The following is a 57,671-nucleotide window of genomic DNA, read 5'->3' as shown; positions in this document are numbered from 1 at the left end:
ATCGATGTCCCATTTAACTTCGTCAAATACGAAGAATTCTGGTTCTGGACCAAAGAAAGCAGTATCACCAATACCAGTAGATTTTAAATATTCTTCTGCACGGCGAGCAATTGAACGTGGGTCACGGTCATAACCTTGACCAGTAGATGGCTCAATAACATCACAAGTCACCACTACAGTTGGCTCTGCAAAAAACGGGTCGATAAAACCTGTTTCAGCATCTGGACGTAAGATCATGTCAGACGCTTCGATACCTTTCCAACCAGCAATTGAAGAACCGTCGAACATTTTACCATCTTCAAAAGTATCTTCATCGATAGTATCTGCTGGGTAAGTAACATGTTGTTCTTTACCCTTAGTGTCCGTAAAACGGAAGTCTACCCATTTTGCGCCACTTTCTTGGATGAGTTGTAGGACCTTGTTCGCCATGCTCATTTTGCTCCGATGATTTTTTGTTGCACATTTAGTGCGTGTTAGTAGTTGGTAGTTTTAAAGCAATTACCGTACCAACTTTTAAAAGCAAAGCTAAAATCTTGAAATCCTTATCAGATTAACAGCTTTATTCACTTTGCTTTGCGACTATTATACTGTGCTTAAAACTAAATGCACCATATTCAGGCACAGTTCATCGCAATAAAAAATATTTATTTACAACCTGTATCAAAATGGTGCATCTCAGAGCATGATCGTTTAATTATTAAACTTAAAGTCAAGTTTATTCAGGGATTTAATTACCTAATTTACCAAACGATATATTTTATAAATTTTTATAAATTAGAAAAATGGATCAAATTTTCAGACACATGCGTTTAACACATTGTTTTATATATCATTAAATAAAAAATTTTAATATTTTATTTTTATTTGGAAGACAAATAATCCAACTCAATCATAACTTTATTAATACACATCGAGCCATGATAAATCTAAATTTTGTGCATCATATTAGTTCAGTAAAATTAAATATCTTAGATAAATGATGTAAAAGTGAACGACCGCGAGACTAAATCTTATAAATTATAAATTTACTGAGTGCATTTTGTTTGTTTGTTTTTAACACAAATCTCACTCATCAAACACAATGATTAAAAAAACTTATGAATAACACGTATGAGCTTTTAGATTCAGATCAATATTTCATTTATTAGCGCTATTCACCTAGAACCATTCATTCACACATTAATTTGATTTAAGTGATCAATATTGCTGATGTTTTGAACCCCAAAATTTAACCTGCGCTGATAAAAGAATCTGCTATGATAACTGCCACTTAATCGCTTTGAGTTACTAGACAAGGATGCAGTCAACACCCTGTGATGCATCTTATCAATGTGAATAACAAAGCTAAATTAAGTTAAATTATAAATTTCAAGAGGTTAAGCTTAAAATGCTTCTGATGATCGACAACTATGACTCTTTTACCTACAACATCGTCCAATATTTTGGCGAGTTAAATCAGGAAGTAAAAGTGGTCCGTAATGATGCCGTGACTTTGGAGGATATTGAGCGATGGCAACCAAAATATCTCGTCATTGGACCTGGTCCCTGCTCTCCCTCTGAGGCAGGTATATCAATCCCAGCGATTCAACACTTTTCAGGCAAGATTCCACTGCTTGGGGTGTGCTTAGGTCACCAAAGTATCGGGCAAGCATTTGGTGGAGATATTGTTCGTGCAAAAAAAGTAATGCACGGGCGTTTATCTGACATGTACCACTCTGATCAAGGGATCTTTAGCAATCTACCCTCTCCATTCTCAGCGACTCGCTATCACTCTTTAGTCATTGATCAAGCGACTTTACCTGAATGTTTAGAGGTGACGTGTTGGACCAATGAAGAAGATGGTTCTATGGAAGAAATTATGGGTGTGAAACATAAAACCCTTCCCGTTGAAGGTGTTCAGTTCCATCCAGAATCGATACTCAGCCAACATGGCCACAAAATTTTCCAAAACTTCTTAGAAATTTATGCGTAAGAGCAAGACATGAATATTCAACAAGCATTAAACAACATTACGAAAAATATTGAATTAACACAGCCTCAAATGGAAGCTGTTATGCGCACCATTATGGATGGTGAAGCGACTGATGCACAAATCGGTGCATTAATGATGGGTTTACGTTTAAAAGGCGAAAGTATTGACGAAATTACTGCTGCTGCACGCGTGATGCGTGAATATGCGATCAAGATTGATGTCAGTGATCTTCCATACTTAGTCGATATTGTTGGCACGGGTGGTGATGGACAAAACCTGTTTAATGTATCAACTGCATCAAGTTTTGTAATTGCAGCTGCAGGTGCAACGATTGCCAAACACGGTGGCCGAGGTGTGTCATCAAAATCAGGCTCGTCAGATCTATTAGAACAAGCTGGTATTAATCTCGACCTAAATATGGCACAGACTGAACGCTGTATCCGCGATTTGGGTGTGGGTTTTCTCTTTGCTCCAAACCATCATAAAGCAATGAAGTATGCAGCAGGTCCTCGTAAAGAATTGGGCTTCAGAAGCATTTTCAACTTACTTGGCCCGCTTACGAATCCGGCTGGTGTAAAGCGCTTTGTAATTGGCGTGTTCTCAACAGAATTATGTCGACCTATTGCTGAAGTTCTTAAGCAACTTGGTGCTGAGCACGTCATGGTTGTTCACTCTAAAGATGGGCTAGATGAAATCAGTCTTGCTTCATCCACCTATGTTGCTGAGTTAAAAAATGGTGAAATTACTGAATGGGAAATCCTCCCTGAGGATGTAGAGATTGAGTCTCAAACATTGACGCATTTATCTGTTGATAGCTCTGCTGAAAGTTTGGCACTGATCAAAGATGCACTAGGTAAGAAAAAATCACCAAAAGGTGAAAAAGCGGCCAGTATGATTGCATTAAATGCTGGTGCTGGTATTTATGTCTCAGGTTTAACTTCGAGTTATAAACAAGGTGTGGCATTAGCACATGACATCATTTATGGTGGTCAGGCACTTGAAAAGATGGATGTGCTTTCTGAATTCACAAAAACAATAAAACATTATGAAGCTTAATTAAGTCAGGACATTCTTATGTTAGATATCGCGAATACTATTCTTGGCAAAATTGTTGACCGTAAACAAGAAGAGTTTGCTGCACGATTAAAACTACGTAGTTATAAGGACGTCGAAGAACTCGCTCAAGCCGCTAGCCCTGTTCGCGGTTTTGCTCAAGCACTACAACACAAACGTCCTGCTGTCATTGCTGAAATCAAAAAAGCATCTCCTTCTAAAGGCATTATTCGAGAAAACTTCAATCCTGCTGAAATAGCTGAACAGTATCAATCAGCGGGTGCAGCTTGTTTATCAGTACTTACAGATATTGATTTCTTCCAAGGTGCCGACGAGAACATTCATATTGCTCGCTCTCACTGTGATTTGCCTGCACTAAGAAAAGATTTCTTAATCGATCCTTATGGTGTGATTGAAGCTCGTGCATTGCATGCAGACTGTATCCTTCTCATTGTTGCATGTCTTTCAGATCAACAACTTGAGGAAATGTCGAAAACTGCATTTGAACATCATTTAGATGTACTGGTTGAAGTGCATGATGAATATGAACTAGAACGTGCTCTCAAATTATCAGATCGTTGTTTATTAGGCGTTAATAATCGTAATTTAAAAACTTTCGATGTTGATTTGAACACATCAATTCGTCTAAAAAAACAACTTGCACCATCTCGTTTATTAGTGACGGAAAGCGGCATTGCAACCTCAGCGGATGTCACCATGATGCAAGAAAATGACATTCACACTTTCCTTGTAGGTGAAAGTTTTATGAAACAGCCTCGTCCTGATCATGCCTTTACCGCATTGTTTGGCGAACCTCAGAATATTTAACTCTAATATTCTGCGGTAAATTGTTCGACTAAAAATAATTCAATCTCATAAGAATGGATTTCCGAATCCATTCTTGCCTCCATTAATGCCAACAACAATAGCTAGAACAAATTCAAAATAAATTAGATTAATAATCAATCTCTTTTTTTTGCTTTATCCCTTAAGTTATCTCCACTTAATTCAACACCTTAAAATCAACTTAAATACTTCTCACTACAAAGTTAAGGGATTTTCGGATTATAATCACATTCATTCCTCTTCCACTTTAAAGTTACAAGCACGTTATGAGTAAACATGATTCTTCTTTATCAAAAGATCAATTTAATTTACTGAAACAGTTTAAGAAACAAATCAGTAATCCTGCTCCTCGTGTTGAAGCTCCTAAACCTATTGAAAAGACGGTTGAACAAGAGCATGAGGAAGATTTAGAACTCTTTCGTCAGCAGATGCAAGGCGTTCAAAAAATTGATCATGGTAATATTGCAAAAATTGAGAAACCAGTAAAAAAGAAATTGGATGCTCAAACCTTAGCAAAACGTGCTGCTGCTGAAGGTCCAATGCATACTGATGAAACAGTGATGTCTGATACTCAAGCCATGCTCAATCCAGTTGGCAGTCAGGCTAGTCTGAGTTATCGAATTGCGACCTTACAACATAAAGTATTTGAAGATCTGAAAGCTGGAAATTTACGTTGGTTTGAAGCAGTTGATTTGCATGGCTGTACCGTAGAAGAAGCACGTTCAGCTGTATTGCAAATTATTCAGATGGCGAAAGAGCAAAATCAAAACGTCATTAAAATTGTTCATGGTAAAGGCCCTGAAGCTGTTTTAAAAACCTATGTTAATAGTTGGCTCAGACAACATCGTGATGTTTTGGCTTTTGTCAGTGCGCCTGAAAAACAAGGTGGCACTGGCGCGGTCTTAGTTCTGCTTAAACGTGCAGAAAAGAATCCAAAATTTACTCAATAATCGGAATTTTTTCTGAATATACGGCATTGTAATCGTTTTCTGATACAATGCCGTCCTTGTTCAACATCTGTGTAAGTGAACACGTCTTATGTCTATGCAGCAATCCTACGCCAACATTTTAACTGCCGTTGGCGAAGATCTTACTCGTCCTGGTCTTAAAGATACACCAATGCGTGCTGCTAAAGCTTTTTCGTATTTGACGTCAGGTTATAGCCAAACGCTTGAAGAAGTGACCAACAATGCGGTCTTCCCTTCAGACAACCGTGAAATGGTTTTGGTCAAGAACATCGAATTCTATTCGCTTTGTGAACATCATTTACTGCCGTTCTATGGACGTGTGCATATTGCCTACTTACCAGAAGGTCAAGTTTTAGGTTTATCTAAATTTGCACGTATTACTGAAATGTTTGCCCGTCGTCTACAGATTCAAGAAAATCTAACTCAACAGATTGCTGAAGCTGTGGCTCAAGTGACTGGTGCTAGAGGCGTAGCTGTTGTCATTGATTCAGCACATATGTGTATGATGATGCGTGGTGTAGGCAAACAAGAGTCAACTACTCGTACAGTATCATTTGTTGGGGACTTTAAAACTAACAAAGATGAACGTCGCGAGTTTCTGAGCGCTGTTCCAGAAAGTTATTAATTCATAAAAACCTCAACCCTGTTGAGGTTTTTTTTAGACCATATTCCAAGGCTCAATTTCTTAAGGTGAATATATGACATCTCTTCATGTTGCAGGTCAAGGTCAACAACACGCAGAAAAATCAGTCGACTTCCCGCGTCCTGATCGTCTCGTCCAAGGCAATCCCGAACGTCACACCTACAGTCTTTATGAACACGAGCATATGGAATGTGGGATTTGGGAATGTGAAGTTGGTGCTTGGAATATTCAATTTGCCGACAATAAACAAGAATTCTTTCAAATTATAGAAGGAAAAGTTCGCATCCACACTCAAAGTAAAAATCACTTTATCGAAGTTTCGGCAGGTCAAGCAGGTGTAATACCACCAGGATTCATTGGAACATTCGAAGTCGTTGAGGAAGTGAAAAAGTACTATGTGAATGTAATCGTTTAAAAACAAGCCTCACCTTTCAACACAGTACTTCCTACTACTGTGTATTTACCAATAGCGTGTAAATCCTAAACTAGTTTGATGCCAATCATGCTGTTCTTGTAATTGATAATTCCAGTGAATAGAGATAGCACTTTGCGAGTTAAGTGCATACTGAACTGAGGATCGTAGTCCGAGCTGCCAAGCCTGCTGATCTTCCCAAAAAGGGATTTCAATTTGCACTAAGCTATTCACTCGATCTGACCATAAGTTTTGACAACCTACAGTTGGCCCTAGCCCCAATCTCCAGCCCTTTTCTAAAATTTTTCCAGCTTGAATATGATTCTGCATCTGCGCATAACACAGGTGTTCACGATCTGCATCTGCCCAACTATATCCAAACTGTGTTGATAGATTCAAAACACCATGTTGCTCGCTATCACTGAAATTTCCAGAATCATCAATTGAGAGTTGTTTCCAACCGAATCCAAATCCCCAACTCAACGGCGTCTTAAAAGGTGTAATTGGATTATAAGAATTCACTTCTAAAAGATCCAAATCAGCCAACTTGAGTTGATCATTCCGAAACTCAAGACTCCCCTCAAGAAATTTCAACTGCGTTCCAAGTCGGTATCCCCCCTGAAGATCAGATAAATCGTGATAGGCTTGTCGATGGTTGATCTGCACAAACGTATCGTCTTGCACTCGTCCAAATTCAATCGATGTTTTTCGAGCATGATGCCCATCCACAGGGTCAATTCGTGGTCTTGCCACTTCAGTACGTTGTTTTTCAACAGGGATTTGGCTTCTTAAACTCAAAATTTGTCGTATTTTAGGTTGCGCAATACTCGCTTCGATTTTTTGAGAAATGAGCTGTAGATACAAATGATCATATGCCATCTCAAGAATACGCGCCTGATCCTTGGCCGTAAATTGAGCTAAAAATTCACGCATTGGTGCTGGTTGCACCAGCGTTAATTGATGTGCCGAATGTGCTAAGTCATTACCATGTTGTTTTGCTTGATGAAGTAACTGCGTTTCAAGTGCTGGGCGATAAACAGTATCTTTAATGAGGCCTTGCTGCTGCACCGCTTTGATGGTTTCGACTGGAATTGCAATATGACTAAACTGTGCTTGTAGATTGGCATCGGGTTTTACCAAATCAATGAGTCCCAATAAGCGGTAGGCACAATTATCACTTATAAAATAATAGGGAAATTGGACATGCTTTAACTCCCAGATATGTTGTACTAAACGTGTGGTTTCTTCTGGGTTTAATGCTAATTCGTACTCCCACAAATCACGGCTTTCGAAATCACCATACTCTTTTACTTTTCGATAGTAGGGCATTAACGAATATTCACCTGGATATTGACCCGTTAAGCCTTTCCAAGCAAAAGAAAAACTATCACTATTTTCGACCGTCGCAGCGTAGTTGACTGCATAAGAAATAAGATTAAGCTCTTTTTTATCTTTAGGGTCAAGACGTAGCAAGGTATGACCAAACATCGAACTTGGATTTCCCATGAAATCTGTCGCATAAATCAATGTTGCTTGATACGGTTTAATCTGTCCAATCCATTCCTCTAGAGCAGGACAATCTGCTTTAGGAAGCTCCTCTTGTTTTATTTTCAGTTGTTCTATTAACCATGCAGAGCGAGCTGGGAAACGACATATAATGGATTGATCTTGTCCTCGATCTATAAATAATTCACGAATATTTGCATTCAGCTCATCTTGTAAATTATCTGCACCATTTGCACTAAAAAAAAATCCTGAATAGCTGACTTCACTCTTCGCTTGATGTGCATACATTAATCTTTGCCAAGTTTTATTTTTATCAAGCTGATGGTGTTGTGCTTGTGCAATATATTGTTCAACTGGAGAAGTATATGCATGTGTCAGAAAGCTACTGACAATCAAGGCAGAAAAAAAAGCAAATTTCATAAAATGAACTTAATAATGATGAAACAAAAAAACCCTGCCATAAGACAGGGTTTTCGCAATTAAACGTAAGCTTTTAATACTTCGTCTTGAGACATAACAGTTTGAAGAGATGCAAGGACTTGGAATGCATCTTGATTGTCCGCTGAATAAATTTCAGAGAAATTTTCTTTTGATACTGCAAAGAAACGTGCTTTATCTTCAGATTTAATATTCAGAAGCTCTGCAAGGACGTTAAGACTTTCCCCCTCACCTACCGCCATATCACGTGCAAGAGCTTCGGCATTTTCATTTGTAAATGTTACTGCTTGTGCTGTTACTGTACCTGTACCACTACAGCCTAACGTCCCGAAAGTAATACCGAATAATTGGTTAGCAAATAAACCGTTGGTCGTACCTGCTAAGATTTTTGCAACTTTACCAGACTGACCTGCCCAAACTTGTGAACCGATACCACAACCAACATCACGGTCAGCAAATGCAGCTGTTGATCCTACTGCCAATACCGCAGCTAAAGCTAATTTTTTATACATAACATCACTCCAAACTTGATGTGCTCAAGTGTTCTTTATTGTTCCAATTTTGTTCTTTTACGAACTTCTTTAACATAGCGATATCAAGCCAAGAACGCAAAACAAATCTTACCAATGCCATCAAGTATTGAGTTTTTTTGATGAATTAACTTATTCGCCCTTCAATCGCCACAAACCCTGTGAATTCCGTTCACCTAAGATTTTTAACACCAATACTAAACTCAGCATTAGTAGGAGATACCAAGAACCAAGTTTCCCCCATCCCACCATATGCCACTGTTCCACTTGCGTTGGATACAACCAAATTTGATAAAAAGTACTGATATTTTCAGCAATCCAAATAATAAATGCCAACAACAAAAGCACAGGAAGCATTGGCAAGGTCATCTCATGATATTTAAGCTTGAACGTTATTTTAGTTTTCCAAAATATCAACACGCTCCATGCAAACAATAAGTATCGTATATCTAGGATAAAGAACTTCGTCATAAAGTTTAAATAGGACAAGATCGCTAAACTCATCATATTGAAAAAACTAGGTAAGTTCTCAATTTCTACGCGATAGAGCCTGAGTGAACGAGCAAAAAAACTGCCTACGGCAGAATACATAAATCCCGCAAAAAGTGGTACGGTCATAATCTTAAATGCCGCAGGTTGCGGATATTGCCATGATGCAATCTGTGGATGTGTCAGGAAAATCTCCATGACCATTGCCAACATATGAAATATTGCAATAACTTTGGCTTCAGCCCAAGACTCTAACTTTAAAAGCAGTAAACAGACCTGAATAACCACTGCATAAATCAAGAGGTAGTCGTATCGGTACAATCCATAATATTCTTGATGCCCTATCGAAGCCGTCAAAGCAAAGGCTAGCAGTAATAAAATACCAAATAAGGCAGCTGATGCTGCCTTATAATGAAACTCAAATAATGATTTTAAAAAGCTCACACATTCATCCTAAATGTTTAGCCTAAATATTTTGCGCTGTACTCATGTACCGTATCAATGAAAACTTTAGGATTCGCAGGATCTACCCATTGGGTGATACCGTGTCCAAGGTTTGCAACATAACCCGTTTTTTCACCAGCAGCATATGCATCATCGAGCATTAGTTTTACTGACTTTTCGATACTCGCAGGAGAGCCATATAATGTTGCAGGGTCTAAATTACCTTGTAGGGCAGCGCGACCAGCAACAGTTTGACGTGCAACATTTAAAGGGGTTGTCCAATCCAGTCCAAACGCATCTGCGCCAGTTGCGATCATAGGTTCTAACCATTGACCACCACCTTTGGTAAATAAAATTACTGGTACTTTGCGGCCTTCATTTTCACGCTTTAAACCCTTCACGATTTTGTGCATATAATTGAGTGAAAATTCTTGATATTCTCGATGTGCAAGTGCACCACCCCAACTGTCAAAAATTTGAATCGCCTGCGCACCTGCCTCAATCTGTGCGTTCAAATAATCTATGACTGAATCAGCCAAATGATCTAACAAGGCATGTAAAACTTCAGGTTGTGCATACATCATTTGCTTGGTGTAGCGGAAATCTTTACTCGACCCACCCTCGATCATGTAAGTTGCGAGTGTCCATGGACTTCCAGAAAACCCAATTAGCGGTACTTGACCACCTAATGCTGAGCGGATTGTCGACACTGCATTCATGACATAGTCTAAGTCCGATTTAGCATCAATTTTTGGTAATTGGGCTACATCCTGCTCAGTACGGACTGTTTTCTTAAATTTTGGTCCTTCCCCTGCTTCAAAATATAGTCCTAAGCCCAAAGCATCAGGAACAGTCAAAATATCTGAAAATAGAATGGCTGCATCTAAGTCATAGCGACGAAGCGGCTGTAAAGTCACTTCACAAGCAAAGTCATTATTTTTGCACAAAGAAAGAAAATCACCCGCAGTTGCGCGTGTCGCACGATATTCAGGTAAATATCGACCAGCCTGACGCATCATCCAAACTGGCGTGCAGTCCACAGGTTCACGTAATAAGGCACGCAGAAAACGATCATTTTTTAAGGTCGTCATTTACTTTCTCGATGCAAAATTGAAATTCCATTCATCATACCAAAAAGCTGCACTTTAAAGTATTTAGTTAGAATGAAAATAAAGATTGAGACTATCGGAATTTATTTGATTTAAACAAAACAAATACTGCATATCCGTGTTTTTTCTGCAATACTTTATCCGTGTTTTTATAAATCAATATGAATAATTCTTAAGGTTGAATTACATGTTCGTTCGCTCAATTCTTGCTTTGAGTTTAAGTTGTATTATGTCTGGAACTGCATTGGCTGCTTCTGGTACTGCTGAACAACCACTTTCTCCAATTACAAAAACGAGTTTAGATACTATTCAAGATCCAATTGATCCTCTCGCGGTAGAATCTAGCTCTGAAGCCCAAATTAGCCAGCAAGAGCAAAATGATCTAAATCAAGCTGCAGATACGCTTCAAAACTTAGAAAGAACTGAGGATAGCACTGCGGACATTGGCAGTGCACCTGCATCTTCAGCAGTGATAAATTCAGCTCCATCTACATCAGCACCTGCTACAGCAAATTCATGGACGCTAGACAGTCTGAATAATGCTGAATGGTATGAAAATATTGGCAAAGGTCAATTCCCTGTATATGCCCGTGCACACGTAATGTTAAATAATTCACATGCTTCACCAGGTGCTATTGACGGTACAAGTGGAAAAAATACACTTAAAGCAATTGCTTCATTCCAACAAATGAACGGTTTAAAGGCTACAGGTGTTTTGACGAAAGAAACTTGGGATGCTCTAGTTGCACGCCAAGCTGGTAAACCTGCTTATGTTGAATATACGATTACCGAAGCAGACCTAAAAGGTCCTTATGCAGCCTCAATTCCTCATGACTATGCTTTACAAGCGAAAATGAAAGGTCTTTATTACACTCGTGTAAGTGAAATGCTGGCTGAAAAATTCCATATGGATGAAGAGTTTCTCAAGAAACTAAATCCTAAAGCGACATTTAAGAAAGCGGGTGAAAAGCTTATTGTGACCAACATTCGCAATGAACTTCCAGAAAATATTCATTTAATCGTGGCTCATAAAGGCGCTAAACAACTTTATTTGTTTAACCAACAAAACCAAATGGTTGGCTCATTCCCAGCAACCATCGGTAGTGCTGACACTCCTTCTCCGACTGGAACATACAAAATTACTGGTGTAGCGAAAAACCCTTGGTATAGCTATTCACCAAGTAACTTTGTACAAGGTAAAAATTTGAAGCCACTTTCATTACCACCTGGTCCTAATGGCCCTGTAGGTAATATCTGGATCGGTTTAAGCAAAAAATCGTTCGGTATTCACGGCACACCTAACCCATCAAGTATTTCAAAGACAGCTTCACACGGTTGTATCCGCTTAACCAACTGGGATGCGAATGATTTGGGTAATAAAGTTCGTTCTGGTGTTACAGTAAAATTCTTAGAATAATCGAATTTTAAAAAGCCTGTTTCAAGCAGGCTTTTTTATCCTTTTTATGTTTCAAAATTAGAACGATACGTTGTCCTAATCCACTATCTTATTCATTTTAAACTATTAAAATAACATCATCTTTAAGAATAATGAAAGGAGCATCATCATGAATGCTTATTTACATCGCAGTGAATCACGTGGTCATGTAAAAATGGGTTGGTTAGAATCCAAACACAGCTTTTCATTTGGAAGCTGGTATGACCCTAACCACATGGGCATCAGTGCTCTCCGTGTCATTAATGATGACCTCATTGCTGGTCATCAAGGTTTCGGTACACATCCACACGACAATATGGAAATTCTCACCTGTGTATTGCAGGGAGCGATTACACATAAAGATAGTATGGGTAACCACGGTGATATCAAAGCTGGTGAATGGCAACTGATGAGTGCTGGTACAGGCATTCAACATAGTGAAATCAACCAAGGTGATGAAACAGTTCATTTACTGCAAATCTGGATTATTCCAAATCAGCGCAATGCAGAGCCGAATTACCAACAAATTCAACTCGATCCTGCTGAACAACCGAACCAATGGCATCTGATTTGTGGACCGACAGAACAAGCACCCATGCATATTCGCCAAAATGCGGAGGTTAAAACAGCTGTTTTGGAGAAAGGTCATTCACTTGAAGTTGTTGCAACACAACATGTCAGCTATCTACATGTAATTGGTGGTTCAATTCAAGTCGCTGAACACACTGTGAATGCTGGAGATGCTATTGCATTTATTGATCCAGCGCAGATTGAAGCATCAGAAGATGCTCGTGTGATTTGGTTCGACCTTCCAGAAAAAGTGGCTTAAACGCTGTAGAGAAACCACCTTAGGGTGGTTTTTTTATGCCATGCTCAAAAAATTAAATCAAACAGTAAATATCAGTCTTAATATCGCACGAATATGAAGAAAATAAAAAAAGCCACTAATGATTAGTGGCTTTTTAAAAATTTGGCGGAAGCGGTGAGATTCGAACTCACGGAGGACTCACACCCTCGTCGGTTTTCAAGACCGGTGCATTAAACCGCTCTGCCACGCTTCCAATGGCGGCTATCATATAAATATTTTTTAAAATTGGCAAACACTTTTCTAAGAAATTTTGCTCGCCTGCCTATTTTTAAATCAGAAATTACTATTTTGATGAATTTTCGAGCTTTTCATAGCGAATTGAATTAATAAACCATGTTTTTTTTCCCAAGGGTGTATGTACCTCAAATTCATCATCTACTTGCTTACCTAACATTGCACGTGCCATAGGTGAATCTATTGAAATATGTTGAGGATGATGATCATAAATTTCATCTACACCGACAATCCGAATCGTCTTTAGTTGGCCTTCCTCGTTCTCGATGTCTACCCAAGCTCCAAAATATACTTTGCCCTCTTGTTCAGGAGAAAAATCGATAATTCGCAACTCTTCAAGTCGTTTACCGAGGTAACGAACACGACGGTCTATTTTTCGTAAAATTTGTTTATTGTATTGATAATCTGCGTTTTCAGAACGATCACCTAAACTGGCAGCCCAATTCACTTTTTTGGTGATTTCAGGTCGTTCCTCATGCCATAAGTATTGTAGTTCTGCGACCAATTTGTCATGCCCACTTCGGGTAATTAAATTCGATTTCATAGGCGATAAAATGAGTATTTTGCTTACGTTATAGCGACACATTGCAACATTTTATACCGCATTTCTACATGGAAAAATTTTATAAAGTTTTTTCTTTTTATTTATCAATATCTTAAAACCATGTTTTTTATTTTTTTTTGTACAAAATTTGACATGAGTAAAATTGACCATTAATATGCGCCCATGTTTTATCTTGATTACTTTTTGTACGAAGATCTTTTCTTCAATATTTTATCCACCCACACATGTCATTTTGAATGACGTTCATGACGCCCACCCTAATTGAATTTATCAACTTTAAATAAAAGTTTAAGGCGGTACTGCTTTTGCTTTTTTTGGGCATAAATTACTTGTAGCGGAGACAACATGCGCAGTAGTTCAAACACTGGATCGAGGCTTTGCCTTAATTCACTAACTTCTTCTCTCTCGTTTAAAGCGATGGTCCTCGCTACAGCATTTATCCCATTTCATGCATTAAATGCAACAAAGACCGACAACCAATACAACTCCATTGTAAATTCGAACAAGCTTACAGTGGTGGCCGTGTCAAATCCCACCGTGGTTTTTAAAGACGGTAACTTCAAACATGGCTTTGGCTATGACTTGGTGAGCAGTTACGCTCAAAACTTAAATGTAAAACTCGATTTTAAAACGGTTCAAAGTAATGAAGCCGCTTTGAAAATGGTGCAGCAAGGTAAAGCTCATTTCGCGGTGACCACAGCATCGATCATGACCATTGAGCAAAAGAATCTTTCAGGTTTTTCCGCATCATGTGGTGACCTTGAAAGCTTACGCAAAAATGGGCTTAATCCAGAAATCAATTGGGTTTTTAAAAATGCTGCTGATCCTTTAACAGATACTGCCAGCGGTTTTGTTTGTCAAAGCAAGCAAAATGGTGCTATCCGTCAAATGGCATCTTTCTACAACCGCAACGTGGTTAAACAAGATGATTGGGATACTATTCAGCGCAATCTGAAAACACGTATGCCAATTTATAAAGCTAGCTTTAAAAAGTCAGCCCAAACATACGACTTAGATTGGCACTTCCTCGCTGCGATAGGCTATCAAGAGTCGTTCTTAAAACCGAATTCTGTGTCTCCTACAGGTGTGCGTGGCATCATGATGCTCACCAACAACACAGCAAAAGCAATGGGTGTGTCGAATCGTGTTGATCCTGCTCAAAGTATTGCAGGTGGTGCGAAGTATTTTGATCTGATGATGTCAAAATATGATTATATTCCTAAACATGATCGTTATTGGTATGCCCTCGTGGCTTACAATATGGGGCCAGGTGCCACAGATGCGATTATGAAGCGCCTAAAAGCCCAAGGAAAAAATCCGAATGATTGGATACAGGTATATGATTTTCTTTACCGTAATCAATCGCACAATACGCGTTATAAGCAAGCGATCCAATACGTCACTCGTATTCGTGCTTATTTAGAACATATTAAAACGACACCAAGTTTGGTGAGTATTTAACAAAAAAAAGCTTACCTAAAGGTAAGCTTTTTTTTGTTTAAAAAGTCTTAAGTAGTTTGCTCTAAAACTTTTTTGAACAAATCTTTTTGTTCTTGGCTTGGCTTCGCTGTTTGTAAAGCCATCAATTGAGACATATCGCCTTGAACTTTGATTTTACCAGTCATAAATGCTTGCATAGCAGCAGCCATGTCAAACTCTAAGAATACTTTGCGTAAAGTATCCGCATCTAAGTTTAAAGTTGTTTTAGCATTCGCAGAAGCGCCTTTTTGGATCTTACCGCTATCAAGCGCTAATTCAGTCGTTCCTTCGCTACCTGTTACTACAAGATTCAATGCTAGATTTGCTAATGATGGTGGTAAGTTCAAATCACCAGCTTCAGCTGTAAGTTTCTCAACGTTTGCAAACCAATCATCAGTTAAAAATGCAGGCATGTTCTTTCCTCGATGTATTTATTCAATTTATTGCGTTACCTATCCAAGATAACAACATGTAGAAGCTTTACGCTTGAGAGAGTTATAGCATGATATTTTCCAAATGCGATACGTTTTTTTGTACTCTGCGTTCGATTTTTTTTGTAAATAAAACTAATCGCCTAAATATCATCAAATCTTTATTTTTTCAGAAGTTTGTCAATGATTTTTTGTATCGGTACTACGACCTAAAGTGACAAAAAACATCATTTTGTAAATCGACTCAACACCTTCATTAAAATGTAAAATCTAAGAAATAAAAAAAAGCACTTCGAAAAGTGCTTTTTTTTATTTAGACGAATTACTCAGCAGCAAAACCGAGATTGACCATGCTAATACGCTTATTTGGTGTGTCCCCTTCGGCTGTTGAGCAAGTCACATCAAAATCAACTTCACGTTGTCCATCTAAGGCTTCAAAATCGAAAAGATCTCGGTCAGCCAATTGCGATGGCGAGACGTTCTGTAACGCGCCAAAAATGCTGTGTAAACGTTTTGGATGAGCTTTATCCCATTCACGTAACATATCATTGATGATTGCGCGCTGTAAGTTTTCCTGCGAACCACACAAGTTACATGGAATAATTGGGAATTTGCGCATTTCAGCGTATTTGATGATGTCTTTCTCTTCAACATACGCCAAAGGACGAATCAAAATATTCTTTTTATCCGATGAAAGTAGTTTTGGTGGCATCGCCTTTAAACTACCGCCATGGAATAGGTTCAAGAAGAACGTTGCCATAATATCATCACGATGATGACCTAAAGCAACTTTGGTCGCGCCAATTTCTTGAGCAAAACCATATAAAGAACCACGGCGCAAGCGTGAGCACACTGCACAATAGGTTTTACCTTCAGGTGTAAGCTTTTTGGTAATGCTATATGTATCTTTTTCTAAGATGTAGTACGGAATGTTATTTTCTTCTAAATAACGGGGTAATACATCCTCAGGGAACCCTGGTTGTTTCTGATCAAGATTCACAGCCACAACATCAAAATTGATTGGTGCTATGCGTTTAAACTGCAGGAGAATGTCCAGCATGGTATAGCTATCTTTACCACCTGAAATACATACCATGACCTTATCGCCATCCTCAATCATTTTGTAGTCACGGATTGCATGACCTACTTGACGACGAAGTTTTTTTAATAAACGATAATATGCAGAACTTGTAGGTGGCTCTGGCTTAAAATTAAATCCTTGGTTGGATTCAACTGGCGAGTACATAGACGACATTAACCATAAAAAAAATACTGCGCAATTTTAGCTGATTCAGTGCTTAATCGCATCTAAAGAATCTGTTTTTTACATCTAATTTTTATTTTTTCATAACACTGTCTTATTCACACATCTAAAATGGACGCTTGGGTTCATTTTTTAGTCGAATTGCTTATCTTTTGGACTTTTCCACAGTTTTCCACAAAACCTGTGGATAAAATTGTGGACTTTTTAGGGGTTGACAAAGTTTTGGCAAGATAAGATGGTGCTTTCCCTTAGATTGATCATTTTTTAACCACTATCCTATATCCTTAAAATTCAATAACTTATATGTGTCAAGCAGTTGTTTATAAATAAAAATAAATAATTTTTTTGGATATTAAGCCAACAATTAAGACTTGATTTTTTTACAACGAATTGTTAAAAAACATTACATAGTCGAGAGACATCTCCATTGCAGAAAATCACCCACATATCATTTAGGGACAAAAATAGTGTTCGAATGATGAAAACTACAAATAAAATAAAAGTCATAGCGTTATTTGGGTGTGTGAATTTTCTAATATTCTCGCCACAGGCTTCTGCAGGTCAAACAATCTATCAGCTGAAAGATTCAAACGGCACTACCGTACTGACCAACCGCAAAAACAAATACAACCATCTTAAAGTTGAAAAGAAAACCTACTATCCAGATAGCAATATTCATAGTTACAGCAATTGGGGAAGTAATGAAGCATCTGTTCTCCCAAGCCATAGTAAAAATCGAAATGCCTTCGATGGCTATATTCGCCAAGCAGCTCAACGACACGGCATTTCTGAAGGACTCATTAAAGCGGTGATGCACACAGAGTCTGGTTTTAATATACATGCACGCTCCCCTGTTGGTGCTCAGGGTCTTATGCAATTGATGCCTGCGACTGCACAACGATTTAATGTCAATAATGCATATGATCCTGAACAAAATATTTTCGCTGGTGCAAAATATTTGGCTTGGCTATTGAAACGCTTTAATGGCAATACGCAATTGGCATTAGCGGGTTATAATGCTGGCGAAGGAAATGTTGCTAAATATGGTGGAATTCCGCCCTTTCGTGAAACTCAAGACTATGTCAGACGTGTACTCAGTCGTTACAATAATTTATACGCCAATGGTGTAGGCTCAAATCCAACCAATAGTTATGCAGCTTCAGTATCCTCTAAGTTAAGTTCACCGAGCTATAACAATCAGAATTTATCAGCTCAAGTGACTGCACCAGCTAAACCAAAGTCACCTCCTCGCCAAATTATTGTGGCCGCTGATGGCAGTTTTACTGACGCACCAGCAGGTTCATATTCTACAAATAATGCCACAGCATCAGCGAAGATCTATATTTCGAATTAATCTCAATTTTTTTCGTTATATTTTTTATTTTTTTCTTGAAATTTTCCCTATTCGAAAGCATATTTGACGTAGGTTTTTTAATTCAAAAAGCTTATTAAATTTTATTTATAAGAGGATTTTCTCGATGATGCGGATTGGTTTGTTTTTGCTGACCAACCTCGCGGTACTGGTGGTAGCTGGCATAATCTTGTCACTCTTCGGTGTCGGTAGTTACCATGGCGCGGGTGGCTTGAATCTTGGCAATTTACTTGTGATCTGTTTTGTCTTTGGTATGGTGGGTTCTTTAATCTCCCTATTCATGTCAAAGTGGATTGCAAAGAAAACCACAGGTACAGAGTTAATTGATCCCAATGCTCCACGCAACCAAGCGGAAGCATGGTTACTCAATGAAGTGGCACAACTTTCTCAACGTGCTGGTATTAAAATGCCAGAAGTTGGTATTTTCCCATCTTATCAATCAAATGCTTTCGCAACTGGTTGGAACAAAAACGATGCTTTAGTCGCTGTTTCAACAGGCTTATTGGAACGCATGAATAAAGATGAATTACGTGCAGTGTTGGCGCATGAAATTGGTCACGTTGCTAATGGTGACATGGTCACCCTTGCTTTAGTCCAAGGTGTAGTCAACGCGTTTGTGATGTTCTTCGCGCGTATCGTCGGCGACTTTGTAGATCGCAACGTATTTGGTCGTGAAGAAGGTGAAGCACCGGGCTGGAGCTATTTCCTCATTACAATCGTGTTAGATATCGTATTCGGTATTCTTGCTTCGGCAATTGTCATGTGGTTCTCTCGCTATCGTGAATATCGTGCTGATGAGGCTGGCGCGCGTTTAGCGGGTAAACAAGCGATGATCAGTGCATTACTTCGCTTACAAGCAGAAACTGAAATGCCAGATCAAATGCCTAAAGAAATGAAAGCGTTCTCAATTTCATCAGGTCGTGAAGAAGGATTCAGCCTTGCTGCACTATTCCAAACACACCCAACAATTGAGCAACGTGTAGCAGCATTACAACAACTTGATTGTCCTTAATCTGCTTCTAAAAAAAGCCTCCATAGGGAGGCTTTTTTAATGGACTCAATCTATAAGACTTTAAATAGATTGAAACCATTGCCATAAGAACGTGACGCCAAACCATAAGGCAACAGCAAAAATAATTAAAAACAGAAGACCCAGTAAATCAGGAATATGAATCCAAATCCATGCCACGACAGGATTTCGCCAGAAGGCTGAGTTCTGCTGTTTACGCTCTAAGTTTTCATGTAAAAATGGGTGTACCACATGATGGTCTGAATGAATCTGATATTCTTCACGGATATGATCATGAACCACATCTAAAGCCTTGCGACTCGGTCGAATAAACACATCAAAAAGTGTACCTGCAACAGGGATTAAACCTACTACACCATCCATCACAGCAAGTTTAAGCACGCCATTCAATTTATATTGGGGCACACCGATTTTTCGAGCTTGTAATAGTGCATAACACGTAAGCACAAATCCAGCTACGTCACCCGCCACAGGAATCGTACTCAATGCTGCATCAGCCCCTACCCCTTGTTTAGTGAATGGAATTCTTACGACGGAATCCATCATGTTTGCGAACTTGGCAAGATCGCGTTCCATTTTGATGACTTCAGCTTGGGTTAATCTATTTTTACTTGTCATTTAAGCAACATCCTGCAAAGATTCTCCATCAGTCATAGCCTTAGAATAAGAGTTGTGAAGCAATAAATAAATAGACCAATACACCTGTTGCATCACATATTGAAGTGACCAAGGGTGCAGATGCGCTTGCAGGATCGAGTCCTAGTTTATTGAGTACAAATGGTAAACTCATCCCGATCAGACAGCCCATCATGACAATACCCATCATACTGATCGCAAGCACTAAAGCGACCATCATATCTCCACGGATATAGCCAAGAATTGAAACAGCTGCAGCCATCGTTGCACCCAAACATAGAGCAACCATCGCTTCACGACCAAGCAACACAAACCAATCCTTGGCTTTTACATCGCCAGTTGCGATTGCTCGAACCATCAAGGTTGCAGATTGGGAGCCTGCGTTACCACCACTCCCAACCAATAGCGGTAAAAAGAAAACCAAAACAATATGCGCAGCAATGATGTCTTCATAATGGGCGATCCCAATACTCGAAAGTAGGCTGCCAAAGACCAGAAACACTAGCCAAAAAACACGTTGTCTAAATAACAATAATATTGGTGCTGAACGAATACTGATATTTTCTTTAAGCTCTACCGCCCCACTTTTCAAAAAGTCCTCGGTAAATTCTTCTTGGAATACATCCATAGCATCATCATAAGTGACGATACCGAGTAAATGGTCATCATGATCTAAAATGGGTAAGGCGATAAAATCATAGTGGCTTAATTTTTTTGCCACTGATTCCTGATCCTCATCCACCCGTCCGTAAATGACGTCAGTGGTCATTACTTCTTGGACTGTTTTATCCAAAGGTGCTTGCACAATTTCTCTAAGAGAAATTACACCCTCAAGTTTCTGAAATTGATTGGTAATATAGATCAGATATAAGGTTTCAGTATCTTTGGCGGAATGGCGCAAAATCTCTAAAGCTTGTTGCATTGAGATGTCTGATGGCAAAGTGACATAATCAGATGTCATGATCGCACCAGCTGTTTCCTCAGCATACAGTGCCAAAGATTGAACTTGCTGCTTCGTTTCTCGATCTAAATTCGCAAAAATAAATGTTTTAATTTGATCCGGTAAAGCTTTGTACAAATCTGTTCGAGCGTCTGAATGCATTGAACGAATTAACTGGACTGTACTTTTGCCGTCCATTTTTTTAACCAACTGTACTTGATGATTGAGTGGCAAAAACTCAAATACATATGCCGCGTTTTCTAAATGGTGGATAAGTTGTATTTATTGATCGATTTCTAATTGCTGTAAAAACAAAGCCAAATCTGCAGGATTAATCGTATCCGCAATATGATCAATCTGAGCGACATCAGAATTGATCAATGCTTGTTGTAATGCTTCAATTTTATGATCTTGTTTAATTTGATCCATAATCGCTTCATTTATTATCGTTTAGAATTACGCAAGGCATGCTAACACTGATTGAACATGTTAGTGCGTATTGGTCTTGTCAAAAACTAATATTTAAAAATGGATTAGATCAACCGCAGTACAATATTCGCTGTACTGCGGATACCATATTAAGTTTCAGATGCTGATTTTGATTTATATTTGAAAATATTCCGAACGATAACAAACATAAAGGGAATAAAGACAAGAACTAAAATTGTGCCGAAAATTACCCCCCCAAGGACACTGACACCAATTTCTTGACGACTGGCAGCACCTGCACCTGATGCAAATACCAAAGGTATAACCCCTGCACCAAAAGCAAGTGAAGTCATTAAAATTGGACGTAAGCGTAAACTTGCACCTTGTAAAGCAGCAGCAATCGCGTTAGCTCCACGCTCCTGAGCCATTGCCGCAAATTCAACAATTAAGATGGCATTTTTACATGACAACCCAATCGTCGTAAGTAACGCAATTTGGAAGTAGATATCGTTTGGAAATCCGACCAACCAACTAAAAATAATATTACCGCCAATACCCAATGGAATAGCAGCAATCACAACAGAAGGTATCGACCAACTTTCATATAAGGCAGCTAAACATAGAAAGATAAAGCCAACAGAGATGAGATAAAGCCAAATGGCTTGTGTACTCGATTGTTGCTCTTGAAACGATAATCCACTCCACGCTAGCCCAACCCCGTCCAATTGATCAACCATAGACTTGATATCACGCATTGCAGCACCACTGCTCACATTTTTTGCAGTGTCTGCTTCCATTTGTAGCGCGGAATAACCTTGGAAACGAGTCACCACATCAGGGCCTCCATCCCAATCCACAGTGGCAAAATTAGCAAATGAAATCATTTGATTTTGATTATTTCGTACAGACCATAAATTGAGATCTTCAGGCTTTGAACGATACTCGGCATCCCCCTGCATCATGACGCGTTTAATACGTCCGCGATCAATAAAGTCGTTCACATAAGAACCACCCCAAGCTGCAGCCAAAGTGCTATTAATCGCAGATTGTGAAAGACCATTCGCCATCACTAATTTTTGATTGATATTCACTTTCAATTTGGCTTTATCTGGATTAGAGCGTTTGCCCAAATTTTCAAAAGTCGTGAAGTTGATTGCCTGTCGTTCTAGCGCTTGAAATTGATCTTCTAAATACTGTCGTCCTTGTCCATTTAAATCTTGCAGCCAAAACTCGATGCCGTTTGTATCGCCAAGACCACTTACAGAACCTGGCAAACTCACCATAATCCGAGCGCGACTGTCTTTTCTAAAGAACTCCATCGCTCGTTCACGAATGGATTGTGCAGAGTTTGCCTCACCTGGACGATCATCCCAATGATGTAATGCTACAAATCCTGTTCCTAAATTTTGACCCGTTCCTGAAAAATTTCGTCCATAACGAATTTGAACCAACCTAACATTCTGTTTTTCTTGTTCAAGAAAATACTCTCGAATACTTTCACCAACAAGCTGACTTTCTGTCATAGGTGCGCCTTCAGGTAAACTGAATTGGACACTGATAAAACCTTGATCTTCACTTGGAATAAAGCTGGTTGGAAGCGACTTATAAAACAAAGCAAAAATCACAATTAACCCAGCAAAACTGGTTAAAACGATCCATTTTAGTGACAGGCTTTTTTCAACCCACTTTAGATAATGCAATCGTAATGATTCCATTTTTGTATTAAACCATGTCGCCCATTTTGCTTCTTGTTGTTTAGGTTTAAGAATAATCGCACACAATGCTGGTGTGAGAATTAAAGCGACCAACAATGACAGTGACATGGCTGCAATCAAGGTAATTGAAAACTGACGGTATATAACTCCTGTCGATCCTGTAAAAAAAGCCATCGGAATAAATACTGCAGTTAGCACCACTGTAATTCCAATTAAAGCCCCCGTCATCTCTTGCATAGATAAGATAGACGCTTGCTTTGCAGATAGCCCCTTTTCATGCATCAAACGTTCGACATTTTCGACCACCACAATTGCATCATCTACAAGTAATCCAATCGCAAGAACTAATGCAAAAAGTGTCAATGTATTGATGGTCATTCCGAGCGCAAATAAGACGGCGAAAGTGCCCAAAATAACAATTGGAACCGTGACCGTTGGAATAAGTGTTGCGCGCCAGCTTTGTAAAAAGATAAACATGACCAACACGACCAAGATAATGGCTTCAACTAAGGTCTTTACAACTTCTTTAATGGACTCTTGAACAAACGGCGTGTTATCTCGTGGGTAGACAATTTGATAGCCTTCAGGAAGTTTTTTCTTAATGTCCTCAAGTACTTCTTTAATTTTAGCTGAGGTTGCAAGAGCATTTGCACCAGATGACATTGAAACAGCCAAGCCTGCTGAAGGTGATCCATTAATGGTATTAAAAGCTTGATAATTTTCAGCACCTAACTCAATGCGTGCTACATCTTTTAAATAAATAAAACTTCCATCAGGGGTCGCTTTGACAATGATATTTTTAAATTCATCGACTGTTCTTAGTCGTGATCCAGCGGTAACTTTTGCATTAAGATACTGGTCTGCTACTGTCGGTAAATCTCCGATTCCACCTGCAGCAACTTGTGTATTTTGTGCTTCAATTGCGGCACGAATATCACTAGGCATCAACTGATATTGTTTCAATAAGTTCGGATCTAGCCAAATACGCATGGCATATTGAGAACCAAAGACATCAACCTCACCAACACCTTCTACACGCGCAATTTCTGGTTCAATGTGATCAGCCAAATAATCTGACAACGCAATATTATTACTTTGGTTCGTAGTGTCATATAACCCCACCACCATAAAGGTGTCACCTAAGGATTTATAGACATTGACCCCTTGACGCTGCACGTCTTCAGGCAAACGATTGATCACCCCATTAATGCTATTTTGAACTTGGACTTGTGCTGTGTCTGGATCAGTTCCGTTTTCAAAACTTAAACTAATTCGACTATTCCCAGATGCATTACTGGTAGAGCTAAAATAAAGTAAGTTATCAATTCCTTTAATTTGTTGTTCTATGACCTGTGTGACACTTTCCTCAACTGTTTCGGCATCAGCTCCTGTGTAAGTTGCTGATACAGTAATTCTTGGCGGAGCAATATCAGGATAGCGTTCTACCGGTAAGCTCATCACCGCAAATATACCAATTGCCATGACAATAATCGCAAGTACGCCAGCAAAAATAGGTCGTTCAATAAAGAACTTAGATAACATAGTCGTTAAGCCGTCAAAAGAATTCTAGAAAGTGTTTTCATTAAAATATATAAAAATTTAATTGATATTCAGTGACTATGAATAAAAAAACAAGAACTAATAACAGAAACGATCAACATTGATCGAATTAAGAAGAAAATATGAAGCCCTCACCTATGAACCGCTTATCTGATCTTTCAAAAAAAAATATGCGCAATTTCTCAAAAGTAAAAAACTTCTAAAATTACGCAGCATTAATGCCATCCCCCCCTCCCAATTTGAGGATAGTCATATTCAATTTTTTAAAACTATATTCGAGGTACAAAAATACGAATGATTTGGGGGAAATGATGAAAAAAGCTCTTATAACACTGGCGCTCAGTACCTGTTTAGCAGCTTGTGGTGGTTCGGATAAATCCGCAAAAAATGATGATCAGATTAAAATTGGAATACTGACTGACAGCCCAGTAGCAGGTGCGACATATATCGTGAATGGCAATAATGACAATGCGAAGAAGACCAATGCAAATGGGGAGTTTGAATATCGAGATGGAGATGTCATTACATTTAAAATTGGTGATATCGAAATTGGTACCGTACAAGGTTTAGCTCGTGTGACACCAAATGAACTCGTGAATGAAGATTTAAATGCAGATGAACGTAACAAGAGAATTATCAATCTACTGATTTTTTTACAATCATTGGATATCGATGAGGATAAAGAGACCATACAAATCCCAGATGATGTTTCAAATTTCTCGCCAACATCGATTGATTTCAGCAATGCGACAAGTGATTTTAGAGAGCGACTTCAAGCTCAAATTATCAATATTCCTGAAATTGCCTCCAATACAGTAGTCAGTGAAGAGCAAGCTAAAGAACATTTTAGCAGCTCACTGCTCAAAGATATTCAAGGCGTATGGTATGCAAAAAATGATGAGTCTGAAATTGTGTTATTTATTGGAGAGAATGGCGAATATATGCTCGGTGAACCAATCCCGAACGAGCCTAATAGTTCTTCAAATGGCATGGAATACGCCAAAATAAATCTAGATGCCCTAAGTGGAAGTTTATACGCTTCTTCAATAAATATTACTACGCCTGTGATTGATACCAATGAAGATTGGGGACTTCTCGATCATGGGGAATCGCGTTCAATGAAACTATCTTTTGATGGTTCTATACTTAAGATTTCTGAAGCTGAAAATCCTGATGAAAGTGCAGAGTTTACGCGAGTTCCTCGAAATAATAGTGGAATTGTAGGCGCATGGCAGTCCTCAAGTGGTAAACAAATTTTCGTATTTAATTCTAATAACACTTTTATTATGGTTGATGCTGTTGGCGATGATCAACCAGATCCATATGACGGACCTTGTGGTGGCCCTGGTATTGAGTATGGTCGTTATCAATTACGCGACAACAAGCTCTTTGTTACCACGCCCCTCAGCATTGATACAAATGGTTGTGCTGGATTATCCAATACAGACGCGCATTTAGGCTTACCATTACAAATTTCTACTCAAAGTTTAAGCTTTACCGTAGCAGATGAAGGCACATTTACACTGACCAGAATGAATTAATTTTATCCCCCTTCAACATCTTCGTTAAAGGGGGATTATTCAATATGCTGAAAAGCATCAATAAATTCGATCAAAATCCGCATCATTTCAGCTTGTGAGGAGCATCCTAACTTCTGATAAATCGTTTTCAGATATGTCCGCAGTGAACTCAGCGTAATCCCACATTTCAAAGCAATATTTTCAAGATACTGATCGTCCATAAAATGCTGACAAATTTCAATTTCTCGAGCTGTCAGTTGGAATGTTGACTTCAGTAATATTTTAGACAAGCGTTTTCGATCCTGCATTTTTGATAAGAATAATGCAACTTGATTATTGTCTAAGATCATTGAATCTGACAGCACCTTAAGTGGTGAGACTGTGATTAAGTAAGCTGATTGATGTCGATCGCTATATAACTGCATTGCACCCCCAACTTCTTCTTGATCATGCCTCTCTAATGAATAACGCTCATTCTTTTTGAATGTGCTCTGCACCAATTTTTTTAATTGAGCATTATAAGGCTCGATTATTTTTAATCTGTTATGCAAATCTATTTCAATCATACTCGTATCATTCAAACAATCCTTCGCATACTGATTCACAAATCTAACTTCTAAATCAGATTGAACGATGAGCACACCCACATTCAACTTATCTAAAATTTCGGTGTAATTACTTCTATCATTTTGAAGAAGCTTAATTTGTCGATGAATTTGAATCGCTCTTCTAAAGTGTTTTGCGAGTCTTTCTAAACTTTGTAATTCAGCAGTATCATAAGCAGCTTCATCTGATGGTCGATGTACCGCAAGCACGCCCCATTTATATTTTCCATACTCTAACAATACCCCACTGAGATAACAGATGTTTGAAGGAATTAAACAATATTCATAAAAGTTCTTCAAATCCTCATTATCTGTTTCAGCATATGATCGACAATCAATTTGATAGGCATGCTCTAATCCATAGGTATTCATTAACTGACCATGAATACGCATGTCTACGACATCTAAGTTATACGTTTGATAATTTTGAATTCCATCAATCGGGATATTAATGGTGTAAATAAAATTTTGTTCGGGCCGAAGCTGATCAAAGTAAGTAAAGATCGCCGTTGAACTCTGTGTAAATTCCACGACCTGTTTTAAAACATTTTCCCAGTGATGTGGCTTTAAGGCAGCCTCATAAATTTCTTCTATGATTTGATTTTCTTGAACAGTTAACATCATCACCCCCAATCATGGTGTTAATGTTCCTTTAGATTAGCGCTCTACTAGGCTTTTATTCAATATTTACAATAGTATTCAAATATTTATCAGACAGATGACAAAAAAATCCCCGCTTAAAGCGGGGATTTTTTAGGCTGTGGGATGAATTACATCATACCGCCCATACCACCCATACCGCCCATGTCAGGCATAGCTGGTTTATCTTCTGGGATCTCTGTAATCATGCACTCAGTTGTTAACATTAAGCCCGCAACAGACGCAGCATGCTCAAGTGCAGAACGAGTAACTTTCGCTGGATCAAGGATACCCATCTCTAGCATATCGCCGTATTCACCAGTCGCAGCGTTATAACCGAAGTTGCCTTCGCCATTTTTAACTGCATTAATCACTACAGATGGTTCGTCACCTGCGTTAGATACGATTTGACGAAGTGGCGCTTCAATCGCACGACGAAGGATGTTGATACCTACGTTTTGATCATCGTTAATACCCGTTACACCGTCAAGTGCTTTAGCTGCACGTACTAATGCAACACCACCACCCGCAACAACACCTTCTTCAACAGCAGCACGAGTTGCATGAAGAGCATCGTCTACACGATCTTTCTTCTCTTTCATTTCAACTTCAGTTGCAGCACCGATTTTAATCACTGCTACACCGCCTGCTAGTTTAGCAACACGCTCTTGAAGTTTTTCTTTGTCGTATTCTGAAGTTGATTCTTCGATTTGCGCACGAATTTGTTGAACACGCTCAGCAATTTGATTCGCATCGCCTGCACCATCAACAATCACTGTGTTTTCTTTAGATACAGTTACTTTGTGTGCAGTACCTAAATGTTCAAGTGTTGTTTGATCTAACTGCATACCGATTTCTTCAGAAATCACAGTACCACCAGTTAAGATCGCGATATCTTGAAGCATTGCTTTACGACGATCACCGAAGCCTGGTGCTTTAACAGCACATACTTTGATGATGCCACGCATATTGTTTACAACAAGCGTTGCAAGTGCTTCACCTTCAACATCTTCAGCGATGATAAGAAGTGGTTTACCTGTTTTCGCAACTGCCTCAAGAACAGTAATCAACTCACGGATATTGCTTACTTTCTTATCAACAAGAAGGATAAATGGGTTTTCCAATTCAGCAGTTAATGTATCTTGTTTGTTTGCGAAGTATGGAGAAATATAACCACGGTCAAACTGCATACCCTCTACAACATCTAGAGAATCTTCAAAGCCTGAACCTTCTTCAACAGTGATTACACCTTCTTTACCCACTTTTTCCATCGCTTGAGCGATCAGTGAACCAACAGTCGTATCAGAGTTCGCAGAAATCGAACCCACTTGTTCAATCGCTTTAGAATCAGATGCTGGTTTAGCAGTTGCTTTAATATCTGCAACAACAGCTTTAACTGCAATATCAATACCGCGCTTCAAGTCCATTGGGTTCATACCCGCAGTTACTGACTTGATCCCTTCGTTCAAAATTGCTTGAGCTAAAACAGTTGCCGTTGTAGTACCGTCACCTGCGATGTCATTTGTTTTAGAAGAAACCTCACGAACAAGTTGAGCACCCATGTTTTCAAACTTGTCTTTTAATGTGATTTCTTTCGCTACAGAAACACCATCTTTAGTGATGTGTGGCGCACCGAATGAACGATCGATAACTACGTTGCGGCCTTTAGGACCAAGTGTAACTTTAACCGCATCTGCAAGGATATTCACACCTGCAATCATTTTTGTGCGAGCTGAATCACCAAACTTAACGTCTTTAGCTGACATATTTGACTCCGAATATTATTAAAATTACTAAATCTGATTGATTAAATGAGTAGTATTAAAAAGAATCAATTAGCCTTCTAAAACAGCTAAAATATCTGACTCTTTCATGATTAATAGTTCTTCGCCATCTACTTTCACAGTTGTTCCTGCATAAGTACCAAACAATACCTTGTCACCTACTTTTACATCTAAAGCGCGAACGCCATTGTCAGTGATCTGACCATTACCAACTGCAATAATTTCACCTTGAGCAGGTTTTTCTGCAGCAGAACCTGGCAATAAAATGCCGCCAGCTGTTTTTGTTTCTTCTTCAACACGACGAATTACTACACGGTCATGTAATGGACGAATGTTGCTCATAAAAATACTCCATCAGACTAAGTCTTTTGATTAATAGTCGTGATCTTAATTTCCTTAGATCACCACCAAAATTATTTGATGTCACTTTTGTGGGGATGGAAAAAATTGCTTCAAGGGGAAAATAAAAAAAAATTTAATTTTTTGTATTTTTTTTAGGCATTCCGATAATTTAGCCTTCATTCCAATTTGCAACCAAATAAAATTTCTTGAATCTCGAATCAAAGCGATATTCACGCACCTTCAGTTTTTCATCAATTAGATTAAAACTATTAGAAAAGTCATGATGTAAACGATGTGACGTAGCGGTACCTGCATGAATATCCAATATTGGATGTTGAGCATTAAGTTGGAAAATCTTATTCAGATCATAAACATCAGATACATGTAAATGACCATGTAGAATTGCATTCAACCCTGAGCTTGCCCATGTCTTTAGGGCTTTTTCAGTATTTTTAGGACGATCTTTAGACATATTTATACCGTGATCACCACTATAGAAAGGTTGATGCGTAAGCAGAATTTTTAATTTATCTTGAGGAGCTTCCTTAATTTTTTGATCAACATCCTGAATTTGAAACTCAGTAATACGACCTTTGGTATGGTACTTAGGGTGAATTGTATTGATTCCTATAATATAAAAATGCTCAGTTTCTAAAGTCTGCTCCATGTCACCAAAAAACAACTTATACCGATGAAACGGACTCAAAAATCTGCGCCATAAATGAAACAAAGGAATATCGTGATTACCCGGAATCACAATATAAGGAAGATTAAGTTCTTCTAGAAATTTTTTGCAGTGATAAAACTGTGAAAATCTTGCCCTTTGAGTGAGATCACCACTGACCACAATAGCTTCGATCAAATGTTCTGCAACAAAGTGAGCAATTGCATCTAAACAGTCTTGTTGCTCAGTTCCAAAATGCAAATCAGACAAATGTAAAATCATTGTGGCACCATTAAGGTCAGTGCATTTCTTTCAACATGAATATCTAATGGTGAATCCAGTTGAATAATTTCTCCATCGATTGCTACAGTCATCTTTTTTTGATGAGAACGTATGCGCACATGATCCGCACTAAAACTATATACGTCTGCTGCCTGATCTAATTTTCCACGAACGAGTTGGATGAGTGTTTTAAAAATACTCAGCTTATCCGTGCGAGCAAGTACAACTCCCGCAACCCGACCCTCTTCTGCCGTTTTAGCGATATTGAGGTTCATTTCTTTTAATTGAAGTTGGTTATTACCTAAAAATAATAAAGGGGTTTTAACTGCATAATTTACACCATCCACCTCAATTTCTAACTTTAATTCTTTACGATCACGAATCAACACGTCTAAGCCAGAAGTATAGGCATGTAATGGTAGACGCCCTAGTTTTTGGTTATATAACTCTCTTTTTTTAATAAACAATGGATAAAGACCCAAACTCGCATTATTTAGATAAATGGCATCATTAATTTTTGCCACATGTACCGCTTTAGGCTTACCTTCAACCACCAGTTTTGCAGCTTCGAGAATATCTAAAGGAATATTCAAAACTCGTGCAACATAATTGAACGTCCCTAAAGGTAAAATTGCCAAAGGGATGGTTTGATGTAATAAATAATTAGCCACAGAATTTAACGTTCCATCCCCGCCAGCAACCACAATCACCCCCTGATTATCGTGATTTAAATGTCGAAGATGAACTTTTTCAATGAGTGCTTGAACACTCATTTCTGATGCAATATCAAAAACTTGTATTTCAAAACCTAGATCTGTCCAGTAATGCATGAGTTGCTCATAAATTTGATCATTATTGGTGGCATGGAATCCAGATTTTTCATTAAAAATCATAGACAAAGGCTTAAGCATTGAATTCATTTTATGGCTTTAAAAATTGAATTACTTTAAAATTTCGTCTATTTACTACTCAATTAAAAGCCAATTTATGTAATTTTTAAATGATGTTCATTTAATTTTTCGATGATGAGAATTGATCTCATAATTTAATTAAGTTTTTATTTTAAATAAATATTTTAACCACAAATACCAAACATAAAATTTAAAAATAAAAAAGAAATTACTCATTTTTTAAAAAAATATCAAATAATTACATAAACTTAACACCAAACAAGTCTTAAGCACTATTTAAGCCTTTGGTCTTATTTTTTTTAAGAAAATATGCTTTAATACAGCCACTTTTTTTTCATACTGAATCTAGAGTCTGCAAACCAGCATCTAGATATTATTTGTACACCACATTGTACACTTTTGATATAGGCCTCACCATGACCCAAGTGAACGCACCAGAATTCGTTCGTCACCCTAAGCTTATTGCTTGGGTGGAAGAGATTGCTAAACTAACAAAACCAGCAAAAATTGAATGGTGTGACGGTAGCGCAGAAGAATATCAACGTTATATCGACTTGATGATCGCTAACGGCACAATGCAAGCGCTTAACCAAGAAAAGCACCCTGGTTCATATCTTGCAAACTCTGATCCTTCTGACGTTGCTCGTGTTGAAGACCGTACTTTTATCTGCTCTGAAAACAAAGAAGATGCTGGCGCAACTAACAACTGGGAAGCTCCAGCGGTTATGCGTGAAAAATTAAACGGTTTATTTGACGGTTCTATGAAAGGACGTACTTTGTACGTTGTACCTTTCTCTATGGGACCTTTAGGTTCTCATATTGCTCACATTGGTATCGAACTTACTGACTCTCCTTATGTTGCAGTCAGCATGTCTAAAATGGCTCGCATGGGTAAAGCTGTTTATGACGTTCTAGGCACTGATGGCGAATTTGTTCCATGTGTACACACTGTAGGTGCACCATTGGAAGAAGGTCAAAAAGACGTTGCTTGGCCTTGCAACAAAGAAAAATACATCGTTCATTATCCAGAAACTCGTGAAATTTGGTCATTTGGTTCTGGTTATGGTGGTAACGCATTGCTTGGTAAAAAATGCTTAGCATTACGTATCGCATCATTCATGGGTCGTCAGCAAGGCTGGTTAGCTGAACATATGCTCATCCTTGGTGTGACAAATCCACAAGGTGAAAAACACTACATCGCAGCTGCATTCCCATCTGCTTGTGGTAAGACAAACTTTGCAATGTTAATTCCACCAGCAGGTTATGAAGGTTGGAAGATTGAAACTGTAGGTGACGATATTGCTTGGATCAAACCAGGTGAAGATGGTCGCTTATATGCAATCAACCCTGAAGCAGGTTTCTTCGGTGTAGCTCCTGGTACAAATACGAAGACCAACCCGAACTGTATGGCTACGCTTCATAAAGACGTGATCTATACAAACGTTGCTGTGACTGACAACGGTGAAGTTTGGTGGGAAGGTCTTTCTAAAGAAGCACCTGCCAACCTAACGAACTGGAAAGGTCAACCACACACTGGTGAAGAAAAAGCGGCTCATCCAAATGCGCGTTTCACAGTTTCAGCTGGTCAATGCCCTTCTATTGATGCTGACTGGGAAAATCCAGCAGGTGTTCCAATCTCTGCGTTCATCTTTGGTGGTCGCCGTGCGGACACAGTACCTCTAATTTCAGAAGCATTTGACTGGGTTGACGGTGTTTATAAAGCTGCAACGATGGGTTCTGAAACAACTGCTGCTGCTGTTGGTCAACAAGGTATTGTTCGTCGCGATCCATTTGCGATGCTTCCATTTGCTGGCTACAACATGGCTGACTACTTCACACATTGGTTAGAAATGGGTGAGAAAGTTGGCGAGAAAGCTGCAGCTGCTGGTAACAAGCTTCCTGGTATTTACAACGTGAACTGGTTCCGTCGTGATGCTGAAGGCAACTTTGTATGGCCTGGTTTCGGTCAAAACATGCGTGTTCTTGAGTGGATTATCGATCGCTGTGAAGGTCGTGCTGACGCTGTTGAAACTCCAATTGGTCGTGTTCCAACTTACGAACAGTTGAACTGGACTGGTTCAGACTTTACGAAAGAGCAATTTGACCTTGTGACTTCTCAAGACAAAGAGCAATGGATCAAAGAACTTGAAAGCCATACTGAATTATTTAACAAACTTGGTGATCGTTTACCAGAAGCGTTGAAAAAACGTCAAGCTGAGCTTTTAGAAGCGGTTAAATCTGCTTAAGCATGATGAGAAAAAAGGTCACTTCGGTGACCTTTTTTTTTACTTCAAACAAACTGAATAAAGTGTATTTAGTAACGTTTATTAGTACCAATAAGTTGTCACACTTATGGCATACTGATTTAAACAGCTTATTAGGATCAGATAATGAAAAAAATAGAAATGATTGGCTCTTGTTTAATCGCCCTTATGCTTACAGCCTGTCAATCTGTTCCGCGACAGCACAATGGAGCTACAGGATATCAAATTGAAAATAAATCAGAGAATTCTGCCACTATTTCGTATACCCTCTCTGCACGCGCCAACCAAAATATTGATGAACACAAATTACAACGTACTTGCCAACAAGTTCTAGGGCACACTCAACAATACAAAACCACCATTTTGAGTGTAAATGAAATTGCTAATCCCAATTATAAAACACAAGAAACTCAACAGGTTCAAATTGGTCAATCACGAACATCATTCGGACTCTCAAACACTCAAAGCCTATACAGCAATGAAGACTACAATACACGTCTTTCTTTAGAAACTAAGCCTAGCCTCTTACAAGTCGTTCGCTTTAACTGCACACTCTAAACTTAGGACACTCAATGTACTTCATTGAGTGTCTTATAAAAACTGACATTTCTAAATTCAGGTGATTCATCCAAGTCTGGCCATGTCGTTGCACTGCGTTCATCAAGCTTTTCATACTTCGGATGACTAAAGTTTTTTACACGACTATCCGCCACCCACACTTCAGGAGCAAATTTTAAAAACTCATCCAAGAAGAAACGATTGCACTGGTCATACAACACATCAGCCGCCAACAAGATATCAACCTGCTCAGCTTTATATAAGTCATCCAAATATTCAAGCTCAACATCATTCAATTCAGCATTGGCACGACACGCATCCAAACTAACTTGGTCGATATCACAGCAAATGACACGCTTTGCCCCTGCCATTTTCGCTGCAATCGCGACTACGCCTGAACCTGCGCCAAAGTCTAAAACCACTTTGTTTTTCACATGATGCGGTTCAGCCAATAACCATTGTGCCATTGCTAAACCTGATGCCCAACAGAAAATCCAATATGGCGTATCATTCCATATACGACGAATAACTTCATCATCCAGCTTATCGGTTGGAAAAACAGGTGGAATGAGCCAAAGTGAAATTGGTGTATCAGGCAATTGCTGTGCATGAAGTTCACAACCTGGAATCACATCATGTAAGGCTTTGAGTAAATGTTCAGGTGCTTTAGGAAATTGGAAAGTACAGCTCATTGGATTTTATTTTTAAACATGCCAAAATTTGAGTTTCAAATACGAAACCTAAATTAATAAAGAGAGTTCCCTCTACCTTTTTTAAAGGAGAGGGTTAGTGAGAGGATTTATCTAACTCAATACCCTCACCCCGACCCTCTCCCTGAGCCGTATACGGCGCAAGAGAGGGAGATACTATTAACCTAAAGCTTTTTCAGCTGCTTCAACTGTTTGACGAATCAACGTTGTGATTGTCATTGGACCTACACCACCCGGTACTGGTGTGTAAGCTGAAGCAATGTCTTCAATACCAACAAGTTGAATATCGCCCACACCACCGCCATCACGTGGATGAAAACCAGCATCAACAACTACTGCACCAGGTTTAATCCAATCTTTTTGAATCAATTCAGCTTTACCGACTGCACCCACAATGATATCCGCTTGCTTCACAAAGCTAGCAAGGTTTTGTGTTCGAGAGTGACAAATCGTTACAGTAGCATTCGCCTCGAGAAGCATAGCTGCCATTGGTTTACCCAAAATTGCAGAACGACCTACAACAACCGCATGCTTACCTGCGATTTCGATGTTGTTTTCTTTCAGAATCGTCATAATACCTGCAGGTGTCGCAGAACCGTAAGCCGCTTCACCCATTGCCATACGACCATAACCAAGGCAAGTAACACCATCCACATCTTTTTCAAGTGAGATCGCATCAAAACACGCTCGCTCATTAATTTGCGCAGGTACTGGATGTTGTAAAAGAATACCGTGAACATCAGGATTTGCATTGAGTTTTTCAATTTCAGCAAGCAATTGTTCTGTCGTCGTTTCTTTTGGTAGTTCAACTTTAAGTGAATCCATACCAACACGGCGGCATGCATTACCCTTCATACGCACATAAGTTGCAGATGCACCATCGTCACCTACTAAAATCGTCGCAAGAATTGGAGTACGTCCTGATTTTGCTTTTAACGCTTCTACGCGAGTTAACAAATCAGCCTCAATTTGTTTTGCCAATGCACGACCATCTAAAACTAATGCCACGGCACATCTCCCAAGTGTTGATATGAATCAATTTCGCACATTCTACATGAATATTTTAAATAATTTCCGTTATATGCTGTTTTTCTGCACATACGAATAAAAGCACTATTGTTTTTTTTTCAGAGCTTGTTAATATACGCATCAACAAGACATGGCGGGGTGGCAGAGTGGTCATGCAGCGGACTGCAACTCCGTGTACGCCGGTTCGATTCCGACCTCCGCCTCCATCTTGTTAAGCCCGAGTGGTGAAATCGGTAGACACAGGGGATTTAAAATCCCCCGCCCACAAAGCGTGCCAGTTCGAGTCTGGCCTCGGGCACCATTCTTCTAATAGAGAATAATGGTGTAAATAAAGAACCCAGCGTAAGCTGGTTTTTTTATGTCTGCATTTTCTTTAAACTCATCTGCTATAATCACTCATCTTCAGAATTTCATATTCAAATGAATCAAAATCAGCAAGTTGCTCAATATCTTCAAGAACTAAAACAACAATATCCTCAAGCGTTTAAAAAAAACTTCTTGCTCTATAGTCAGTTAAAGACCAAAGGGATTCTAGATGAGCGTAAAGAACTGATCCCGCTTGCACTTGCATTAATGATTTTCCTCCCTTGCTCATATTTGTTAACCCTTTTGCTTAAACAACACATTGTTTTTTTAGAAGGCTTTCAATCTGGCGGGAGTGCTGTGCTGTGTATCATGTTATTTTTTATGCTGATTACGCCAATCATCCTCAAACAGATCAAGCACAGTAGCATCTCAACTTACCAGCAACTTAAAAACACCCCCTTCAAACTGACCATTCTCATTCTTTTACAAAGTTTAAATATCGCTTTTATGGAAAGTTGGTTCTTACAGGGAGTTTTGTTTTATTTCGCTATGAATTTTGGTTTCGTTAAATTTTATAAAGAGAATTTATTCCGAGAAAACACTTCTAAAGAAAACTATTACTACATTCAAGAAATTCGTAGAGTGGCTTTCTGGAGTTATAAACAAAATTTTAAGCTTTACTTAAAACTAATCTTTTTATCCAAAAACTCAAAGCAGCATCAATTATTGATTGAACAAAAACAAAAAAATGCGCAACTTTATGTTCATTTGATGAACTATGAAAACAAATTGTGTATGCGCTACAAGCATACCGATATAGAAAAATATATCGATAGCATCATGTAGCGCTACGATCAACTTGCTTGCTGCATTACTTTAATTATATTCAAATTGGTATCATACGTTGTTGAGTGCAATCTGAGTTGATCAACTTGATACTTCTGTGAATGAATATCTGTTAAAAACAACCAATCTGCACTCAATTGCGTAGAATCAAAGCTCAATTTTAAATAGCCTCGTTGATTCAAATTACAAAAGCTTAATTCATCAATCAATTGGATAAACACTTGTTCAAATTGTTGCATTAAGTTTTCAGGTAAATTGAGATATTTCTCCATACCTGGTGAAGAAACTGAACTTGTTGCTAATTCAATCCCCACCTTCTCACCATTTTGTTGATGTAATGCAGACTCCCACGCATTATGGGTATCTCCAGCCAACACAACAACTTTCTTCTGATACTGCTCATACAAAGCATAAACACGCTCACGCTCAGCATAATAACCATCCCAAGCGTCTAAATTATAAGGAATCACGGTAAGGATTCTTAATAATTCAGCTTCAGTTAAGCTCGGGTCACTATTTTTATAACGCAATTTAATCGCGACCAACTCCATCAGACGTTTTTGAGCTTCTATTAAAAAGTTGTCATCTACCATTCCACTTTTGGCAACATTTAATATTTGCAATACTTCAGCAGGTACCAACATTTTCGCCATCAATACTTGCTGACCCAATACATTCCATATTGCACGAGAACTCTGAAGACTATTCGCCAACCAATTTAACTGATCTATCCCTATTAGCTGTCGCTGCTCATTCAATAATGCCGCTCTAAATTGCTCAACATTTAGATTTTCACCATCCATAAATGAAGCAAAAGCCAGTTGCTCATCTCGTGCCAACATACGTGTATCTAGCATATTAAGTTGAACTAAATCACCAAAATTAAACTGACGATAAATATGAAGAATATCGTTATTGCTTTTTTCGCGGATTGGCATCCACTCAAAATAAGCGGTTAGGGCTGCTGTTCTTCGTGCTACGAAATCTCCCTCTAAATCAGGTTGATGATTCTGCGCACCAGCTCTCCATGCATCATTTGTCAGCTCATGATCATCCCAAATCAGAATAAATGGATGACGTTGATGAACCGCTTGTAAATCAGGATCTGTTCGATATTTTGCATAACGTTTTCGATAATCTTCTAGACGGTAAATCTCGTTTTGATTATCCACATCGAGTGTTCTACCAAGCTTTTCGGCTTGTTCAGCTGCATACCCATCTTTGCCATATTCGTAAATATAGTCACCCAGATGCAGCACAGCATCCACGTCCTGCTTCGCAATTTCACGGTACACATAAAAATAACCAGCAGGATAATTTGAGCATGAGCATACCGCAAAGTTAACCGCATTGGACTTGGTTGCTAAGGTCTTCGTACGACCAATTGGAGAATGTATCTGCCCATATTTAAATCGGTAATAATAACGAGTATCGGCACTCAAATTAAGTACATCGACTTTCAAGCAAAAGTCTTTAGCAGCAGAAGTCTTGATTTTCCCCATCTGAACAATATTTGAAAAATTCTCATCAAGTGCAATTTCCCAATCTAATTCATATGTTGCCGCCACATCTGTAGGTGTTATTCGCGACCAAAGAATTATTCGATCCTGTAATGGATCTCCACTCGCCACTCCATGCAAAAAATCAACTTTATGCTCATTGCTGGTTTGACCATCGCCATTACATGCTGTAATCAGAACAGGCAGTGAAATCGCACCTAATCCAGCCAATGAATTTTTAATTAATGCGCGTCTTGAGATTTTATTTTTCATTTTATTTACGAATTGGCGAGTTATTTTAACTTCGAACTTAAACCGTATTTATGAAGCTAAAATTGCAATCAGATGACAATTTAATGTACAAATATCATAAACCATCGCCCCAAAATTTATATTTTTTAATCTAATAAATGCAAGTTGATTGAAAAGAAAGCAAATAATACGATTTTCTCTTGCCAAGCTTAAAAGTGTCCTCTATTATTGCGCACATGCCCGAGTGGTGAAATCGGTAGACACAGGGGATTTAAAATCCCCCGCCCTCAAAGCGTGCCAGTTCGAGTCTGGCCTCGGGCACCATTCTTCTGATAGAGAATAATGGTGTAAATAAAGAACCCAGCGTAAGCTGGTTTTTTTATGCCTAGCGTTTAGCCACAACAATAACAACACAAAAAAAATAGAGAGCGATTTACCACTCTCTATTTGAAACAAGTTCTTCCATTTCGATATCTAAGAATCCCTCTTCCTGAACGACCATCATCATTGCCTCAGCAATATAGTCTGCTGCTGCATCATCAAGAGAAGAATCAAGATCTTCGAACTGAGGTTTCATCTCATTAATTTCCGCCACAATATCATTGGCGATTTGATAAATCTCAGCATCGGAATTCACCTTAGATACCTTCTTTGAGAATTTTTCAATGAGTTGCTGAATTTCAGCCACGAGAATATCAGGATAATATTCATCGTCGAACATCGGGAGAAGTACATCATTCAACATATTAAAGCTCAAGTAATAGCATTAACAAAAACCGAGCTTATATAACACAAGCTAGACATTAAACCAACAATAAAAACGAGGAGTAAATCTCACTTTTAATCAAAGTATAACTAAGCTAATATTTTCATTGATGATTTTAACCGTCTTAAATCTGCCTTTAATTTAACTAACACTATTCATTGCTGCCCAAATTTGAATAGCTTGCACCATTTCTTTTACATCATGTGCTCTGACCATACATGCTCCTTGCTGTATGCTTAACAGATGCCCCGTCACCGAACCCACTGCACGTTCATGGGCAGGTACACCACCTAAAGCTTCACCAATAAATCGCTTACGAGATAATGCAGAAAGCATTGGATAGCCCAACTCATTTAATTTATACAACTCTTTTAATAATTTCAGGTTTTGATGTGCATTTTTTGCAAATCCGAAACCCGGATCAATCATGATATTTTCAGGTTTAATTCCTGCATTTAATGCTGCATCTAATCGAGTTTGCAATTCTGAAATCACATCTAAAGTAATATCATCATATTGATCCAACTGGTTCATTGTGGTTGGCTCACCACGCATATGCATGATAATGACTGGAATATCTAATTCCGCAGCTGTTTCTAAAGCATGTGGCTTTGTTAATGCTCTGACATCATTCCAAATATGCGCTCCAGCTTTAACCGCCTTTTTAATCACTTCTGGTTGAGAAGTGTCGATTGAGATCACTACATTCAATTTTGACAACGCTTCAACGACCGGAACTACACGATCTACTTCATCTTGAACATCAACAGCAGATGCGCCAGGGCGAGTTGACTCACCACCTACATCAATAACACTCGCCCCTTCAGCAATCATTTGCTTTGCTCTCTCTAGTGCCGCCTCTACACTATTGTGTTTACCACCATCACTAAACGAATCTGGCGTTACATTTAACACACCCATTACATGAGGCTTTGACAAATCAAGTTCCAATGCACCACATTTAAGAATCTGATTAGGTAAAGAGATAAGTTGCATATTGATGTTCCTAGAAAATCTATTCACATGATATCAAGTAAAATTTAAACATGAGGGATAATTTCAACACAAAAAAAAGAGCCTCATAAGAGGCTCCTTCATTTTAGCTTGCTGGTAAAGGTGGAGGCGTTGAAGGACCATCTGTAGGGGTTACATCTACAATTGGATTCTCAGCCACATATACCTTAGGTGGTTGAGGTTCACGACCTTCCATAATGTCACGGATTTGATCACGATCAATCGTTTCCCACTCAAGCAAAGCTTTTACCATCGCATGGGCAATATCTTTATTATTTTCTAAGATATCACGTGCAACTTTGTACTGCTCATCTAGGATACGGCGAATTTCACGATCAACTTCAAGTTGAGTCGTTTCAGAAATAGTACGACCACCTAGACTACCCATAAATGACTGTTGAGCATCTTCTTCATAAACCATGACACCCATCTTGTCAGACATACCGTACTTAGTCACCATTGCACGCGCCATTTTTGTTGCACGTTCAAAGTCATTAGAAGCCCCAGTCGACATCTGATTAATGAAAATTTCTTCTGCAATACGACCACCAAACAGAATAGAAAGCTCATTCAACATTTTGTCTTTGTAATGACTGGTTTGATCAAACTCTGGAAGCTGCCAAGTTACACCTAATGCCCAACCACGTGGCATGATCGTGACTTTATGTACTGGGTCTGTGCCTGGAAGCATTTCAGCTACAATCGCATGACCTGCTTCATGATAAGCCGTTGCGCGACGCTCTTCTTCACGAAGAACCATTGATTTACGCTCTGGCCCCATATAAAGCTTATCTTTTGCATCTTCAAAGTCATGCATATCGACCGTATTTTTATTACGACGTGCAGCAAATAACGCAGCTTCATTGACTAAGTTTGCCAATTGCGCACCAGAGAACCCTGGAGTACCACGTGCCAATACTTTGACATCCACACCAGTCACTGAAGGTAATTTTTTCAAATGCACATTCAGGATTTGCTCACGACCTTTAATATCTGGAAGTCCAACCATCACTTGACGGTCGAAACGTCCCGGACGAAGCAAAGCTTTATCTAGAACGTCAGCACGGTTAGTCGCAGCAATAACGATGATACCTTCATTACCTTCGAAACCATCCATTTCTACCAACATCTGGTTCAAGGTTTGTTCACGCTCATCATGACCACCGCCAGTACCTGAACCACGATGACGACCCACCGCATCAATTTCATCAATGAAAATGATACACGGCGCATGGCGTTTCGCTTGCTCAAACATATCACGTACACGTGATGCACCAACACCAACGAACATTTCTACGAAGTCTGAACCTGAGATACTAAAGAATGGAACCTTAGCCTCTCCAGCAATCGCTTTCGCAAGTAAAGTTTTACCTGTACCCGGTGGACCTACCATCAGGACACCGCGAGGAATGCTCGCACCAAGACGCTTAAACTTTGTTGGATCTTTCAAGAAATCAACAATTTCAACGACTTCTTGTTTCGCTTCGTCACAACCCGCAACATCTGTGAAAGTGACTTTGATTTGGTCTTCTGAAAGCATTTTTGCTTTTGACTTACCAAAACTCATCGGGCCGTTTTTACCACCAGCACCGCCACCCATGTTGCGCATAAAGAACATGAATAACAAAATGATTAAAAGTACTGGAAAGCTTGCGATCAAAAGCTGCATCAATAAACCTTGACGTTGCGGAGCAGTGCCCTCAACAACGACATTATTTTTGATGAGATTCGGCATTAACTCAGGATCTTGAACCGCAGGACGAATACTCTCAAATGGAGAACCATTTACTTTTTCGCCACTAATTCGTTCACCGTCAATGGTAACTTGTTTAATTTGACCAGCATTAACCGCTGCAACAAATTCTGAATAGTTCAATGCAGCAGGCTTATCACGGTCACTAATGTTGCTGAAAATTAATATCAGCACACCAAGTATAACAAGCCATAAAACGGCATTCTTAAAGAGATCGCTCAAAGCTTTATTCCCATATCAATCTAATTTGATCATGCCCAAAATTGGGTGACCTTTAACAAAAAGCGAGTAAATCAATTTCGCAATAAAATATTCAAAAGGTACAAAATGCACATTTTTTAGCGACTTGGCAAGTCACTTTATTGCGATTTCTTTTTACGGCCCTGTCCAATTAAAAAAACTTCCTTCGAACGAGCACGCGAGGCAGCAGGCTTTGCAGTTTTTAATACTTCAAAACTGTCTACAACTTCCTTACGGAATTCGTCAAAACCAGTTCCTTGGAAAACTTTGACAACAAACTGTCCTTTCGGACCTAAAACTTTATTGGCAAAGTCTAATGCAAGTTCACACAAATAAATTTGTCGAGGTTGATCAACGGCCTTATTACCTGATGTATTGGGGGCCATATCTGAAATTACAACGTCTACAGTTCGTCCATTTAAAATATTTAACAATTTTTCGAAAACTTCCTCTTCTCGAAAGTCTCCTTGCAGGAACGTCACATCTGGAAGTGCATCCATTTCCAAAATATCTGATGCAATCACTAAACCTTTATCACCCACTAATTTTCCGGCGATTTGGGACCAGCTACCAGGTGCAGCACCAAGGTCCACGACAGTCATACCAGGTTTAATGATTTTGTATTTCTCTTGGATTTCAAGCAATTTATATGCAGCACGCGCACGATAACCTTCCTTTTGTGCTTTTTTCACAAACGGGTCATCTAAATGCTCTCTCATCCACGCACGACTACTTTTGGATAACTTCTGATTGGTAATGCGTGTTGCCATAACTCTTTAAATACACGTAATCATCTAACTTTTTATTGTACGTGAATTTTATCCCCCTTGCAGTATTCATCTGTATCTAATTCAAGATTATCGTTTATGTTTTTTTGATTTAAGTTGATCGATTATTTCTGAGAAACATAAGCGTTTGATCTCTTGATTTGCTATACTAAGTCGTTTTTAAAATTAGGTTATCTTTATGGCGGCTTTATCAATTCAGGAACGCAAACGTTTGCGTCAAATCGGACATGCACTTAACCCAGTGGTAATGTTAGGTGGTCAAGGTTTAACTGAAAATGTCATTGAAGAAACTCAACGTGCTTTAAATGATCATGAGTTAATTAAAGTAAAAATTGGCGGTGAAGATCGTGATGCTCGTGCAGCAGTCATTACTGAAATCGCCGAAGTCACTGGTGCAGAGGTTGTTCAAACCATTGGAAAGATTGCACTTTTATATAAGAAAGCGGCAAAACAAAATCCTAAACTTTCGAATCTTGTTCGCCACGCACATCTTTCTAATTAATTTGAGTTGCATTGAATGGCAAGTTACGAACTAAATTCTTTTGACCGTTACTTTGATATCTCCCTGGTTGGTGCAATTGAACAAGTGAGTCCATATACACTAAATGTGGGCTATTGGTTACGTGACCCAAATCAATACTTAGTCTATCCGGAAATTGTAGCTGGACATCCACGACGAGATTTTCTTTGGGAAGAAACCTGCTTTGAAATTTTCATTGGGGTGAAAGATCAGGACTTTTATCGTGAAGTCAATCTCTCCCCTTCTCAAGCTTGGCAAGCGTATCAATTTGAAGAGTATCGTTACCCTGAAGATATGCCACCGCAAGCAGCTTATGACATAGAACTGAATTCACTCAAAAAGACGCACTATGGTTTAAATGTGAGCCTTGATCTAACGGAGTTTATGTTAAAACATAAATTGAAATGGCAGGATATTTTTATTGGCTTATCCGCTGTATTAAACACATCGCAAGCTAAACATTATTATGCGATGCAGCATAGTAGTCCTGAGGCTGACTTCCATAACAAGCGCGATTGGTTGCATCAGTTTTAAAAAAATAGTGAGATTTAATCTCACTATTTTTTTTACCCCAATATTTAAGTTCTATAGTTGTAGACTCTTCCCACCTCTTTTAGAGTTAAGTTTTATACAGCTGATCTCAACGTGTTATATCTAGTTATATTTGTAATTCCTGTTATTCATTTCTAATTTCAAAATTGTCCTTAATCACTTGAACAGCCAAATCTGCTCTTAAATATTTCTTCACAAACACCGAAGTAGCGTCAAATCTCTTTAAATTCGATCTCGGTTTAATTTTTAAAACCCAGCATGCTAACTACCAATTTCATCTTTGAATAATTGAACCTACGCTTTTAACAAGCAATTCAATATTTACCTCTATTTTCCATATTTAATCAGTCCTTTCTAAAATACTTGTAAATTGACCTAATTAGTACTTTTTTCGAACTTTTAGGAAGCATTTGGAGCAACTTCAACATTTGTTCTATTTAACAAATCAGCTTTTCAGAAGCTTTGTTATTCTGTTTCAGAAACTTAGCTTATTAATTGTAAGTCTACATAAATTTTGATAAATCGTGATAAAACTTAACTTTTGAATTATTAAACAATTCTTACATTCTTAGACTTTTGTCCAAAGTTTAAAAAGCAGACTTTTAAACAAATTACAAGGTATATATCTGACGAATTCAGGTTTATTTACGTGGACTTTATCAAGGTGTTTGCGTATAATGCCGTGTTAAGTTCAAGCGAGCAGATGTAAGGAGGGTGGGTTTTAAAGTAGCCTTCCTTTTTTTTCGTCTACTCGCTTTTTTACAGCCTAAATTTCAGGAGCTTTGGTTTGAGCACCCCAGCAATTTTAGCCCTTGCCGATGGTACGATCTTTAAAGGAACGTCAATCGGTGCATCGGGTAGTACGACTGGTGAAGTCGTTTTCAACACTGCCATGACTGGCTATCAAGAAATTTTGACTGACCCAAGTTATGCACAACAGCTTGTTACGCTTACCTATCCACACATTGGTAACACAGGTTGTAATGATGAAGACGCTGAGTCAGGTCGAATTCATAAAGTATGGGCAAACGGATTGATCATTCGTGACCTACCTTTATTGCACAGCAACTTCCGATCTACGCAATCTTTAGGCGAATACTTAAAATCTCACAATGTTGTCGCTATCGCTGACATTGATACACGTAAACTGACACGTATTTTACGTGCTAAAGGTGCACAAAACGGTTGTATCTTAGCTGGTGAAAATATTACAGAAGAAGAAGCTTTAGAAAAAGCTCGTGCATTCGGCGGTCTGAATGGTTTAGACCTTGCGAAAGAATGCTGTGATCCAAACGGTTTCGAATGGACGGAAGGTTCTTGGAAATTAGGTCAAGGTTTCTCCCAACCAGAAGCAAAATTTCATGTTGTCGCATATGATTACGGTGTCAAAACCAACATCTTACGTATGCTCGCAGACCGCGGTTGTAAATTAACTGTTGTGCCTGCACAAACTCCTGCTGAAAAAGTTCTTGCTCTAAATCCAGATGGCGTATTCTTATCGAATGGTCCTGGCGATCCTGCAGCATGTGACTATGCAATTGAAGCTGTAAAAACAATTGTTGAAGATGCTCGTAACGTACCTGTATTTGGTATTTGTTTGGGTCACCAAATTCTTGCTCTCGCTTCTGGCGCTAAAACGGTGAAAATGCCTCATGGTCACCATGGTGCTAACCATCCTGTACAAAACATCGAAGATGGTACAGTGATGATTACTTCTCAAAACCATGGCTTCGCAGTGGATGCAGAAACATTACCTGCAAACCTTAAAGCGACGCACAAATCATTGTTCGATCAAACTCTTCAAGGGATTCATCGTACAGATAAGCCTGCGTTTAGTTTCCAAGGTCACCCGGAAGCAAGCCCAGGTCCACATGACTGCGCACCATTGTTCGATCATTTCATCGAACTTATTGAAGCATCTAAGAAGTAATTGAGGAGCAAATAATGCCAAAGCGTACGGATATTAAAAGCATCTTAATTATTGGTGCTGGTCCAATTGTTATCGGTCAGGCGTGTGAGTTTGACTACTCAGGCGCACAAGCATGTAAAGCATTACGTGAAGAAGGTTACCGTGTAATTCTGGTAAACTCTAACCCTGCAACGATCATGACTGACCCTGCAATGGCAGATGCAACGTATATCGAGCCAATCACTTGGCAAACTGTTGCAGCGATCATTGAGAAAGAACGCCCAGACGCAGTTCTTCCAACAATGGGTGGTCAAACTGCATTGAACTGTGCCCTTGCCCTTGATGAGCATGGCATTTTAGAAAAATTCAATGTTGAATTGATTGGTGCAACGAAAGAAGCGATCGAAAAAGCGGAAGACCGTAAACTTTTCGACCAAGCAATGCGTAAAATTGGTCTTGAATGTCCAAAAGCAGCAATCGCTGAATCGATGGAAGAAGCTCTAGAAATTCAAGCACGTTTCGGCTTCCCAGTGATTATCCGTCCATCATTCACCATGGGTGGTTCAGGCGGTGGTATCGCATACAACAAAGAAGAATTCCTTGAAATCTGTGAACGCGGTTTCGATCTTTCTCCAACCAAACAATTATTGATCGATGAATCTTTAATTGGTTGGAAAGAATATGAGATGGAAGTTGTTCGTGACAAAAACGACAATTGTATCATCGTCTGTTCGATTGAAAACTTTGACCCAATGGGCGTACACACAGGTGACTCAATCACTGTTGCACCTGCACAAACATTAACAGATAAAGAATATCAGTTAATGCGTAATGCATCTTTAGCAGTGTTACGTGAGATTGGTGTAGAAACAGGTGGTTCTAACGTACAGTTTGGTATTTGTCCAAATACTGGCCGTATGGTTGTGATCGAGATGAACCCACGTGTATCTCGTTCTTCTGCATTGGCTTCAAAAGCAACTGGTTTCCCTATTGCGAAAATCGCTGCAAAACTTGCTGTAGGTTATACCCTTGATGAGCTTAAAAACGACATCACTGGCGGTACAACTCCAGCATCTTTCGAACCTGCGATTGACTACGTTGTAACTAAAGTTCCACGTTTCAACTTTGAGAAATTCCCACAAGCTGACGCAACTTTAACCACACAGATGAAATCTGTTGGTGAAGTGATGGCGATTGGTCGTAACTTCCAAGAGTCTATGAACAAAGCACTTCGTGGTCTTGAAGTGGGTGCAACTGGCTTTGATGAAAAAATCGAAGTGGGTGCGGAAGGCGCGCGTGAGAAAATCTTACAAGAACTTCGTGTTCCGGGTCCTGAGCGTATTTGGTATGTTGCTGATGCTTTCCGTCACGGCTTTACATTAGAAGATGTATTCCAAGCGACTAAGATCGACAAATGGTTCTTGATCCAAATCGAAGACATCATCAAAACAGAAAACCAAATCAAAACTTTAGGTTTTGGCGATCTAAATGCGGACAACATCCGTTCATTTAAACGTAAAGGTTTATCTGACCTTCGCATTGCGAACTTGATGGGTATTTCACAAAAACAATTCCGTAAACATCGTTGGAATTTGGGCGTAACCCCAGTTTACAAACGTGTAGATACTTGTGCTGCTGAGTTTGAATCAGACACAGCGTATATGTATTCAACTTACGATGACGAATGTGAATCAAACCCGTCTAGCAAAGACAAGATCATGGTGATCGGTGGTGGTCCTAACCGTATTGGTCAAGGTATCGAATTCGATTACTGCTGTGTACACGCGGCGCTTGCGATGCGTGAAGACGGTTATGAAACAATCATGGTGAACTGTAACCCTGAAACGGTTTCTACTGACTATGACACATCTGATCGCCTGTACTTCGAACCAATTACACTCGAAGATGTGTTAGAAATCGTACGTATTGAGAAGCCAAAAGGCATCATCGTACAGTACGGTGGTCAAACACCACTTAAATTGGCTCGTGCTTTAGAAGAAGCTGGTGCACCAATTATTGGTACATCTCCTGATGCGATTGACCGTGCAGAAGACCGTGAACGTTTCCAACAAATGATTCAACGTCTGCAACTTCGTCAACCAAACAACAGCATTGTAAAATCTGCTGAAGAAGGTATGGCTGAAGCAGCGAAAGTTGGCTATCCACTTGTAGTACGTCCATCATATGTACTTGGTGGTCGCGCGATGGAAATCGTATACAACGATGAAGAGTTACGTCGCTATTTACGTGATGCTGTTCAAGCTTCTAACGATGCCCCTGTTCTTCTTGACCGCTTCCTAGACGACGCGATCGAAGTTGACGTAGACTGCGTATCTGACGGTAAAGACGTGGTGATCGGCGGTATCATGCAGCACATCGAACAAGCAGGTATCCACTCAGGTGACTCTGCATGTTCGATCCCTCCTTACTCTCTTTCTAAAGAGATTCAGGACGAAATGCGCCGTCAAACTATCGCGATGGCGAAAGAGCTTGGTGTTGTTGGTTTAATGAACGTACAGTTTGCTGTTAAAGGCGAAGACGTTTACATCTTAGAAGTGAACCCACGTGCATCACGTACAGTTCCGTTTGTATCTAAGTGTATCGGTGAGTCTTTAGCGAAAGTCGCTGCACGTTGTATGGCGGGTCAATCTTTAGAATCTCAAGGATTCACTACAGAGATTATCCCTGAGCACTTCTCTGTTAAAGAAGCAGTGTTCCCATTCAACAAGTTCCCTGGTGTTGATCCAATCCTTGGGCCTGAGATGAAATCTACAGGTGAAGTAATGGGTGTTGGTAAAACATTTGGTGAAGCATTCTATAAAGCTGTATTAGGTGCAAATGAGCGTTTACCAGGTCTTCCAACGGAAGGTGAAGTTAAACATGCGTTCATCTCTGTACGTGATTCTGATAAACCACGTGCAGCAGGTATTGCAAAACAACTTGCTGATTTTGGTTTCAAAATTCTTGCAACTGGCGGCACGTATGACGTGATTAAAGCTGCTGGTATTGAATGTGAACGTGTAAATAAAGTGACTGAAGGTCGTCCAAATATTGTGGACCGCTTGAAAAATGGCGAAATACACCTCATTATCAATACAACAGAAGGTAAACAAGCTCAGCAGGATTCGTTCTCAATCCGCCGTTCTGCACTTCAAGGTAAGGTCTATCATACGACTACCCTTAATGGTGCAGATGCAGTTTGCCAAGCTTTAGCAATCAAATTGCCAATGGATGTATATCGTTTGCAAGACTTACAAACAGTAGGTTAATACACTACCAAGAAGTCCCGCCACCTCTTGGTGGCGGGCTTTTTTTCATTTATAGACTTAGTATTTTTCATACTTACTTTTTTGAGGGACAACTATGCAACGTTATCCTATGACACCTCAAGGCAAAGAAGCGCTTGAGAAAGAATTACACCAACTTAAAACTGTAGATCGTCCTCGTATTACAGCAGCGATTGCTGAAGCACGTGAACACGGAGATCTCAAAGAAAACGCGGAATACCACGCTGCACGTGAGCAACAAGGTTTCTGTGAAGGCCGTATCCAAGATATCGAAGGAAAATTGGGTGCTGCACAAGTGATTGACGTTAAAGAACTTGAGCAAAATGGACGCGTTGTTTTTGGCGTGACTGTCACAATTGAAAATTTGGATACTGAAGAACGTAAAACGTATCAAATTGTTGGTGACGACGAAGCAGATTTTAAAATTAACAAAATATCTGTGAATTCCCCTATCGCGCGTGGTCTTTTGGGTAAAAACGAAGGCGATGAAGTTAAAATTACGACACCTCAAGGTGAAGTTGAATACGAAATTGTGAGCGTAGAATATCTTTAATTCTTGATATTTTAGGCTATAAACCCCTCTGATGAGGGGTTTTTTATTTTCATTTTAATTGATTCATTGTTTTTGCTAGATGCACTTTTCCAGCTTCATGAAGCTTCGTAATAACATTACGAAAATCTTTTTCCTCTCTATTTTGACTTAGTTTTGATTTAGCAATGATTCTTTCAATTTTAATTTCAAATACAACAAAATGGTTGAGCATTTCCATCAAGAAATCTTTTGGTGCATCTGCCATTTTCCAAGCATTTTTACCATTCGTGATACGTTCATGTTGTTGGGTGAGTTGACCTAATACTGCAAGTTTAGTTTTCTGATCATGAAAAAACTGAATTTCACCATTAATGTGTACAACTTGATAATTCCAAGTAGGTACTTTTTTGTGATCTTCAAATTTTGAAGGATAATAATTCGGTGAAATATAAGCATCCTCTGCTTTAAAGATGCATAGTATTTGATTATTCAAAATCGAATGATTGAATAGTGTATTCTGCAATGAAACATGTCCTCTCAATGTTTGTTCATCTACTAATATGAGCGGGATATGTTCAGCAATTAACCCTGTTTGGGTCTGTGCGACCAAAGATGCAAGAGGATACTCCTTTATTATTCTATATATTTCTTCAGGTCTATCTTCTCTAAATTCTGTTTCAACAAACATAGCTTTTCCATTCTTCTAATGCTCAATGAATATAAAAGTTTTTATTCAGGATGTAAGTTTTAATTGGTATATAATGCCCTAAAATATTCTCCTTTTATTTCACCATGTCTGAAAAGCTGATCAACTCGCCTGTCAATCATTGGTGTGAGTTCGAATTTATTTCTAAAACGGTAAAAAATCCGAATATTCATATCAAAGGCAATTATAGCTATTACTCAGCATATTGGGATGAAGGTTTTGAGCGTTGTGTGGTGCGTTATCTACATGACAAAGCTTCGACACCAGAAAAACCCATCGATCAGCTTTATATTGGCAATTTTGTCTGTTTTGGTGCTGAGTGCGTCATCATGATGGGCGGAAATCAGTTACACCGTACCGACTGGATTTCGGCATTTCCTTTTGATACGCGTTGTTTTGTGCCTGCTGGCGATACTGTCATTGGTGATGGTTGTTGGATTGGTAGTCGTGCCATGATTATGCAAGGGGTAAAACTTGGTGAAGGCGCAGTGGTGGCAACTGGTGCTGTCGTCACCAAAGACGTGCCACCTTATGCTGTCGTAGGTGGTGTACCTGCGAAAATTATTAAATATCGCTTTTCTGAACAAGATATTAAAAAACTGCTTTCTCTAAAACTTTATGATTTAGACGAAAAGCAGTTTTTAAAAATGCGTGAACAGTTGCAGACCGATAATATTGAAAATTTAGTGAAGTACATTACATCATCTACGTAAAATTATATTAAGATTGTAGTGCTTCTTCTCTTGCAACCAAATTAATTTCTTCATGTAAATAAATATTGTCATCATCATGGAAAGTAATTGGGTTGACAGTACACTTAATGTATTCATCGTAAGATTTACCATATATATCTTGGTATTGAACTTTGAACATCCTTACCAAATTGTGTTTTCCCTCACTTAATTCTTGCGCGAACTTACCATCAACTTCAAAAACTATAATAAAGTTTTCTGAATTCTCAAGTTTATACTGTTTTCTTTGAATATAGGGTTGTCCTTTACGAGATCTAATTATCAAATTTCTTGCCCTATCACCAAAGTTCTTAATTGTTAAAGTAAACTCGATTCTTCTTTCCTCATAAATATCAATGACATTATCATCTACATCAAATATAGGCTCATCAATTAAATAATTCTTCGTCACTTTAAAAGCATATTCAAAATAAGGTTGCACTTGAAAATGCTTTTGCTGAAGTTCTTCTTCGTACACCTTAGTCAAACGTGACTGCTGCTCTACAGAAGCCTGCATTTCTTTTACTTGCAATTCCAATGCTTGAGTCGTTTTTCCTAACTCAGTTGCTTGAAGTTTTAAAGCTTCTGAATTTTGCTTAAGGCCTTTGCCCTGTTGATAAAAACCTCTAACCAACCAAAAAAATGCTAATGGAGCAAAAGCTCCCGCAATAAAATCACCAAATTCATTTAAATCTTTAGGTATTACACCGTTGTGAATTTTTAAATAGATAAAAATTAACCAACCAAAAGTTATCGCCCATGATAAACAACTTCCAATATTCACTTTAATCCATTCAAAAAACTTCTTATTCATTAAATATAGAATTCAGTTGCTTATTTTCCAAATATCTTATCATTATCACTCTTAAAGACATAAAAAAACCCACTCAAACGGAGTGGGTTTTCAAAATATAGTCGCTAAAGTAAGGCTAATACTTTTTTTAATTCTAAATATCAACTCTAGAGTTTATAGAGATCTGAAACACCCATAATTACATCTCTACTCATTACAATACTTTCAAATTGATCTTTTTATGATTCAGTTAATCAAATTTCATTCTTCATAGTTCGTTACTATCTTATATCTCTAAAATTTAAGATAATAAATCAAAAACAATAACTTAATATAAAAAACCATAGTTTTACACTTGGTTTTATTTTGAACAATTAAGGTCTATGATGAACTTATACACTTTTAATTAAAACGGTTAAAAAAGGAGAACAACATGAGTTATCAACATATCCTCGTTCCAGTGGATGGTTCAGAAGTAGCACTCAACGTCGTTCAGCATGCTGTTGATTTGGCTAAAGCATTTAACAGCAACATTACTGTTGTTCAAGTGATGACACTCGATCCCTATATCGCAGCAGAATATCTCTCAGATGGGCAGTCGAATCTTTTAATAGAACGAGCACGAAAATTTATTGAAGATAACCTAGCTCAAGCTAAAGCAAAGTTTAATGAATATGGAGTAGACGTAGAGACTAAAATACTCGAAGGAGAAAGTATTCACCGCACAATAATGAAGTCAATTGATGAGCTTAATATTGATCTGATTGTTATCAGCTCGCACGGTCGCTCAGGATTCAAGAAATTAATTATGGGCAGTGTCGCACAAAGCCTCATCACTGAAGTCAATGTACCTGTTTTTGTCGTAAAGCAATAATAACGGATAGCTCCGTATACCATCATACGGAGCTACTCGAACCATCCAAAAACTTTAAAATCTATTTTGCCATTGTTAAACACAATACCCTCTTTAAGCAATCTAGCTTGCTGGCAATTAAAACCTTGATCATCCAAACGCAGATGACTAATTTTACCTTGCGCATTAATGACACGATGCCAAGGCAAGTCGCTACTCACATCTAATTGATTCAAAACACGACCAACCAAACGGGCATGTTTAGGCAGTCCTGACATCGCAGCAATTTGACCATAACTGGCTACTTTCCCATAAGGAATTTGTGATACTGTGGCCAAGATCAACTGTGCCATTTCCGCTGATACTGATCGATTCATCAATAATTGACCTATAGTTTATCGGATGATTGATTTGAGCAAATGCATTTCATAACAGACTCACTTAATCTAAATTTGCACAATAACAATACACAGAGAAATACAATGAAAAGGATATTTTCACACTTACTTGCTGCTTCAATTGCAGTCGGTACAATCTCTATTACATCGACAACTCAAGCCGCGCCAAGCAGTATAAATATACAAAATATTTTACAACAAGAACGTGCTTGGGCTGGACTGAATACCAAGCGCATTAAAGTCTCCGACATCGATTGGGCTTACAGTGAAGGTGGAACCAAAGGCAAACCAGTACTTATGCTTGTGCATGGTCTTGCAGGCAGTCGGGATAATTGGAACCGAGTCGCTCGCTATCTGACACCACATTATCACGTCATTATCCCTGATTTACCTGGACAAGGTGATAGTAAAGTAGCTGCAGATTTTGATTATTCAATTCCAAATCTAACCGAAAAATTACGTCGCTTTGCGGAAGCCATTCATGTTGATCAAAATCTAAATGTTGCCGGTCACTCCATGGGCGGTGCTGTAGCATTACTTTATGCAGCTCAGTATCCAATCGATACTAAATCATTACTACTCATTAACAGTGCAGGTGTATTTAAATCTGCCAATACGCCTTACTTAAAAGACCCAAACTTACTCAAAAATTTTATCGTTTCTAAACCTGGAGATTTTGATCGATTATTTAAAATTGCTACGCAGCAACCTCCATTTATACCGAACGAACTGAAAGTCGAACAAGAAAAGCTCATGATATCCAATGTTACGAATAACACGAAACTCGTTGAGCAACTTATTCTCATGTCCAAATCATTTACACCTGAAACATTTGCGCTAGCTGCTCGTTCAATCGATCAACCAACACTCATCATTTGGGGAGATCGTGATCAAATTATTAATGTAGAAGCTGCAGCTGAACTGAAAGGATTACTGAAAAATGCTCAAGAGCCTATCATCTTAAAAGGTGTAGGTCATACACCAATATTGGAACAAGAACAAATCCTCGTACAACATTATTTAAATTTTCTTAATCTACTCAAATAAGTTATAGACAATGAATGGGACATTTTAAATGTCCCATTTTTTTTATTCTTGAATAAAAAAAGAGGAACCGAAGTTCCTCTTTTTCACATTAGTCTATTAGAACAACAAGTGGTTTTTGTTCAACAAGTCTTGAAGTGAAACATCAGTATTGTTGAAAGTAATGAGGTCAACCTTGTTATAAGTTGTACCTGCACCATCACGATCAATACTTAACTTCGTATTGTTTCCATCTTTCTCGACAAAGATGAATTTATCAATGTTTTGAGCAGTTGCACTATCAGATAACAACTCAGAAACATCAATCTTCACATTGCTGCCTAATTGGAAGTCATTGATTGTGTCAACACCGTTACCACCGTTATGGCTGTTGTCATTTAACACATTAAAGATCAACTTATCCAAACCTTTAGCAGAAACTGTTTCATTCAAGTAAGTAGAATTAAACTTACCTGCTGTTTCATTCGCCAATGCATCAGCATCATTCGCATTTGCTTCTGGTGTGAATTTGCTCCAAGCCAATGGTGAACCTGATTTAGAATCAATTTGAAGTACTAATTGAGCTGTATCAGACTTACCAGTTACAGGATCAGTAATCGTGTATTTAAAGACATCCGTTTTACCAATCGCGTTTAAGTTTGCATTTGGCTTATAAGCGTATGTACCGTTTGCATCGATAGTTAATGTACCAAACTCGCCTTTAATTGTTGTTGCACCATTAATCGCAACACCATTTACAGCTTTCACAACAGCACCGGCAACTACAAGATCTTTACCATGTACAGCATCAAGATCAGTAATCACATTACCTTTCGCTTCAGTGATTGACTTCACAACAGGCGTTGTACTTGTATCAGTTTCTTTAATTACTAAATTAGTCTGTACATAACCTGGTAAAGAAGCCAGATTAGCGTTGCTCATTTCAATACGATATTTACCAGTAGATAAATCATCTAAGTTGATATGTGCGTACTCACCAAAAATTCCAATAAAGTCAAATAAACCAGAAGACTTGTCGTTCGCAATCAGCACCCATTTACCTGAACTATCTTGCTTGTAAAGGTTAATCTTCACAGAGTCAAACAATGTTGCCCAAGATGCAGACTTCACTTGAAGCTGTACGTCAGCTGTTTTATTAGCACCGATTGTAAACTCTGTAGCACCACTCGTTTTACCAAGCGTAATTCCGAGGAAGCCAATCAACCAGTTATATGAAATCGCATCTTTAATGAATTTCTCTGTAACAGGATACTCGTATTCAATACCAGCTTTAGCAACATTATCAATGGCATCCAACGGAATGTTTGGAGCAGTCACTTGACGTGGTGCAGATTCACCCGCTACATCAGAAGCTGTCACGTATACATTTTGTCCATCGTTTAAACTTGGTATCAACTTAATTGAGTAGTTTCCATTGCTATCCGCAGTGGTTGTACCAATCACGTTGTTGTTTGCATCTTTTACTTTAACAGTTGATAAAGCTTGTGCAGTACCTGTTACTAATGAACCATCTGCATTAAATGTTGCCGTTGGCGCATCTGGAGGAGTCACATCCAAATCGAAGCCGATGCTTGATGAAGGACCGACATTTCCAGCTTCATCAATCGCTTTAGCTTCAACGATAATTGTACCTTCTGGTAAATTATTGTTGATTGGATATGTCCAATTACCATTTTGATCAGCAGGAACAAGTGCAGAATCAATAATTCGACCTGTAGAGTCCTTAATCACTAATTCGACAGTAGTATTCGCTTCAGCTTTACCTGTTAATACTGGTTTCAAGTCACTTGGATCTGTAATTGGATTAATAATCACAGCATCAGGAGCTTGAGTATCAACTGTTAATTGCTGAGTTTCAGTTTTTTTGTTCTTAGCTAAATCAGTAGATGTTACTTCAACTGTGTAATTTCCATCCGCTAAATCTCTTGGCGGTGTAAATGTCCAATTGCCTGAGCTATCTACAGAAGCTGGTGCATCTACAACAGTATTTCCATTCTTATCTTTAATCACGACTTGAACTTTAGAATATTGTTCAGTTGAACCAGAAATTGCTGGAGTAGTATCGTTTGTAGGATATAACTCTTCAACTGACAAATCAGGTGAAAGTGTATCTACACCAAATTTTAAAGAAACTGTACGGCTAGTATTACCAGCAGCATCACGTGCAGTAGCTACAAGTGTATATATACCATCTGCTAAAGGTTCTGATGGTTTATAACTCCAACGGCCTGCAGACAACACTGCTAAACCACTAGATACCACAGCACCGTTAGCATCTTTAATCTCTACAGCAACCTCTTTAGGATTATTTACTGTATTACCACTAATCGTACGTTGTGGATCATTAGTATAATTAATACTTGGATCAACCGCCGTTACTTGAGATGCTGTTACTACTGGTTCAGCAATAAATAATGAGCGTGCAGCGAAAGCAGAGAATGCAGCAATTTGAGGCTCAGCAGCTAATGATACTGCCTGTACAGATGCAGCTTCACTCACATCCCATGCAGCTTCTTCATCATCCCAAGGATCGATATCTAACCAAGGATCATTATCATCTTCCCACGGATCAATATCGATATCTGGTGGTGTCAAGTCGATTACAAAATCTTGTTCCGTTGGATTACCTACGTTTCCAGCTTCATCTTTAGGAGTAGCTTCGATTTTGTAGTCACCTTCTTCCAACTCAGCTTCTGGTTTATACGACCATTTACCATCTTCTCCAACTTCAACAGTGGCCTTCTCTTCGAAGCCATCTGGACCGGTGATCACGATATCCACTAGCGAACCTTTCTCACCTGTTCCTGTAATTTCAGGTTGAGGATCATTCGATTCGAAATCATCACCACCAATTGGATCAATAGTAATGTCAGAAGGAGGTGTTGTATCAACTTCTAACTGTTCTTTAGAAGTATCACCTTTGTTACCCGCTTTATCAGTCGGAGTTACTTCAATATCGTAATGACCTTCTGGTAATTCTTCAGTCGGTGTATACGTCCAGTTACCTTCTGGATCAACTTCTGCTTTACCTTCAGAGACAATTTCACCGTCTTTGTCTTTGATCACAACATCAACTATCGCTCCTGGTTCTGTTTTACCAGTAATTTCAGGAGTGGTATCGTTTGTTGGCTTAAGCTCATCGATGGTTAATTCAGGCGCTACTGTGTCAACCTCGAAGCTCTCTGGCTGAGATTCACCTGTGTTAC

49 protein-coding genes, 4 tRNA genes and 1 pseudogene (1 of these 54 running past the window's edge) are annotated in these 57,671 nt (G+C 38.8%); 26 read left to right on the top strand and 28 right to left on the bottom strand.

The window, feature by feature from the left end; genetic code table 11:
• A protein-coding gene (gene glnA / locus AC1M9L_RS02830; protein ID WP_171076768.1) for a type I glutamate--ammonia ligase crosses the window boundary here: on the bottom strand, positions 1–435 show its 5' end (the start). 981 nt of this gene lie to the left of the window's left edge; the window shows 435 of its 1,416 coding nt (coding positions 1–435); its start codon is at positions 433–435; its stop codon lies beyond the left edge, outside the window.
• A 952-nt stretch (positions 436–1,387) separates the two neighbouring features.
• Between glnA and AC1M9L_RS02825 the strand changes: the two genes are divergently transcribed.
• From AC1M9L_RS02825 to AC1M9L_RS02800, 6 genes are all read left to right on the top strand, one after another.
• Positions 1,388–1,972, top strand: a complete 585-nt coding sequence (locus tag AC1M9L_RS02825) for an anthranilate synthase component II (RefSeq protein ID WP_092765952.1) — start codon at positions 1,388–1,390, stop codon at positions 1,970–1,972.
• A gap of 9 nt (positions 1,973–1,981) precedes the next feature.
• A complete protein-coding gene (gene trpD / locus AC1M9L_RS02820) occupies positions 1,982–3,028 on the top strand; it encodes an anthranilate phosphoribosyltransferase (protein WP_035266991.1) in 1,047 nt (348 codons plus the stop codon).
• 18 nt (positions 3,029–3,046) lie between these two features.
• Entirely contained in the window at positions 3,047–3,853 is an 807-nt protein-coding gene (gene trpC, locus AC1M9L_RS02815) for an indole-3-glycerol phosphate synthase TrpC (RefSeq protein ID WP_481591266.1), read from the top strand.
• 284 nt (positions 3,854–4,137) lie between these two features.
• Positions 4,138–4,821, top strand: coding sequence for a Smr/MutS family protein (locus AC1M9L_RS02810; RefSeq protein ID WP_092765950.1), 684 nt, complete (start codon positions 4,138–4,140; stop codon positions 4,819–4,821).
• 94 nt (positions 4,822–4,915) lie between these two features.
• On the top strand, positions 4,916–5,464 hold the full coding sequence (folE, locus tag AC1M9L_RS02805; RefSeq protein ID WP_171076769.1) for a GTP cyclohydrolase I FolE: 549 nt from the start codon (positions 4,916–4,918) through the stop codon (positions 5,462–5,464).
• Positions 5,465–5,537: 73 nt separating this feature from the next.
• Positions 5,538–5,897 (top strand): cupin domain-containing protein, encoded by a 360-nt coding sequence (locus AC1M9L_RS02800; RefSeq protein ID WP_481591265.1) that lies wholly within the window; start codon positions 5,538–5,540, stop codon positions 5,895–5,897.
• Between the two features lie 45 nt (positions 5,898–5,942).
• Here AC1M9L_RS02800 and AC1M9L_RS02795 read toward each other — a convergent pair whose 3' ends face one another.
• The 4 genes from AC1M9L_RS02795 to hemE form a co-directional block, all read right to left on the bottom strand.
• Complete coding sequence (locus AC1M9L_RS02795; RefSeq protein WP_481591264.1) at positions 5,943–7,820, bottom strand: Lnb N-terminal periplasmic domain-containing protein; 1,878 nt, start codon at positions 7,818–7,820, stop codon at positions 5,943–5,945.
• Between the two features lie 59 nt (positions 7,821–7,879).
• Positions 7,880–8,350 (bottom strand): DUF3015 family protein, encoded by a 471-nt coding sequence (locus AC1M9L_RS02790; protein WP_035266978.1) that lies wholly within the window; start codon positions 8,348–8,350, stop codon positions 7,880–7,882.
• 150 nt (positions 8,351–8,500) lie between these two features.
• Positions 8,501–9,301 (bottom strand): DUF817 family protein, encoded by an 801-nt coding sequence (locus tag AC1M9L_RS02785; protein WP_481591263.1) that lies wholly within the window; start codon positions 9,299–9,301, stop codon positions 8,501–8,503.
• Positions 9,302–9,318: 17 nt separating this feature from the next.
• Positions 9,319–10,392, bottom strand: a complete 1,074-nt coding sequence (hemE, locus tag AC1M9L_RS02780) for a uroporphyrinogen decarboxylase (RefSeq protein WP_092765946.1) — start codon at positions 10,390–10,392, stop codon at positions 9,319–9,321.
• Positions 10,393–10,597: 205 nt separating this feature from the next.
• Here hemE and AC1M9L_RS02775 point away from each other — a divergent pair, with 205 nt between their 5' ends.
• Positions 10,598–11,827 carry a L,D-transpeptidase family protein gene (locus tag AC1M9L_RS02775; protein ID WP_481591262.1) on the top strand — a complete coding sequence of 410 codons (1,230 nt, stop codon included), beginning with the start codon at positions 10,598–10,600 and terminating at the stop codon, positions 11,825–11,827.
• Between the two features lie 148 nt (positions 11,828–11,975).
• Entirely contained in the window at positions 11,976–12,674 is a 699-nt protein-coding gene (locus tag AC1M9L_RS02770) for a pirin family protein (RefSeq protein WP_481591261.1), read from the top strand.
• Between the two features lie 142 nt (positions 12,675–12,816).
• Here AC1M9L_RS02770 and AC1M9L_RS02765 read toward each other — a convergent pair.
• Positions 12,817–12,906: transfer RNA gene (locus AC1M9L_RS02765), tRNA-Ser, on the bottom strand.
• A gap of 90 nt (positions 12,907–12,996) precedes the next feature.
• Positions 12,997–13,491, bottom strand: coding sequence for a transcription elongation factor GreB (gene greB / locus AC1M9L_RS02760; RefSeq protein WP_180028138.1), 495 nt, complete (start codon positions 13,489–13,491; stop codon positions 12,997–12,999).
• Positions 13,492–13,857: 366 nt separating this feature from the next.
• Between greB and AC1M9L_RS02755 the strand changes: the two genes are divergently transcribed.
• Positions 13,858–14,973, top strand: a complete 1,116-nt coding sequence (locus tag AC1M9L_RS02755) for a transglycosylase SLT domain-containing protein (RefSeq protein WP_035266964.1) — start codon at positions 13,858–13,860, stop codon at positions 14,971–14,973.
• Between the two features lie 47 nt (positions 14,974–15,020).
• Here AC1M9L_RS02755 and AC1M9L_RS02750 read toward each other — a convergent pair whose 3' ends face one another.
• Both AC1M9L_RS02750 and ttcA read right to left on the bottom strand, forming a co-directional pair.
• On the bottom strand, positions 15,021–15,404 hold the full coding sequence (locus tag AC1M9L_RS02750) for an SCP2 sterol-binding domain-containing protein (protein WP_092765941.1): 384 nt from the start codon (positions 15,402–15,404) through the stop codon (positions 15,021–15,023).
• A 340-nt stretch (positions 15,405–15,744) separates the two neighbouring features.
• Positions 15,745–16,668, bottom strand: a complete 924-nt coding sequence (gene ttcA / locus AC1M9L_RS02745) for a tRNA 2-thiocytidine(32) synthetase TtcA (protein ID WP_035266955.1) — start codon at positions 16,666–16,668, stop codon at positions 15,745–15,747.
• A 514-nt stretch (positions 16,669–17,182) separates the two neighbouring features.
• On the opposite strand from ttcA, the gene AC1M9L_RS02740 reads away from it, so the two are divergent.
• Positions 17,183–18,040: a lytic transglycosylase domain-containing protein gene (locus AC1M9L_RS02740; RefSeq protein ID WP_481591341.1), complete on the top strand. Its 858-nt coding sequence runs from the start codon at positions 17,183–17,185 to the stop codon at positions 18,038–18,040.
• A gap of 124 nt (positions 18,041–18,164) precedes the next feature.
• Positions 18,165–19,070, top strand: coding sequence for a protease HtpX (gene htpX / locus AC1M9L_RS02735; RefSeq protein WP_035266954.1), 906 nt, complete (start codon positions 18,165–18,167; stop codon positions 19,068–19,070).
• A 60-nt stretch (positions 19,071–19,130) separates the two neighbouring features.
• Here htpX and AC1M9L_RS02730 read toward each other — a convergent pair whose 3' ends face one another.
• The 3 genes and pseudogenes from AC1M9L_RS02730 to AC1M9L_RS02720 form a co-directional block, all read right to left on the bottom strand.
• Complete coding sequence (locus AC1M9L_RS02730) at positions 19,131–19,706, bottom strand: DUF4112 domain-containing protein (protein WP_481591260.1); 576 nt, start codon at positions 19,704–19,706, stop codon at positions 19,131–19,133.
• 40 nt (positions 19,707–19,746) lie between these two features.
• Positions 19,747–21,084, bottom strand: a pseudogene (gene mgtE / locus AC1M9L_RS02725) (magnesium transporter).
• 158 nt (positions 21,085–21,242) lie between these two features.
• Positions 21,243–24,350 (bottom strand): multidrug efflux RND transporter permease subunit, encoded by a 3,108-nt coding sequence (locus AC1M9L_RS02720; RefSeq protein WP_481591259.1) that lies wholly within the window; start codon positions 24,348–24,350, stop codon positions 21,243–21,245.
• Between the two features lie 329 nt (positions 24,351–24,679).
• On the opposite strand from AC1M9L_RS02720, the gene AC1M9L_RS02715 reads away from it, so the two are divergent.
• Positions 24,680–25,909: a hypothetical protein gene (locus AC1M9L_RS02715; RefSeq protein WP_481591258.1), complete on the top strand. Its 1,230-nt coding sequence runs from the start codon at positions 24,680–24,682 to the stop codon at positions 25,907–25,909.
• 35 nt (positions 25,910–25,944) lie between these two features.
• Here the strand turns inward: AC1M9L_RS02715 and AC1M9L_RS02710 are convergent, their stop codons facing one another.
• The 5 genes from AC1M9L_RS02710 to AC1M9L_RS02690 form a co-directional block, all read right to left on the bottom strand.
• Positions 25,945–27,114, bottom strand: a complete 1,170-nt coding sequence (locus tag AC1M9L_RS02710; protein WP_481591257.1) for a LuxR C-terminal-related transcriptional regulator — start codon at positions 27,112–27,114, stop codon at positions 25,945–25,947.
• Between the two features lie 149 nt (positions 27,115–27,263).
• Positions 27,264–28,898, bottom strand: a complete 1,635-nt coding sequence (gene groL, locus AC1M9L_RS02705) for a chaperonin GroEL (RefSeq protein ID WP_035266940.1) — start codon at positions 28,896–28,898, stop codon at positions 27,264–27,266.
• A 69-nt stretch (positions 28,899–28,967) separates the two neighbouring features.
• Positions 28,968–29,258, bottom strand: coding sequence for a co-chaperone GroES (locus AC1M9L_RS02700; protein WP_004810787.1), 291 nt, complete (start codon positions 29,256–29,258; stop codon positions 28,968–28,970).
• 169 nt (positions 29,259–29,427) lie between these two features.
• Positions 29,428–30,204 (bottom strand): metallophosphoesterase family protein, encoded by a 777-nt coding sequence (locus AC1M9L_RS02695; protein WP_481591256.1) that lies wholly within the window; start codon positions 30,202–30,204, stop codon positions 29,428–29,430.
• Positions 30,201–31,124, bottom strand: coding sequence for a diacylglycerol/lipid kinase family protein (locus AC1M9L_RS02690; protein WP_481589682.1), 924 nt, complete (start codon positions 31,122–31,124; stop codon positions 30,201–30,203). Before AC1M9L_RS02690 ends, AC1M9L_RS02695 begins: the two co-directional genes overlap by 4 nt.
• A gap of 407 nt (positions 31,125–31,531) precedes the next feature.
• On the opposite strand from AC1M9L_RS02690, the gene AC1M9L_RS02685 reads away from it, so the two are divergent.
• Both AC1M9L_RS02685 and AC1M9L_RS02680 read left to right on the top strand, forming a co-directional pair.
• Positions 31,532–33,361 (top strand): phosphoenolpyruvate carboxykinase (GTP), encoded by a 1,830-nt coding sequence (locus AC1M9L_RS02685; RefSeq protein WP_481588545.1) that lies wholly within the window; start codon positions 31,532–31,534, stop codon positions 33,359–33,361.
• 144 nt (positions 33,362–33,505) lie between these two features.
• Complete coding sequence (locus tag AC1M9L_RS02680; RefSeq protein WP_035266928.1) at positions 33,506–33,937, top strand: hypothetical protein; 432 nt, start codon at positions 33,506–33,508, stop codon at positions 33,935–33,937.
• 11 nt (positions 33,938–33,948) lie between these two features.
• Here the strand turns inward: AC1M9L_RS02680 and AC1M9L_RS02675 are convergent, their stop codons facing one another.
• Together AC1M9L_RS02675 and folD are read right to left on the bottom strand one after the other, a co-directional pair.
• The gene (locus tag AC1M9L_RS02675) at positions 33,949–34,629 is read right to left on the bottom strand and encodes a class I SAM-dependent methyltransferase (RefSeq protein ID WP_481589680.1); all 681 of its coding nucleotides are present in this window, start codon (positions 34,627–34,629) and stop codon (positions 33,949–33,951) included.
• 177 nt (positions 34,630–34,806) lie between these two features.
• Entirely contained in the window at positions 34,807–35,655 is an 849-nt protein-coding gene (gene folD, locus AC1M9L_RS02670; protein ID WP_481591255.1) for a bifunctional methylenetetrahydrofolate dehydrogenase/methenyltetrahydrofolate cyclohydrolase FolD, read from the bottom strand.
• Between the two features lie 153 nt (positions 35,656–35,808).
• On the opposite strand from folD, the gene AC1M9L_RS02665 reads away from it, so the two are divergent.
• The 3 genes from AC1M9L_RS02665 (at position 35,809) to AC1M9L_RS02655 (ending at position 36,828) form a co-directional block, all read left to right on the top strand.
• A tRNA-Cys gene (locus tag AC1M9L_RS02665) sits at positions 35,809–35,882 on the top strand.
• Positions 35,883–35,891: 9 nt separating this feature from the next.
• Positions 35,892–35,977 (top strand) — tRNA-Leu (locus AC1M9L_RS02660).
• 119 nt (positions 35,978–36,096) lie between these two features.
• Complete coding sequence (locus AC1M9L_RS02655) at positions 36,097–36,828, top strand: hypothetical protein (protein ID WP_481591254.1); 732 nt, start codon at positions 36,097–36,099, stop codon at positions 36,826–36,828.
• A gap of 8 nt (positions 36,829–36,836) precedes the next feature.
• Here AC1M9L_RS02655 and AC1M9L_RS02650 read toward each other — a convergent pair whose 3' ends face one another.
• A complete protein-coding gene (locus tag AC1M9L_RS02650; protein ID WP_481591253.1) occupies positions 36,837–38,600 on the bottom strand; it encodes an alkaline phosphatase D family protein in 1,764 nt (587 codons plus the stop codon).
• A gap of 217 nt (positions 38,601–38,817) precedes the next feature.
• Between AC1M9L_RS02650 and AC1M9L_RS02645 the strand changes: the two genes are divergently transcribed.
• Positions 38,818–38,903, top strand: a tRNA-Leu gene (locus tag AC1M9L_RS02645).
• Positions 38,904–39,012: 109 nt separating this feature from the next.
• Here AC1M9L_RS02645 and AC1M9L_RS02640 read toward each other — a convergent pair.
• The 4 genes from AC1M9L_RS02640 to rlmE all read right to left on the bottom strand — a co-directional run bounded on the left by AC1M9L_RS02640 (position 39,013) and on the right by rlmE (position 43,122).
• Positions 39,013–39,324, bottom strand: a complete 312-nt coding sequence (locus AC1M9L_RS02640; protein WP_035266912.1) for a DUF5713 family protein — start codon at positions 39,322–39,324, stop codon at positions 39,013–39,015.
• A 162-nt stretch (positions 39,325–39,486) separates the two neighbouring features.
• Entirely contained in the window at positions 39,487–40,341 is an 855-nt protein-coding gene (folP, locus tag AC1M9L_RS02635; RefSeq protein WP_481586561.1) for a dihydropteroate synthase, read from the bottom strand.
• Positions 40,342–40,444: 103 nt separating this feature from the next.
• Positions 40,445–42,334: an ATP-dependent zinc metalloprotease FtsH gene (ftsH, locus tag AC1M9L_RS02630; RefSeq protein WP_035266907.1), complete on the bottom strand. Its 1,890-nt coding sequence runs from the start codon at positions 42,332–42,334 to the stop codon at positions 40,445–40,447.
• A gap of 137 nt (positions 42,335–42,471) precedes the next feature.
• The gene (gene rlmE / locus AC1M9L_RS02625; RefSeq protein ID WP_035266905.1) at positions 42,472–43,122 is read right to left on the bottom strand and encodes a 23S rRNA (uridine(2552)-2'-O)-methyltransferase RlmE; all 651 of its coding nucleotides are present in this window, start codon (positions 43,120–43,122) and stop codon (positions 42,472–42,474) included.
• 196 nt (positions 43,123–43,318) lie between these two features.
• Here rlmE and yhbY point away from each other — a divergent pair, with 196 nt between their 5' ends.
• From yhbY to greA, 5 genes are all read left to right on the top strand, one after another.
• Positions 43,319–43,642 carry a ribosome assembly RNA-binding protein YhbY gene (yhbY, locus tag AC1M9L_RS02620; RefSeq protein ID WP_035266903.1) on the top strand — a complete coding sequence of 108 codons (324 nt, stop codon included), beginning with the start codon at positions 43,319–43,321 and terminating at the stop codon, positions 43,640–43,642.
• A gap of 15 nt (positions 43,643–43,657) precedes the next feature.
• A complete protein-coding gene (locus AC1M9L_RS02615; RefSeq protein WP_092765927.1) occupies positions 43,658–44,194 on the top strand; it encodes a DOMON-like domain-containing protein in 537 nt (178 codons plus the stop codon).
• An 805-nt stretch (positions 44,195–44,999) separates the two neighbouring features.
• Complete coding sequence (carA, locus tag AC1M9L_RS02610) at positions 45,000–46,142, top strand: glutamine-hydrolyzing carbamoyl-phosphate synthase small subunit (RefSeq protein ID WP_035266900.1); 1,143 nt, start codon at positions 45,000–45,002, stop codon at positions 46,140–46,142.
• Positions 46,143–46,156: 14 nt separating this feature from the next.
• Positions 46,157–49,390 (top strand): carbamoyl-phosphate synthase large subunit, encoded by a 3,234-nt coding sequence (gene carB, locus AC1M9L_RS02605; protein ID WP_180028121.1) that lies wholly within the window; start codon positions 46,157–46,159, stop codon positions 49,388–49,390.
• Between the two features lie 94 nt (positions 49,391–49,484).
• Positions 49,485–49,961 (top strand): transcription elongation factor GreA, encoded by a 477-nt coding sequence (gene greA / locus AC1M9L_RS02600; RefSeq protein WP_035266896.1) that lies wholly within the window; start codon positions 49,485–49,487, stop codon positions 49,959–49,961.
• Between the two features lie 49 nt (positions 49,962–50,010).
• On the opposite strand, the gene AC1M9L_RS02595 is transcribed toward greA, so the two are convergent.
• Positions 50,011–50,628 carry an FMN-binding negative transcriptional regulator gene (locus AC1M9L_RS02595; protein WP_481591252.1) on the bottom strand — a complete coding sequence of 206 codons (618 nt, stop codon included), beginning with the start codon at positions 50,626–50,628 and terminating at the stop codon, positions 50,011–50,013.
• 104 nt (positions 50,629–50,732) lie between these two features.
• On the opposite strand from AC1M9L_RS02595, the gene AC1M9L_RS02590 reads away from it, so the two are divergent.
• Complete coding sequence (locus tag AC1M9L_RS02590; protein ID WP_481591251.1) at positions 50,733–51,359, top strand: CatB-related O-acetyltransferase; 627 nt, start codon at positions 50,733–50,735, stop codon at positions 51,357–51,359.
• Positions 51,360–51,366: 7 nt separating this feature from the next.
• Here AC1M9L_RS02590 and AC1M9L_RS02585 read toward each other — a convergent pair whose 3' ends face one another.
• Positions 51,367–52,191, bottom strand: coding sequence for a hypothetical protein (locus AC1M9L_RS02585; protein WP_228143061.1), 825 nt, complete (start codon positions 52,189–52,191; stop codon positions 51,367–51,369).
• A 412-nt stretch (positions 52,192–52,603) separates the two neighbouring features.
• Here AC1M9L_RS02585 and AC1M9L_RS02580 point away from each other — a divergent pair, with 412 nt between their 5' ends.
• Entirely contained in the window at positions 52,604–53,044 is a 441-nt protein-coding gene (locus AC1M9L_RS02580) for a universal stress protein (protein ID WP_092765923.1), read from the top strand.
• A gap of 32 nt (positions 53,045–53,076) precedes the next feature.
• Here AC1M9L_RS02580 and AC1M9L_RS02575 read toward each other — a convergent pair whose 3' ends face one another.
• A complete protein-coding gene (locus AC1M9L_RS02575) occupies positions 53,077–53,400 on the bottom strand; it encodes an MGMT family protein (protein WP_481588556.1) in 324 nt (107 codons plus the stop codon).
• 105 nt (positions 53,401–53,505) lie between these two features.
• Here AC1M9L_RS02575 and AC1M9L_RS02570 point away from each other — a divergent pair, with 105 nt between their 5' ends.
• Positions 53,506–54,468 carry an alpha/beta fold hydrolase gene (locus AC1M9L_RS02570; protein ID WP_092765922.1) on the top strand — a complete coding sequence of 321 codons (963 nt, stop codon included), beginning with the start codon at positions 53,506–53,508 and terminating at the stop codon, positions 54,466–54,468.
• A gap of 96 nt (positions 54,469–54,564) precedes the next feature.
• Here AC1M9L_RS02570 and AC1M9L_RS02565 read toward each other — a convergent pair.
• Positions 54,565–57,671 (bottom strand): BapA/Bap/LapF family large adhesin (locus AC1M9L_RS02565; RefSeq protein WP_481591250.1); only part of this gene is annotated, 3,107 nt, incomplete at its 5' end.

The organism is Acinetobacter sp. ANC_7511, from assembly GCF_056779975.1.
This window is presented reverse-complemented; position numbering and strand designations above follow the sequence as displayed.

What these genes read in the sequence shown, in the direction of transcription:
- AC1M9L_RS02710 (WP_481591257.1), bottom strand. Translation starts at nt 27,114, where the DNA reads ATGTTAACTGTTCAAGAAAATCAAATCATAGAAGAAATTTATGAGGCT.
- yhbY (WP_035266903.1), top strand. Translation starts at nt 43,319, where the DNA reads ATGGCGGCTTTATCAATTCAGGAACGCAAACGTTTGCGTCAAATCGGA.
- AC1M9L_RS02580 (WP_092765923.1), top strand. Translation starts at nt 52,604, where the DNA reads ATGAGTTATCAACATATCCTCGTTCCAGTGGATGGTTCAGAAGTAGCA.
- AC1M9L_RS02720 (WP_481591259.1), bottom strand. Translation starts at nt 24,350, where the DNA reads ATGTTATCTAAGTTCTTTATTGAACGACCTATTTTTGCTGGCGTACTT.
- greB (WP_180028138.1), bottom strand. Translation starts at nt 13,491, where the DNA reads ATGAAATCGAATTTAATTACCCGAAGTGGGCATGACAAATTGGTCGCA.
- AC1M9L_RS02800 (WP_481591265.1), top strand. Translation starts at nt 5,538, where the DNA reads ATGACATCTCTTCATGTTGCAGGTCAAGGTCAACAACACGCAGAAAAA.
- AC1M9L_RS02690 (WP_481589682.1), bottom strand. Translation starts at nt 31,124, where the DNA reads ATGAATTCAATGCTTAAGCCTTTGTCTATGATTTTTAATGAAAAATCT.
- carB (WP_180028121.1), top strand. Translation starts at nt 46,157, where the DNA reads ATGCCAAAGCGTACGGATATTAAAAGCATCTTAATTATTGGTGCTGGT.
- AC1M9L_RS02695 (WP_481591256.1), bottom strand. Translation starts at nt 30,204, where the DNA reads ATGATTTTACATTTGTCTGATTTGCATTTTGGAACTGAGCAACAAGAC.
- AC1M9L_RS02730 (WP_481591260.1), bottom strand. Translation starts at nt 19,706, where the DNA reads ATGACAAGTAAAAATAGATTAACCCAAGCTGAAGTCATCAAAATGGAA.
- folE (WP_171076769.1), top strand. Translation starts at nt 4,916, where the DNA reads ATGCAGCAATCCTACGCCAACATTTTAACTGCCGTTGGCGAAGATCTT.
- ttcA (WP_035266955.1), bottom strand. Translation starts at nt 16,668, where the DNA reads ATGTACTCGCCAGTTGAATCCAACCAAGGATTTAATTTTAAGCCAGAG.
- AC1M9L_RS02790 (WP_035266978.1), bottom strand. Translation starts at nt 8,350, where the DNA reads ATGTATAAAAAATTAGCTTTAGCTGCGGTATTGGCAGTAGGATCAACA.
- AC1M9L_RS02590 (WP_481591251.1), top strand. Translation starts at nt 50,733, where the DNA reads ATGTCTGAAAAGCTGATCAACTCGCCTGTCAATCATTGGTGTGAGTTC.
- AC1M9L_RS02615 (WP_092765927.1), top strand. Translation starts at nt 43,658, where the DNA reads ATGGCAAGTTACGAACTAAATTCTTTTGACCGTTACTTTGATATCTCC.
- groL (WP_035266940.1), bottom strand. Translation starts at nt 28,898, where the DNA reads ATGTCAGCTAAAGACGTTAAGTTTGGTGATTCAGCTCGCACAAAAATG.
- AC1M9L_RS02675 (WP_481589680.1), bottom strand. Translation starts at nt 34,629, where the DNA reads ATGAGCTGTACTTTCCAATTTCCTAAAGCACCTGAACATTTACTCAAA.
- AC1M9L_RS02700 (WP_004810787.1), bottom strand. Translation starts at nt 29,258, where the DNA reads ATGAGCAACATTCGTCCATTACATGACCGTGTAGTAATTCGTCGTGTT.
- AC1M9L_RS02755 (WP_035266964.1), top strand. Translation starts at nt 13,858, where the DNA reads ATGCGCAGTAGTTCAAACACTGGATCGAGGCTTTGCCTTAATTCACTA.
- AC1M9L_RS02750 (WP_092765941.1), bottom strand. Translation starts at nt 15,404, where the DNA reads ATGCCTGCATTTTTAACTGATGATTGGTTTGCAAACGTTGAGAAACTT.
- AC1M9L_RS02775 (WP_481591262.1), top strand. Translation starts at nt 10,598, where the DNA reads ATGTTCGTTCGCTCAATTCTTGCTTTGAGTTTAAGTTGTATTATGTCT.
- greA (WP_035266896.1), top strand. Translation starts at nt 49,485, where the DNA reads ATGCAACGTTATCCTATGACACCTCAAGGCAAAGAAGCGCTTGAGAAA.
- AC1M9L_RS02825 (WP_092765952.1), top strand. Translation starts at nt 1,388, where the DNA reads ATGCTTCTGATGATCGACAACTATGACTCTTTTACCTACAACATCGTC.
- AC1M9L_RS02570 (WP_092765922.1), top strand. Translation starts at nt 53,506, where the DNA reads ATGAAAAGGATATTTTCACACTTACTTGCTGCTTCAATTGCAGTCGGT.
- AC1M9L_RS02575 (WP_481588556.1), bottom strand. Translation starts at nt 53,400, where the DNA reads ATGAATCGATCAGTATCAGCGGAAATGGCACAGTTGATCTTGGCCACA.
- AC1M9L_RS02685 (WP_481588545.1), top strand. Translation starts at nt 31,532, where the DNA reads ATGACCCAAGTGAACGCACCAGAATTCGTTCGTCACCCTAAGCTTATT.
- folP (WP_481586561.1), bottom strand. Translation starts at nt 40,341, where the DNA reads ATGCAACTTATCTCTTTACCTAATCAGATTCTTAAATGTGGTGCATTG.
- AC1M9L_RS02715 (WP_481591258.1), top strand. Translation starts at nt 24,680, where the DNA reads ATGAAAAAAGCTCTTATAACACTGGCGCTCAGTACCTGTTTAGCAGCT.
- trpC (WP_481591266.1), top strand. Translation starts at nt 3,047, where the DNA reads ATGTTAGATATCGCGAATACTATTCTTGGCAAAATTGTTGACCGTAAA.
- AC1M9L_RS02680 (WP_035266928.1), top strand. Translation starts at nt 33,506, where the DNA reads ATGAAAAAAATAGAAATGATTGGCTCTTGTTTAATCGCCCTTATGCTT.
- AC1M9L_RS02640 (WP_035266912.1), bottom strand. Translation starts at nt 39,324, where the DNA reads ATGTTGAATGATGTACTTCTCCCGATGTTCGACGATGAATATTATCCT.
- AC1M9L_RS02650 (WP_481591253.1), bottom strand. Translation starts at nt 38,600, where the DNA reads ATGAAAAATAAAATCTCAAGACGCGCATTAATTAAAAATTCATTGGCT.
- trpD (WP_035266991.1), top strand. Translation starts at nt 1,982, where the DNA reads ATGAATATTCAACAAGCATTAAACAACATTACGAAAAATATTGAATTA.
- AC1M9L_RS02595 (WP_481591252.1), bottom strand. Translation starts at nt 50,628, where the DNA reads ATGTTTGTTGAAACAGAATTTAGAGAAGATAGACCTGAAGAAATATAT.
- AC1M9L_RS02810 (WP_092765950.1), top strand. Translation starts at nt 4,138, where the DNA reads ATGAGTAAACATGATTCTTCTTTATCAAAAGATCAATTTAATTTACTG.
- hemE (WP_092765946.1), bottom strand. Translation starts at nt 10,392, where the DNA reads ATGACGACCTTAAAAAATGATCGTTTTCTGCGTGCCTTATTACGTGAA.
- AC1M9L_RS02585 (WP_228143061.1), bottom strand. Translation starts at nt 52,191, where the DNA reads ATGAATAAGAAGTTTTTTGAATGGATTAAAGTGAATATTGGAAGTTGT.
- rlmE (WP_035266905.1), bottom strand. Translation starts at nt 43,122, where the DNA reads ATGGCAACACGCATTACCAATCAGAAGTTATCCAAAAGTAGTCGTGCG.
- AC1M9L_RS02770 (WP_481591261.1), top strand. Translation starts at nt 11,976, where the DNA reads ATGAATGCTTATTTACATCGCAGTGAATCACGTGGTCATGTAAAAATG.
- AC1M9L_RS02655 (WP_481591254.1), top strand. Translation starts at nt 36,097, where the DNA reads ATGAATCAAAATCAGCAAGTTGCTCAATATCTTCAAGAACTAAAACAA.
- AC1M9L_RS02795 (WP_481591264.1), bottom strand. Translation starts at nt 7,820, where the DNA reads ATGAAATTTGCTTTTTTTTCTGCCTTGATTGTCAGTAGCTTTCTGACA.
- htpX (WP_035266954.1), top strand. Translation starts at nt 18,165, where the DNA reads ATGATGCGGATTGGTTTGTTTTTGCTGACCAACCTCGCGGTACTGGTG.